The organism is Pseudomonas iridis, from assembly GCF_017980685.1.
Classification (GTDB): Bacteria; Pseudomonadota; Gammaproteobacteria; order Pseudomonadales; family Pseudomonadaceae; genus Aquipseudomonas; species Aquipseudomonas iridis.
In genome coordinates this window covers 55728-113398 of record NZ_JACXXO010000013.1, presented here as the reverse complement: position 1 = coordinate 113398, position 57671 = coordinate 55728, and the positions used below count along the sequence as shown (strand labels likewise).

The window sequence follows — 57671 nt, the reverse complement described above, 5'->3', positions numbered from 1 at the left end:
CAACGCTTGTCGGTGTTCAAACTGGCCTTCACTTTGGAGGCTGCTCAGGGCGTGATCGTTTGCCCAATGCTGTCTGCATCGCAGCTGGGGGCAATCATCGAACGGTTGGTGCACACGTCATTGTTGGCGGTGGAGCAGAAGGCTGGCACGGGCAGATACCGGATGCTCAATACCACCCGGCGTTATGCCCGCGAGCACCTTGAGCGCAGTGGTGAAGGCATTGAACTGGAGCGTCGACATGCGCGCTTTATCAGTCGTGTGCGTCATGCGTCAGGCGAGCACGGGATCGCGCAACTCGTCGAGTAACTGGCGCACTTTTCGCAGGTCCGGCGTGGCGTAGCCTTCGGTGAAACGTTGATGGATCGACGTCAGCAGATCCAGCGCTTCGCGATGACGGGATTGACGTTGCCAGAGCTGGGCGAGCGAGGTGGCGCTGCGCAACTCCCAGGCCAAGGCACCTTGGGTGCGGGCGATGGACAGGGCTTGTTTCAGGATGGCTTCTGCTTCCTGAACATTTGCGGTGACTGAGCTGGCCTCTTCGCGAGCAGGCTCGCTCCCACAGGGATTTGGGGGGGACGCAGAATTTGCGTTTAACACGAAACCATTGTGGGAGCGAGCCTGCTCGCGAAGCCGTCCGCTCGGACGCCCTGCGTCATCAACCATTAACGCATTCGCCCGAGCCCGCAGAATCTCCGCCGTACTCCAACCCGCATCACCAGCCAGCGCCCGCGTCAGCAAATCATCATCAACAAAGCGCTCATCCAGCGTCACCATGATTTCCCGCACCAGCCCGCTGCCATCCGCCGGCAAGGGCATAGTGGTTTCAGCGTCGATCACCTGTGCGTAGTGCAGCGCCCAGCGATAAAACAACAGCACCGAATGCTTCTGCGATTGCTCAAGCAACAGATGCAACAGTGCCCGGGCGTTCTGCTTGTCACCGTTGTAATGGGCGATCACGCAACTGGCCAGTGCCAGGGTGTAGCAAATCGAGGTGCCGTGATTGATCTGCAGGGCAATGTCCAGTGCCTGTCGCGCCGTGCGCCACGCTTGATCGGGAAATCCTTGCAGCCACAGCACCCGGGCGAGCACCGTCAGCGAAGCGACGCTTTGGTCATACTGCACGCCAAAACCGTGGGTAAAGCGGTTGAGATGACCGCTGTGCGCCATGCGTTCGAGCACTTGCTCGGCATGAATGCGTGCCTGTGGCTGGTCGCCAGCGTAATGCAGGGCCAGCACCCGCAAGCGGTGCGTGCTCAGCGACAGCAACGGGTCGCCGTGCAGGCCGAGGCGGTCGAACTGTTCGCTCTGCTCCAGCGCCATCCGGTAGCGCCCACAACTGAGGTTGACCGCCAGATGCCCGGATATTGCGCGCAATTGGCCGGCGATATCAGCATGTGTCTGGGCCAGTTGGCGGGCGTCGACAAAAGCGCCGATAGTCTCCGCGGTGGCGCCCCAGGTGTGATAACAGGCACTGCCCAAAGCCAGTTTCAGGGCGATTTTCAGATGCGGGCATGGGGCGCCAAGTTCGTCCAGCAGGCGCAACGCCCGCCGCACGTAATCGCCGTACTCCTTGAGTAGCGACAGCTCCTGCCACAACGGCGCCGAGGCTGCGGTCAGCTCAATGGCCAGATTATCCGGCCCGGCTCTGTTCAGGCTCCACTCCAGCGCTGCGCGCAAATCCTCCAGACCTCGGGCATAGCGCTCGATCCACAACGCAGTGGGGGTGTTTTCCCAGTGCGATTGCGCCTGATGCATCAGGGCCAGGCAGCGTTCGGCGTGGCGCTGACGAGTCTCATCGAGTTCAGCCGCGACATCGAGTTTTTCCAGGGCATAGCGGCGTGTCGTATCGAGCAGGCGATAGAACACCTCTTCATCACCCACCTCGACACTGAGCAAGGATTTGGCCACCAATTGCGTGATCGAGGCGAACACCGCAGCGGGGTCGATCTGCTGCCCGACGATCACGGCCGCCGCCGACTCCAGGGTAAACCCGCCGCGAAACACACCGAGTCGACGCAAGCAGGTTTGCTCGCAGCGATCGAGCAGGTTGAAACTCCAGTCCAGCGTGGCACGCAACGTCAGGTGGCGCTCGGCGCTACTCTGGTCGCTCGCCGCCAAGGGAGGCAAACGGCCCTGCAACTGCGCCAGCAAGCCGTCCAGCCCCAGTTCGGCGACTTGTGCCGCCGCCAGTTCCAGCGCCAGTGGAATACCGTCCAGTCGGTGGCAAATCTCGATGGCTTGCGGCAACTGGGCATCGCTCAATTCAAAGCTTTCCTGCGCCGCCATCGCCCGTTCGACAAACAGCTGCAACGCGGAAAATCCCAGCGCCTGGGCTCGGTCCAGTTCGACAGGCAAAGGTGGGTAATCGAGGGTTTCCAGACGTTGCACAAATTCGCCTTCCGCACGCAGGCTTTCGCGGCTGGTGGCAAGAATATGCACCTGCGCCGCGCCGCGCAGAATGCTTTCACTGAGCGCTGCTACGGCGTCGATCAGGTGCTCGCAGTTGTCGAGCACCAGCAGCATCTGGCGCTGGCGCAAACCATTGACCAGACACACCAGCGGATCGCCGTCCAGCAGCGACAGCTCGAGCAGGGCCGCCAGGTGCGAGCAAATCAGCTGTGGGTCGTTGAGCGGCGCCAGATCCACCAGTCGAATTCCGTCGCGGTAATGCCCGATCAACTGTTCAGCCACGCGCAAGGCCACCGTGGTCTTGCCGATGCCACCGGGGCCGACCAGGGTTATGCAGCGCCGGCGTGGCAGCTGCGTCATCAACCGGTCGACCAGCGGCTGACGGCCAATCATCCGCGTGCGCCGCAGGGGCAGATTGTGCCGACCGTCGGCATCGCCCGCCGGGCGCTGTTCGATAGTCTCGTGCAGGATCGGCGCAACAAAACTGTAACCGCGTTGCGCCACGGTGACGATATAGCGCTGGCCAGCCTGACCGTCGCCCAAAGCCTTGCGCAGCGCTGCCATGTGCACCCGCAGGTTGATGTCTTCGACAACGCTGTCCGGCCAGACGGCGGCCATCAATTGCTGCTTGCTCACCACCTCGCCGGCGTGGCCCAGCAGAGTCAGGAGAATGTCCATCGCTCGCCGACCCAGTCGCAACGGCTGATCGCCCTCAAGCACCAGCCGTTGCCCGGGATGAATCCGATAGGGGCCGAAACCGAGGGCCTGATTCGGGGGAAGACTCAACAGCTCACTCCTGGGGTGCTGCGGCGGACAGAGCGAAACAGGGCCGGGCGCAAGCGCAGGCCGTCTATTTCGGGGTGTCCGGGCATAATCCTCAGGTTTTGCGATCAGTGCAACGGGTGACGCAAGGGTAAAGGTCAAAACATGGCAGAGGGTGAGCGTTGTTTGTTGGGTGCACCCATGATCTGGCAGCGCCAGGCGAACGGGTTGATGCCTTCGCTGCGGGTGAACATATGACAGAAATGCGCCTGATCGCAGAAACCGCATTCCAGGCTGATTTGCGTCAGGCTGAGGTCGGTGTGCTGGATCAGCAGTTTGGCGCGAGCGATGCGTTGGGTGCGGATCCAGTCTTGCGGCGAGAGCCCGGTGCTGCACTTGAATGCCCGGGAGAAGTGGCTGCGTGACAGTGAACAGGCGTGGGCCAGTTCGGTGACTTCCAGGCTTTCGCCGAGGCGTTCGAGGATGAGTTGTTTGACGCGTCGTTCGCGTTGCGGGCTGAGTCCGCCGATCCCGCTTTTGCGCGGTTCGCAGGCAGGGGCGAGGGCGACGGTGGGGTGTAATTGAGCCATGGCCAATGTCCGTGTCGGTGGGGAAGGCACGGTCAGCGCTCTCCCTCAATCAAAAAAACAACGCTGCGCAGAGGCATTCATTGTTGAGTGGGGCGCCGTGACTGACGAGTTAATCGTTGTTAATTTCGCGCTGGCGCGGCGTTTACAGCGCCATTGATCGGCTAAAGTGCGTAGCACATGCGTATGGCTGGCCATAGAAGGAAACCGAGCCGATGAACCGTAATGATCTGCGTCGCGTCGACATGAATCTGCTGGTGATTTTCGAAGCGCTGATGTTCGAAAAGAACCTGACCCGCGTCGCCGAAAAACTGTTCATGGGCCAACCGGCGGTGAGTGCTGCGCTCGGGCGTCTGCGTGACCTGTTCGATGATCCGTTGCTACTGCGCAACGGTCGCGGCATGGAACCGACCGCCCGCGCCCTGGCGATCCTCAAGGAGTTGCAACCGGCGATGGACGTCATCTCTGGCGCGGTCAGCCGGGCCAAGGAGTTCGAACCGGCGAGCAGTTGCGACGTTTTCCGCATCGGTTTGTCGGACGATGCCGAGTTCGGCCTGTTTCCGCCGCTGTTGCGCCATTTGCAGCAAGAGGCGCCGGGCATCGTCGTGGTGGTGCGCCGTGCCAACTACTTGCTGATGCCGGCATTGCTGGCCTCCGGGGAAATCTCCGTCGGCGTCAGCTACACCACGGATCTGCCTGCCAACGCCAAACGCAAGAAACTGCGCGACATTCCCTGCAAAGTCCTGCGCGGCGATGATCGCCCGGGGCCGCTGACACTCGACGAATACTGCGAGCGTCCGCACGCAATGGTGTCGTTCTCCGGCGACTTGAGCGGCAACATCGACATGGACCTGGCCAAAGTCGGACGCAGTCGCCGCGTCGTCCTCGGCGTACCGCAGTTCAGCGGCCTGCGCGCCTTGCTCGCCGGCACCGAGATGATCGCCACCGTGCCGGATTACGCCGCCTGCGCGTTGGTTGAGGGCTGTGCGTTGCGCGCCGAAGACCCGCCGTTCCCGATTGATGCCGCGCAATTGTCGATGGCCTGGAGCGGTGTGCATGACAACGATCCGGCGGAGAGATGGTTGAGATCGCGGATCAGCCAGTTCATGGCGGCGCCGCTGAATATTCCCGCGGCCGAGCGCTTCGAAAGCAAGACCTGAGTTCGCTGGGCAGGGCTGCGAACGTTCACGGATTTCCACCATTTCCACTTCGCCGTTCGTCGGAAACTGCTCTGCACCTGTCAGATCTGACAGGTGACGATTGCCGACTTTCCAGCCTTTAATCACTCCGTCGTCCGATCCTCTGGCAGGAGTGTTTGTCATGCTTTTACGACTCAAAAAACAGATCGCAACGCTGGCACTTGCTGAGCCGGATATTACCGGTCGTACGCTTCCCATTCTTCCCTCGGGGGAGTGGGGGATCAATCGCGCTGCGGCGCAAGGGATCTATCCGGACGATGGGTTGCAGGTCTACCTCAGCCCATGGCCGACCAAGAATAAAGGCGACCTGGTGGTGCTCAGGAAAGACTCTGTCGAGGTGGATCGGTACACCATCCGTGATCAAGCGGAATCTGATCAGCGTGCGACCCTGTTCGTTGCTCCGCGTCATCTTACTTCGGGCTCCCATGAAATCGACTATTGGGTAAAGCGACTAGGCCTGGATCCCGCCGAGACGTACACGCCGCCATCGAAAATTTTCGTCAAGCTGGAAGTTCCCGGCGGACAGGATACGGAAGAGGGGCCGGGGCATTCCAATCTGTACATGTTCATCCCGCCAGAATTTGTCTCTGATGGAGTGGACAGCGACAACATTCCGGTGGATCCGGATGATGAGGATAATCCGGATGCGCCGAAAGCGGGTGTGCCTATCGTCATTCGAAACGCATCCGGTAGCGGCGAACCCTATCCTGAGATTGCCGTGGGCGACCAGCCTCAGATCACTTGGGGGGGCATTCTGATCTGGGGCGACGAGGTGACGGCGGAGCAAATCAGTGATCCGGTGAATAATCCCATCACTGTTTACGTCAAGCGGGCAGTTATAGAAAAGGCAGGTGATACCGATACGGTTGGCCTGGCCGTGAGCTTTCGCGTGCGCGATATCGTCCATAACTATTCGGAGGACTGGTGTAAAGAAACCCGGATCAGGGTTTCGCTCAACACCAATCGGCTGGTAGCCCCTATTGCCAAGGATGCGCTCAACAATGTTCTCGACCTTGACCTGTTGGGTGATAAAAATATCTTCGTTCAGGTCTGGGCAACCTCAAGCCAATTCAAACATGAGGACTGGATTGAAGTAAAAGTCAGCGGTACCACCGTCGATGGCGAAGCCGTGACATTCACTGCGCCGAAGCAGCAGGTCGACAATCTTCCCCACACCTATGAGGTCGAGTTCGAGAGTGCGGATATGCGCAGGCTTGCCGCAACCCAGGTGATTTTTTCTTATGAGGTCACGCGCGAGGGAATTGCCGATCCGCTGCAATCCAAAGGTCAGTTCGTGCAAGTCAAGGGTGAGGCCACGCGCCTGGATGCCCCTGTTGCTGAAGATGAAAGCCAGGGCGCCATTGATCCTGACCTGGCACGTACCCGGATTCTGATTCCCTTTAATCCGCTGTTCAACTATGGCGAAGCGTTTGAACTGGTGTGGTTCGGTAAACGTCCGGATAGCAGTGTCTATATCCCGGAATTCGAAAGATACATCCCGAGCCGGGAGGAAATCGCCGACCCGATCGGTTTTTTCCTCGCTGTCGAAGGCTTGCACTTGAAGACCATTGAGGGCGGAACACTGGTGTTGTCGTACGTCCATTTGAGTGTGGACGGGAACGGCGACATTGTCAGGCGTGTGTCGCGTCCCGCGGCATCGCTGAGGGTGGGCGAGCCAAAATTCGAGTTGGTTAAACCGATCGTGCTCGGAGAAAGCAATGGCTCACTGGAGCCTGCTGATTTACCCAATGGCGTTGGTCAGCTGATTGCTCCCAAATCCATCGCCACGCCGACGAAACGCGGCGATAAGGTGACTTACATATGGGCAGGGGAACAGTCAGGCGAGACCGGCGACTCCATCGACATTACTGCGCTCAACGAGAATAGCGACGTGTCATTCCGACTCAGCCCAACGTTCGTGGCCGAGCATATCGAGCCAAATCGCGGTGCCAGGATCAAGACCAGTTACAAAATCTGGCGTAAAGAAACCGACACGATCAGTTATTCCAACCCCCTCGTGTTCTTCGTCGGCGAATCCAAGCAATTGCTGGATCCGGCCCGCGTAGTGGAGGCGCTCAATGACATTCTCGACCCGGCCAATGCCCAGAACGGAGCAACCGTTGAGATACCGGCCAATGATCCCGACAATACCGGCGATCACCTCCATATGAGCTGGGCATCATCGGACGGAGTGGTCAATTACACCGATGACAAAGTGGTCAGTGGCAATAACAAGGGCAAGCCGATCGAGTTCACTGTAGGTCTGTCCGTTGTGCAGGCCAGCTTGAACAAGAAAATAACTGTCAATTATCGGGTCGAGTTATTTGATGGTGGCGAGGCGAACGGCAAGCCGTATGCGTTTGACGTGCAAGCGCAGGAGTTCAGATTGCCGGTCGCCACCTTCCGGGAAGCCACAGGGGCGCAGAACGATCAGTTGAACCCGGACGACGTCTACCCCAACGGCGCAACGGTGGTGATCCCGGCGACGGCTCAACTGAAAACCGACGATGAAATCACCGTGACCGTGGTCGGCAAAACCACTACCCCTTACTACCACACGGTTCTGGCAGCAGAGGCCGACAAAGAACTCAGCGTGATCAAAGTGGCCCACGCGGTGATCAGCGCCAACCTCGATGCCAGCATCGAGTTGCGTTATGAGGTCAAGCGCAAGGCCGGAGGTACCGATGGCCCGTCGGTGCCGACGGTTTACGATGTTCGCCGGGTCATCGGCAGCGGTACCCTGAAAATTATGGGCGCCCGTTATAACCGCAGTACTTATCGCGCATCCAGTGCCACTCGTGTACTGAGCGCATTCAACGCCACCACGGGGCAGCCGCTGCAAGCGCAGTGGAAGTACGTTTCGGACGCAGAGTGGATGACCGCTGCCACCTGGCGCGACACCTCACCGCAGCAGCCGCTGCAAGTGCGCACTGCCGATGATCTGGTCACGCTCAACCCGGCGAATATCATTGGCAACGGGATCGATACCACGGTTACAGGTTTCGCGGCTTTCGTCGCTCACCGAGATGTCGGGGATGTCGCCGGTTGGGGCAACGCTGCGCACGGTGCCAATATTCCTGCGACCATCATCACCATGGATGACATCGTTGAGGTCAGCTGCACGCGCAGCGCCTATGCGGCTCGCCGCGCCAATAGTGCAGTTGTCGCTTGGGGAACCGCCGCCGCGGGCGGAAGCATGAGCGGTATAGATCCGTTGGGTTTTGTCGAAGTCATCGGTAATGCGACCGCGTTCACCGGGTTGAAGACGACCGGGCAGGTGGTTGCCTGGGGCGCACCTGCCATTGGAGGTAGTGTTCCTGCAGACATCGGCGCACTGACGGATATTGTTCGAGTGGTGGCGGCGGGTCAGGCTTTTGCAGCAAAACGATCCGCCGGGAATGTTGTGGCCTGGGGCCTGGCGGCAGCCGGTGGGGTGGTTCCCGGTGATATTGCAGGCTTGACCGATATCGACAATCTGATCGGCAGTTTTGGTGCCTTTGCCGCGCATCGCGGCAATGGGCGGATTGTCGGCTGGGGCCACGCCACCTATGGCGGCGCTGTGCCGGCTGAAATTGCGTCTCTGACCGACATCATCGAATTGAGCTGCGCCAATGCGCAGGCCTTCACCGCAAGGCGCGCCACCGGGCAGGTGGTGGCGTGGGGAACGGCGGCTTACGGCGGGACGATTGACGCGCTGATCGGCGGGCTCACGGACATTGTCGAGGTCAGTTCCACCTGGCGCGCGTTCGCAGCGCGCCGAGGCAATGGTCACGTAGTGGCGTGGGGCACTCCTGCGGAGGGTGGTCTGGTGCCTGCCGAAATCGCGGCGCTCGATGACATTGTTCAGGTGTGTGGTTCCTCCATGGCTTTTGCCGCGTTGCGCAAGAACGGCACAGTGGTCGCCTGGGGGAATGCGACCGTAGGTGGTGATACCTCGACAGTCGTCACTGAGCTGACTCAGGTACTGGCGCTTTACGACAACACTCATGGGTTTACCGCGCTTACCGCTGACGGCCGCGTCGTGACCTGGGGACATCCCAATGGCGGCGGGGACAGCAGCGCCGTACAGGAGCGGCTGAGGGGCAAGGTGTCTTATCACGCCACTCCGACCTCCAGAGGCCGGGCACTTCTGGCCAGTCGCTGGGCCGAGCTGAATACCGGGCGGTGAACGCCTGCCATTGAGCCTTCCTTCAACCCCGGAATATGGCGCTCGACAGAGCGCTGTATGAGGTCTCGCCATGCACAAAACAACATACACCCCGCTCAAACCGTCAGTAGACGAAGCGCCCTGCGATGTACTTGATCCTGTAGACATTCCCGCCAAAGGCGTGACAGTCAGAATCAAACCTTATGACGACATGGCCTACCGTGATCAAGTGCATCTGGCTGTCGGTGAGGATTACACCGATGAGATCCCGATCGGTTTAGCGGCTGTTGGCAAAGACGTCATATTTACTGTGCCCGGCAGTGCACTGATCGCCGACGCGAACGACATCGTCTTGATTGAGTACAAAGTGCAGTTTTATGACGGCGATCTGGTGGATTCGCAGCCACTGGATCTCGTATTGCAGTCGGGCTTTGACGCCAAAGCGACCCTCGATCTGAGCGCACATAACCACGTGGTGTCAGTCGATAAACCGCCGGTCAAGTTACCCGCCGCCGCCCGAATGACGCGACTGGCGCAGTGGGGGAGCGGCCCCTATCAATACACCAGCAGCAATCCGGCCATTGCCAGTGTCGATGCGCAGACGGGCGAAGTCACTGCCCTTCGCAATGGCGAATGCTCCATCAGCGCCACCGACAGCCAGAGCCAGACCCGAACCTACCCGTTGACTGTGAAGGGCATTGTGGAAGTGCACTTCCTTACCCACAGCGCGGATTGGCAAGGGATGCTCACGCTGTGCGAAACAGCAAAATTGCAGCCGGTCACGCTGACCCAGATTAAACGCATGTGGACACTGTACTTCCCCGACACCGGCCCCGTGGCCGATTACCTTGAGTGGCTGAATTATTCCGTATGGACTGGCGATGATCTGGGTGCCAGTACCGCTTGGACTTATGACCTTAACGGCAACTCGGTCAATGACAATGCCAGTGCTCAGGACATCGATACGTTTTTTCAAGTCCTGGGGGTTAACGCGGCTCAAGCGAAGCGTCAGAAGGGCAGGGAGTAGAGGCCATGCAAGGCGCACGGCTCCCACAGGGTTATTCGGTGCCAACAGAATAGGCGAGCAACCCGGATCAGTGTTGCTGCCGGCTCAGACACTCCAGCAAACAACCCGGATCCAGCACCTCATCATTCACATAAATCCCACGCTCGGCATCGTACGTGCGGACAAACACCCGCACTGTCGCATCCGCCACGGTCGGCAGTTGTGAATCACGAAACACGTGGCGATCCGGGATGACCACGAAATCCTGCGGCGCGGTGTCATCAAACGGCCGTGGCGGCTGCGCGGACAATGACGGCGGAGCGGGGTGGGCGAAGGGCTGGTTCGGCCCGTAGTAGATGAAATTGCTGTCCAGCGCGTGTGCCTGTGTGGCGGCGAGCAGACAACCGGTCAACAGCAGCCGTTCGAACATTTGCATGGCGGCACCTGCGAGTGCGGTTTTCCCCAAGGCTATTAACTATAGCTGCCCTGCGGCAGGTCCTACAGCGTTGGCTTACAAGTTTGCAACAACCGCAACTGGCGGGCTGATTTAGACTCGGATCCGCTCAATCACGAGCATCGTCCGGAGTGCGCCATGGAAGTGCCAAACAATAAAACCGCCATCGAAAGCAATCGTCAGGCGTGGAACGATTCCGCCCGTCACCATCAGGATTCGCCTGACTGGCAGGCGTTGCTCAGCGAAGTCGCTCAGGCGGACTTCTCCTGTCTTGATGAGACTTTGAGCGGATTGCTGGCGGTCGACGGTAAAGACGTGATTCAACTGGGCTGCAACAACGGCCGCGAAAGCCTGTCGCTGTTCGCCCTTGGTGCGCGCAGTGTGGTCGGTGTCGATCAATCGGCGGCGTTCCTCGAACAGGCGCGTGAGCTGAACAAGCGTTCACCGCACAGTGCTGAATTCATCGAAAGCGATATCCATCATCTGCCGGCGACGTTGCACAACCGCTTCGACGTCGCGCTGATCACTATCGGCGTACTGAACTGGATGCCCGACATTGGCGAATTTTTCCGCCACGTCGCGCAGGTTCTGAAACCGGGCGGACAACTGGTGATCTACGAAACCCATCCGTTTCTGGAAATGGTCGACCCTGACGGCGAAGACCCGTATCGCCTCGCGACTTCGTACTTCCGCGCAGAGCCGTTCGTGCAGGAAGAGCCGATCGTCTATGTCGGCAAGGTCGAACAGCAGGCGGCGAAATCCTACTGGTTCGTGCACACCCTCGGCGCGATCTTCAGCGGCGCCATCGGGGCAGGGCTGAATATTGCGCACTTCAAGGAATATGCGCATTCGAATCGGGAAGAGTTGTACGACCAATACCTGAACCAGCAAGCGCAGTTGCCGATGTGTTTCACCCTGGTTGCCACCAAGGCCTGAAGTTTTCCATTGTGACAAATGGCCTCTTCGCGAGCAGGCTCGCTCCCACACTGGATGTGCGTCATGCACACATTCAATGTGGGAGCGAGCCCGCTCGCGAAGGCGGCCTCATGATCGCCACAAGATTTCAGAGCTGAATCAAGCCCCCGCCGCCGCGCTCACGGTCGGCCGCCCCGGTTTGCGCAATGGGTCAAGCCGTGAGCCCTCATACCGGGTTTCGCGGAAGAATTTCCAGCGGCCGAACAGACAGTAGACGTGAGTGACGCGTCCCTGCTCGTGGTAGCCCATGCGGATGTGCAGCTTCAGCGCCGGGATGTTGTGGGTTTCGCAAACGTCGACCACTTTGTTGCAGCCCTGCGCGGCCATGGCTTCCCAGAGGGCGACTTGCACGTCCACCGACAGGCTGCTGCCGAAATAGGCGCGGATCATTTCACCACCGAATTCGAAGAACTCGCCGGGTAAGACCTTGAACACGCAGCCGTAATAGTGGCGGTCGTGATAATCGCGAATGCTCCCCCAGATGAAGCTCACCGCATGGCCGTCCGCATCGAGGTACATGTGCCCGGTGTGACCTTCGGCGGCCAGTTCGGCCATGGTTTTCACGCGATCACCAAAGTGCTTGGCGAACGCCCCGGCGTTCTGCGGCGTGATGTCCACCTTGCGCAGGCCCTCATAGGGCCGCAGCTTGTGCGGCGGCACCGGGCTGACCAGGTCGCGCTCCATCCACAACAATTCCCAGTGAAAGAACACGTAACGTTTCCACAACGTGCTGAAGGTGCGCCCGAGGCCTTTTTGCCGGATGCGTTCTTGTAGTTTTTCGATCACGCTCATGATGCCCTCCGAGGCCGGAGCCAGGGTGTTGTGGATGATGCTTGGGTGGGTATAGATCACGCTTTTCAATTCATTTCAAAGTGCCATCTTCGAAAGTATTGCAAGTTATGTAACTCAATCGAGTGCTGCCGTACCGCGTGCAGAGTCCTTGTTCAGATCGGCATAGGAAACCCGCGCAACGCCGGTCAGCCGCTGCTCTAGCACAAGGCTCAGAGACTCCTGGGGGGCGAGATAGGCATCGCCGAAATCAACCCCGAGTTGTGTGGGATGCGCGACGATTTCCAGCACGCCATCGGTCGGCACGCTGTTGCTGCGCAGATCCACCGGCGTGCAGACGTAATCGGCGGTGATCCCGGCCAGACTGTGCAAGCGCCAATTGAGCAAACCTTTGAACACGCGTTTGGCCAGGTTGAGGTTTTGCCCCAGATTGCGCGCCAGGCGAATCGGTACGCCTTGATGCGCGGCGAAGCGGGCGACGATCTCGCCGATTGGCCAGATGTTGTGCACATGCTGGTGCGAATCGATATGGCTCGGCCGCATGCCGTGGTCGACACAACGTTGCCATTGCGCCTGCAACTCATCGTGCACCGCGTCGCGATCCTCACGACTGAGCCGCAGGCTGTGACGCGCGAGGCTGAGGTCGAACACGCCGTGGCTGTCGCAAAACGTTTGGCGCGCGACGATCCTCTGGCTCAGGGGGCGCCCGTAAGTCAGGTTGAAGTGCAAGCCGATCCGGCCCGCCAGCGCGGGATGCCGGGCCATGGTGCAGGCCGCTTCGAACGCCGGCATGCTGGCCATGGCGGTGGCGGAGCTGATGATCCCGGCCTGGAACGCCGCGAAGATCACCGCGTTCTCGTTCGCGCTGAGGCCGAAATCGTCAGCGTTGACTATGACTTGGCGAGGCATGTTCGCCCTCCGGGGTGATCGCGGCAGGTTTGACGGTGGGTGCAACGGGTTTGGCCGCGCGTCGGGCTCGCCACTGTTGCACGGTCGGTTTGAGTCGATGCCACAGGCGCAACGCCAGGCCCAGCGCCAGGCCACTGGGTCGCCAGGAATAGAAACTCCAGCGCCAGTGCTCCAGTTGCCCGGTCATGCGTTCATGCAGTTGATGGCTGGAGTTTTCCAGGCTCACGCGCGAGGCATCGATCCAGCGCCAATGCTCGTCCAGACCCCAGCGAATCCATTCCTCCAGCAACACCCGGCCACTGCCCAGATCAGCGTATTGCGGCAGGAAGGCGAGGTTGTAATCGTAGAGCCGGCCCTGTTCGAGCAGGCCGAGGCGATAGCTGATGCAACGCCCGTTCAGCTCCAGCGTGACCAGCCGCACCAGGCCCTGGCCGGCGAGGGCGATGAAGGCACGCTCGATCAGTTGCCGACTTCGATCACTGGCAAAAATGCCGACACCTTCGTCACCTTTCCAGCTCACCGCTTCAACTTCGCTGATGGCTTGCAGCAACGGGCCTATCGACATCGCGTCCGGAACGATGCGCCGTACCTCGGCGCCACACGCCGCAATCCGCTTGCGCGCCCGCCGCAGTTTATAGCGTGGATCGCCGGAGACTTCCTGATGATCGGCCTCACTGATCAAGTGCACCGGCACTCGACAACTCAGGCGTCGTTCACCCGTGGAGCTGCGGGCCATCCATTCGGTGAGGGCGCTTTCTTCACCGGCAGGTTCGGACAGTTCGTTGAGTTGCAGCAACGCATGGGGCACTCGCTGATGGATCAACGCCAAGGCGTTGCACATGTCCTCACTGCCCAGCAATGACAGCAGCGCCAGTCGATCGGCCAACGGATAGCCCAAATGATGCAGCACCCGGAACGGCACGCCAAAGTAGCGCTCGCGACTCGCCACCAATGGCAGGCACAGCCGCAACTCGTCCGCGTCCCAACCCAGCAGAATGTGCAAGCGCTCACGCTCGCCAAGTGTCTGCTCGGCCGCGCACAACCAACCGAGGTGGTTGAACGGTGTGTGGTCCGTCACCCGCAGGCGGAATGCTTCATACGCCGCTGCCGGAAAATCGGCGGCGCACAATGAAGTGCGCCATTCGAATCGCATCACCATAAGCTCAGTTCACCGTGGCCGTTACGGGTGGGCGGGAAGGTTTGCGCAGCGCTGCCAAGCGCGAGCCGCTGTAGCGGGTCTCGCGGTAGAAGCGCCAGCGGCCGAACAGCATGTACACATTCATGATCCGCTGCTGTTCGGTATAGCCCATGCGCAGGTGCAGCTTGAGCGCCGGGATGTTATGGAATTCGCAGACGTCGACGACTTTGTCGCAGCCTTGCGCGGCCATGGCTTTCCACAGCGCCAGCTGCAGATCCACTGACAGTTCGGTGCCCCAGTAGGCACGGGTCAGTTCGCCGCCGAACTCGAAGAACTCGCCGGCATTCACCGGGAACAGGCAGCCGTAGTAATGCCGGTCGAAATAGTCCCGCACGGTGCCCCAGATGAACGCCACGGCATCGCCCTGATCGTCCAGGTGCATGTGCCCGGTATGCCCTTCGTTGGCCAGTTCGGCCATGGTGCCGACGCGGTCGCCGAAATAACGGGCGAAGGCGCTGGCGTTGTCTGCCGTGATCTTCACCACCCGCAATGGCGGATAAGGTTTAAGGCTGTGCGGCGGTACCGGGCTGGCCAGATCGCGCTCCATCCACAGCAGTTCCTGGTGGGAAAAGACGTAATGGTTCCAGGCTTTTCTTACGGTGGCAGTGAGTCCTTTCTGCCGTAGATGTTCAGTGAGGTTACGCAGCAGTTTCATGGTGTTCACTCCTGATGACGACGCATCGCGCGGCTCAAGGCTCGCGCGGCAGAACATCAAAAGGGCGGTCATGAGGCGCTCCAGCGCAGGGCGAACAGGGTTTGTCCTGGCAACGCGAAACGCACGCGACCGTCCTCGCAGTGAAACGGTGCGTCGCGGCTGCGGTTGTCGGCGCCGAAATAACGCAACGCACCTTTGTTCAACGGGCACCTGGCACCGCTCAGTTCCACACGCTGCAATCGCGTGCCTTTGTTCACCCCGAGCAAGCCACGCTGCTCGCCGTCGGCCATCGCCAGTACATCGACTTCAAAACCATCGGTGTCCAGCTGCAGCACTTGCTGCAGCCAATGCTGCGCGATGAACTGCTGGGCCAGCCCCACCGGTTTCAGTTCGAAATGATCGTCGCCGAGCACTCGCAACATGCCCTTGGGGTACTGCGGCTCATCGGCGGCCTGGAACCAGTTGAGCATCGTCAGCAAACCATCCTGCGAGGCGTTGATCACCACTGATGCCCACCACAGCGAGGCGTAATGGGTGTCCTGATCGTAGGGGCTGAGGCTGGAGCCGCTGGACATATTGGTCTGATCGAGCAGCAAGGCTTTGCGCGGCTGGCCATTGCCATCGAGGCCGACCAGTTCGGCAGCGCGGCGCACGCTGTCGCGGTAGACGCGGGTGGCGAGCAGGTCGCGGATCATCCATTCGTGCCACGCGAGCGCATCGACCTGATCGGCGGACTCACTCAGCAAACGCCGCGCCCAATCGATGCCGCGCTTGTCCGCCGCGTTGTCGGCGAACGGCCCGTTGACCAGCCGTGAACTGGCCGGCATGGCGATGCGCACGCCGGCCTTGGCATTCGCCGGATCACTGCGCACTTGCCGGGCCATGCTGGTGAAAATCGCCTGGTACTGCGCATAGCTCGAATAATTGAGGTTCGGCTCATCGGCGAAACCAATGTAATGAGTGCCTTTGCCACCCAGTGCCCGAGTGCCGGCAAGCCACGCATCGAGGCCGCTGTTGCTTTGTACATCGGCGCGCAGATCGGCCTGACGCTGACTGCCGGCGAGCAGGGTGATGTCCTGTCGGATGCCGAAACGCTCCTGATAGACCTGACGGAATGCGTCTTCGAAATGCGGGTTCTTCGCCGTGACGTCGACGAAGCTGTAGTAACTCGCCGCCGTCGGTTTCAGCGCATCGAGCGCAGCATGACTGGCCGGCGGCGGCATCACATAAGGCAGGGCAATGCCCAGATCGGGCGTGCGGCCGAGGACTTCGTCGTGCAGAACCAGGTGAATCTGGCCGACGTCTTCGCGCAGTGGTTTGAGCTGCTGCGCAGTTTGCGCAAACAGGTTGGCGGTGCCGTCGAGCCAGAACGCTGCTTTGCCGCTCCCTTGCAAACGCAAGCGCCAGACTTGTTCTTGTTGGCTGACCGGCAGTGCGACCTGATCGAACTGCCAATAGGCGCGATAGGGTTTGAGTGCCAGCGTCAGCGTTTGCTTATCGCCGACCCGCTGTGCCTGCAAACCGCTGACGCCGCCATGAAACTTGCCGGCCAGCACCGCGCGCTCGCCGGCGGCTACTTTGAAATACAACTCGTCGCCGTTACGCGTTTCGGCGCTGAAATGCACTTTGGCCGGGGCGAACAGCGCCACGGTTTTTTTGTCATGTTCAATCCGATAACCCCGAAAGCTATAGCCGGGGATTTCCAGTCGACTGCTTGCAGCTCCGGGCAGCAAAGTCCAGGTCTGTGAACCGCGAGTTTCGCTGGCTTTGATCAGCCGTTCGCCCTGCAATTTGCCCTGACCGTCGAGCAGATACAGATGTTCTTCATTGGCCTCGGCCTGCCATGCCGGCACCCATCGTACTGTCACCTTGTCCGGGCGATCCGCTTGCAGGTACAGACTGCCGTCGCGAATCTCGCCCCAGCGCATCGACGCGGCGAAGGCGTCGAGCGACAGGCTGACGCCGAACAGCAGGGCCAGGCCTTTCATGCGGCCTTCCGTTGCAGGATCTGCAGCATCGGCAGCACGTCACGGGGCAGGATGATCAGGGTGTGCCAGAACGCTACGCCGCTCAAACGGCAATAGAGCACCAGCATCGCCACGGTCACCGCCAGATAGGCAATCGACGATGCCGCTGCGGCGCCGACGATGCCGTAAGCCGGAATCAACACCAGGTTCAGCGCCAGATTGAGCAGGGCGCCGAGGCCCATCAGCAACGACACCGTGCCGGGACGATCCTTGCCAATCAGATCCAGGCGCAGAATGCTCGCGTAGCACAGACCCAGCAGGCCCGGCAGCAAGGCCAGCAGCGCCGGATAGGCCGGTTGATACGCCACGCCGAACAGCGTGATGATCAACCATTCGCCGATCACGGCCATGGTCAGGCAGGCGCCGAGCATCACCGTGGCGGTCAGGCGCAGGGCCAGCGGGGTGACTTTGTCCATGCCTGCATCCTGTTGCAGCAGGCGCTTCATCAGCGGCGTGGTCACCGCCTCGGGAACGATCAGCAGCAGTTCGGCGGCGGCGCTGGCCATGGCGTAATGGCCGAGCGCGGTGCTGCCCAGCAGGGCGCCGATGAACAGGTAATCCGAGCGCAGAATCACTTGCTGGAACAACAGGTCCGGATGGCTGCGGGCGCTGAAGCGCAGCAGCTCGTTCTGGCTGGCACGGTCCCATTGCAGCTGCATCGGGTGCGCACGTTTGAGCCAGACCCAACCGGCCAGTACCACCAGACTGATCCCGGCCAGCCAACTGATCAGCGCCGCTTCCAGCGCAGCACTTTTCCACATCCAGAACAGCGCAAGAAACAGCAGCAGCGGCGCCAGCGATTCGGTCAGGCGCAAGACGTTGAACGCGACCACGCCGCCGGAAGCGTTGTGCAATGTCAGCAGGCCGCTTTTGAGTACGGTCAGCGGCACCGCCAGCAGCAACAACCAGGCGAGCAGGCCGAGTTGCATCGTGATGTCGAGTTCAGTACCGAACTCACGCACCAGCGCCACCACCAGCAAGGTCAGCAGCCCCGCCAGCAGACAGCCGAACACCAGCACCTGAGCGAGCAACAACCCCATCGGTCGTTGCTTGGCCGCTTGATAACCGACCGCCGAGTTCAGCCCGCCACTGGTGGCGGCGCTGATCAGGTCGGGCAAGGTACTCAGTAGCGCAAACAAGCCACGCTCACTGGGCCCGAGGATCCGCGCCAGCAGCACGTTGCGCAGCAGGCGCAGGGCGATCATCGCCAGTTTGGTGCCCATGCTCAGCGCCAAATGTTTGAGATAGTGGTTGCGGCTCATGGCCGTGCCCCGCGATAAATCCGCCACGACAGCAGTTCCGGATTGCGCGCGGTGCGTTGACTGACGCCGAAACGCGGCAGGTTCAGCGGGTCGCCTTCACCGCGATAAATGCCGGTGCCGGTGCCCAGCGCAAACGGGTAATCGTGATCGGCAATCTGTTGGCGCACGCGTTCATCGTTATCGCCATTGGGGTAGCAATACACCGGTAAGGGCCGGTTGCAGCCGTTGTACAGGGCATCGCGGCTGCGCTTGATTTCTTCGCCCAGGCGCACATCATCCAGACCCGTGAGGATCGCGTGACTGGCGCCGTGCGGGCCGAACCGCACCAGCCCCGAAGCTTCGAGTGCGCGCACCTGATGCCAGTCCAGCGCTTGCGGTTGCGAGTCCTGCGGGCATTCGTCGGTCAGGCGATCCAGCTCGTGCGGTGCAAGGCTCTTGAGGCTTTGCAGGTAATGCAGCAGCGCCAGGCTTCGGCGGTCGACATCGATGTCATCGACCAGCACCGGCAAGGGATGGCCGCAGACGCGCAGGCATTCGATCAAATGCATCCGCGCCTTGTCGCCATGGCTGCCCCACAGCGTTTCACCCAGGCTTTCCCACCAGAAGCGCTGGTGGCTGCCGATGAAGTCGGTGGAGAGGAAAATGCTTGCCGGCACCTGATGTTTTTGCAGCAGGGGGAAGGCGTTGACCGCGTTGTCACGCCAGCCGTCGTCGAAGGTCAGCGCCACCCGTGGTCGTTCGGTGCGCAGCGAATTGGGCTGCAGAACCTCCATCAACGGCACGCAATCGAAATGCCTGCGCAGCCACACCAGCAAGTGCTCGAACGCTTTTGGGCCGACGCACAACTCGTTGCGGTGCGGCAGGTCAGCGGCGCGGTCGTTGGCCAGCACCCGATGCAGCATCAGGATCACCCCGGCGCCGTGCAGCTGATTGCGGCCCACGGACGAATTGAGATAGAGCCAGCCACTGGTGCGTTTTAGAAGTTGTTTTATCGCCATGGCCTGAGTCCTTTTTTATCGGTTCTGTTCCGGATTCCACTGGGCATACCGCTGGCCGCGCAGGAACTGCCACAGGCCGAGGCTCATGCCCGCCAGGGTGACCAGCAAAAACGCCGCCAGACGGAATGGTTTGGGCAAACGGTGTTGCGAATCGAGCAGGCCGGCGATGGCGATCGTGTAGCCGATCAGCTGCGCGATCAGGCTCAAGCGATAAAAGCCGTGTTCTTGCCACAGCCAGAAGTTGCTCAGCAGCAACGGCAGCAACAGCACGGGCGCCAGTCGGCGGATCAATTTGTGGCTGATCAACGCGATCGAATACAGGCCATGCTTGAACGGATTGAGCAGCTCGCTGCGTTGCGCCAGGCTCTGCAAGCCGCCGACTGTAACGCGCTGACGCCGACGAAACTGCTTGCCCGCCTCATCGACGCCATGGTCGATCACTTGCGCTTCGGGCACGTAGACGATGCGTTTGCGTGCCACCGGCGCGCAGGTGCTGATAAAGAAATCGTCGTTGACCTCCGCTGGTACGTTCTGGAACAGCTCGCCGCGCAGAGCGAGCAGGGCGCCATCGGCGGAGACCATGCAACCGGTGCGATTCTCCACGCGGCGCAGCCAGCCTTCGTAGTGCCGGTACAGGCTGTCACCGACGCTCAGGCCCCCGCCGGTGACCGGAATCACCATGTGCCCGGCACAGGCGCCAACTTGCGGATCGCTCAACGGCGCGAGCAAGTGGCCGAGGGTGTCGCGTGACCATTGATTGTCGGCATCGGTGAACACCAGAATATCGCCGGTACTCAGCGCGGCGCCGGCATTCAGGGTCGCGGCCTTGCCCTGGCGGGGCAGGTCGAGCACGGTGATGCGCGGGTCGACCACTTTGCCCGCGCAAGCCACGGTGTCATCCGTCGAGCCATCGCTGGCGAGGATGATCTGCAACGTTGCCGGCTGATAATCCTGAGCCAGCAGCGTGCGCAATTTGTGCTCGATGTGCCGCGCCTCGTTGTGCGCGGCGATCACGATGCTGATGTTCAGCGGCGGCGCCGGAGTATGGCGCCAGGCCGGGAACAGCGGCGCCAGAAGCGTCAGCAGCAGCGGATAGCCGAGATAGGCGTAGACCGGCAGTAACAGGCACATCCAGAAAATGAATTCAGCCACGGGCAGGCCTCCTGGCGTTCCAATGACACAGACTCAGAATGAACGCGGCACCGGCCAGGTGCAGGCGCATCCAGTGCAAGCCCCACAATTGCAGGGTCAGGCCGATGTTTCGGTGTTTGATGCTCTGGCGAATGCTCAATACCAGGCCGGGCAGCAGGGTCAAGGAGACCATCAGTGACGCGTGATGCGGGAAGCCGTCGAGCAGTGCCGAAATCGCCAGAAAATCCAGAACCCAAACCGCGATCGACAGCAGGGGGAAGCGCAGCAGGCGCAGGCTCAAGCCATGGGTACGCAGCAGTTGCAGATGACTGCCCTGACGCCACATCTCCTTGCCCATCCACTCGCGCCAGTTCATTTCGTAGCCCCAGTGCAACGCGACCTGCTCATTGACCGACAGCAGGCGTGCACCGTGCTCGCGCAGGCGCAAGGTGAATTCCTTGTCTTCGCCGGTACGCAGGCTTTCGTTGAAACCGCCGACCTTGTCGAACCAGTGCCGGCGCATCAACAGGTTGGAACTGGGCAGCCAATCGACGACATGGCTGGCGTGGTCGGTTGGACGCAACGTGCGGCGCTGCCATGCGGTGGCGTACCACGGCGCGGCGGCGGGCGTGTGCAGATCGAGGCCAAAAACATCGGCCTGGCCGCTGGCTTCGATGTCGAACAGTGGGGTAAGCCAGTCTTCCGGCATCTCGACGTCTGCGTCGATGAACGCCAGCCATTCACCGCTGGCGATCGCCGTGCCGCGATTGCGCAACGCGCCGATCAACAGGCCCGGCATCACCAGCACCTGAGCGCCGAACTGCCGGGCAATCTGCGGGCCCTGATCGCTCGAACCGTTGTCGACCACGATCAATTCGCACTCGACATTGGCGGCGTGCGCGGCTTTTTGCGCAGCGAGCAGCGTGCGCCCAATGTGCCGGGCCTCGTTGTACATCGGAATGACGATACTGATCCGGCTCATGCGCGGGCCTCCTTCGTCAATGGCGCTTGTTCGGCTTTGAGGCGCAGAACGCTCGTCATGGCGAGCATGATCCACACGTATTTCTGGTTCGGTGCGCTGAGAAACATCAGAAACAGTGTCAGCGACAGAAAACTCACGCCTAGATGCGTCATCAGATCCGCCTGCTGCCAGTCGCGGCGCAGCATCCAGGCGGCCCGCGCACGGATCAGGTTGTACAACCCAAGACCCAGCATCCCGACAAACAGCAGTCCGGCAGGGACCCCGAGTTCGCTGAAGATTTCCAGGTAGGTGTTGTGCGCACGGCGGTACAGGTCGCCGATCTTGCGGTTGGCGGAAAACGCCTTGGCGTATCCGGTGGTCGCGTAGTGCAGCGGGAACGTCCCGGGGCCGGAGCCGAGCAGCGGGTTCTCGCGGATCATCTGGCTGCCGACCACGATGTACGAGGCGCGGCGACCCAGGGATTCGTCGTTGTGGCCCTTGGCGCCCGCGCTCAGCACGCTCAGCGATTGAATGCGCGCGAGGTAACCGGCAGGCATCGCATAGATCGCCAATGGAATCACGATGGCCGCGCCAAGCATGGCAAAACCCAAATGCCGTGGGCGAATCCGCGTCAGTTGCGCGCGGTAGTGCCAGCAGCCGATCAACAGACTCAGCGCCAGCACCACCAGCCCGGAACGCGACTCGGTTTTGGTCATGCCGCCCAGCAGCAGCAGGCAGCAACCGCCCCAGAACAACCGATGCCACAGGTTCGGGCTGCGGATCACCAGCAGCAGGCCCAGTGGAATGGCGAAGGCGATCAGCAGGGCGAACGCGTTGGGATCTTCAAGCAGCCCGGCGGCGCGGCCCTGGTCCTGGAATTTGCTTGAGAACATCGCCATGGCGCTGGTGGTGCTGACCGCCAGGGTCACCAATCGGGCGAACAGGTCGAGGTTAAGCTCGCGGCCGATCAGCAGGGTGATGACAAACAGGATCAGACCGACGCCGAGTTCGCGCAGATGCCCCAGCGACATGCCCATGTCATCGGTGTTGAACAGGCTCAGAAAGTACAGAACCATGAACCAGATCAGGTAGCGCCAGATATTACTGCGCAGGCGCTCCGAGGGAATCTGGTGCAGCGCCAGTTGCAGCATCAGGATCACCGCCAGTGATGCGCCGATCAGCTTGCTCCCGGACAGCATGTTGTCTTTGAAAAAACCTTCGAACGGCACCAGGGCGGCGATGCCGAGCAAGCCCCAGGACGGCTTGCGATACAACACGGCAAACCCCACCAGGCCCAGGACTGCCCCCGGCGCCAGATACGGATAAGGGCTGGCCAGCAAAGCAATGCAGACCAGACTGAGCAGACTGACGATCGAGAGCGGGAAAATCATGCGCGTGCCTCCCGTGCCGTGCGGATGTACAGCTGCGACCAGCGCTCGGCGAGAGCCTTGAGGTCGTAGCGATCCAGTTGCGTGCGTTTTGCGTTATCACGCAGTTGCCGCGCCAGTTTCGGCTCGGTCAACAGCGTGTCGAGCTGACGGGCGAGGGCCGCGCTGTCGACGGGTTCGACGAGCAAACCGTTGTGTCGGTGTTCCAGCACATCGGGAATCCCGCCAACGCCAAACGCCACCACCGGCACACCGGCCTGCATCGCCTCCAGCAAAATCATCGGCGTACCCTCGGTGCGCGAGCTGATCACCAGCGCATCGAGTTGCTGCCACCACGGTTGCATGGCGATCTGGTAACCCGGCAGACGAATCCGTTGCTGCAAGCCAGCGGCATCGATTCGCGCCTGCAATACCTCGCGTTCCGGGCCGTCGCCGAGCATCACCGCATCCAGTTGCGCATGTTGATGACACAGCGGGATCAGTGCATCGAGAAACAGATCCGGGCCTTTCTCGCTGCTCAGACGCCCGACATAACCCGCGAGCCAGCGCTGCCGATCGGCGTCATGCACCAGCGCCGCCGCGGCTGGCAAGCCATTGGGAATTACCTGCAGCTTCTCCGCCCGTACACTGGCCTGACGGTGCAGCAGCGCGATGCTTTCCGCGACGCAGACCACCCGATCTACCGAGGCGGTGCGGCACAGTTGCAGGCTCAGCCAGGTGTAGAACTTTTGCTTGCGGCTGCGCGGGGTGAAGCCGTGTTGGGTGATCACCAGCGGCAGGCGCAACAACGTCGCGCCGACCCAGCCAAACAACAGACCTTTGAAATTGTGGGTGTTGATCAGCGGCTGCTCGCTTTGCCGCTGCCGCAAGTGCCGCAGCAACTCCCCCAGCCCGGCACAGCCCCGGCAGTCCACCCCGGCCTCACGAAACCGCGCGATCAGCTCTGCTGGTGCGTCGAGGAACAGCACCTGATGCTGCCCCGGCGTCGCCAGGCAATGATCCAGCAACATCCGTTCGGCCCCATAGAAACCGCCGCTGCTGAGCAAATGAATGATCGGCAGGGCGGCGTTCGGGGCGGGCGCGGTGTTCAATTGCGCACCCAGTGCAGGAAGCTTGGCACCGTCCAGCTCTTGTGCGGATTGCTTGGCAGTACATTCTGGTCGTTGATCACCAACAGCACCGGCAAGCCCAGTTCGTGGCTGATTTGCGCCGGGTGTTTGAAGCGGTGATCGAAGAACTCACGCACGTAGACCAGTGCGATCGCCAGCAACAGACCGGTGAGCAGGCCGAACGGAATAATCAGCCCCGGTTTCGGGAAGGCCGCCTCGGTCGGTTCGAACGGCGGGCTGAGTACGCGGGCGTTGGACAGGTCGTCGTTGAGCGAGCGCGTGGTGCTGCTTTCGGCAAACCGCTGGGCGTAGGTCGAAAAAGCGGCGTGCATCGCATCAATCTCGGTGTCCATCTGCCGCAGCTTGCTCTGGGTTTGCTGCAACTCGTGGATGCGGTTCTTGAACTCGGTGATGCGCGCGGTTTTCTGGTCGATCACCTGCTTGACCACGGCCAGATCGGCGGTGCGTTCCTGGATGCGGTTGCTCACCACTTTGAGGAACTGCTGACGGGTGCGGGCGATTTGCTCGCGGGTCAGCAGCATCGGTTCACTGCCAGGCTGGAAGACCGCCAGGTCGTTCATGTAACGGCTGACCTGCGTGGTCAGTTGTTCGCCCATCTGTTTGATTTCCCGGTCCTCGAACGCCACGTTGTCGACGGTAGTGGTGAAGGTGAAGGGGAAGGTGTAATCGTTGAGCTTGCTGCTACTGGCGGCGGCCATAGCGGTTTTCAGGTATTCGAGCCAGCGCTGGCTCTGCAACAGGCGATCCTGATACAGGTTCAGCGCCTGCTCTTCGGTGTTGATCGCGTTCAGGCGGAAGGTGATCTCTTCCTTCGGATCCGAGGCGCCGACACTTTCCAGCAAGGCCTGACGGTTGCCTTCCAGACCATCGAGACGCACTTGATAGAGATGCTTCTTCGATTCGTAGAAGGACTGCGGCAGGTCGATCGATTGCAGCGCCTGACGGCTCACCAGATAGTTCTGCAGCAGGGCACTGACAAACGTCGTGCCTTGATGCGGGTCCGGGAAGCCATAGATGATCGAGATCACGTTGGAGCCGGGCAGGGTCTCGATCTTCAGGCTATCGATGGCCTGTTGGGTCAGCGCATCGAGCGTCGTGTCTCGCACCGGATCGGTCTCCAGCCCGAGCATGTTGCGCGTCGGGTTGATCACGTATTCGCGCAGCGGCGAACTGACGTAGCGTTTGAACGGCTCGCTCACCAGTTTGCTGAAGATGCCCGGCGAAGGCGTGTACTCGCCCTTGTCGCGCAACTCGCTGATGGTCTGGCGGATCAGCGCTGGCGACCGGAGGATGTTGCTCTCGGTTTCCATGTCCGCCAGCGACGGCGGAATGAACGTGGCGTTGTCCACCGTCAGCGACGTGGTGGCGTCACCCTGGGAGAGTTTTTTCGACTGCACGATCACCTGCGCGGTGATATCGAAGCTCTGTTTGAGCACCAATGGCAGCAGGAGGGCGATGACTGCAAAGATCAGGAAGACCCGTTTCACCAGTTGCTTGTTGGCGAAGAAGATCCTGAAGAACTCGTGCAGGTAGTTTTCCTTTGGGTTCATGTCGGTCACCTGAGAGTTAGTTATCACTGTCTTTGTTGTCGACGCGGTAGCCGAAGCTGAAGCCCACGCCCTGGAACAACACCACGTCCGCCAGTTGCCGAGCCAGTTCACCGGCGCTGGCCAGTTTGGTTTTCGGCACGAAAAGCATGTCGTCGGGTTGCAGATAAGCGATTTGCGAAGCATCGCCGGACAAGGCTTTTTCGACGTCGTAGTGCACTGCCTGCACCTGATTGCCGTTGCGGCGCATGATCACCACCGAGTCCAGCCGCGCCTTGACGTTGGTGCCGCGCGCCAGAGTCAGCGCCTCAAGCACCGACACGGGTCGACGGATCGGGTAGGAACCCGGTTGGCCGACTTCGCCGAGTACGTAGATTTCATTGCCGGCGGTGGACTTGAGCAGCACGTCCACCGTCATTCGGCCCGGCAGTTGCGCGTACTTCTGATTAAGGAAGGTTTCCAGCTGATTGATGGTCATGCCTTGTAGCGGCACGGCGCCGATTTCCGGAAAACTGGCGTAGCCGTCAGTGCCGACGGTGATCTCGCGGCTCATGCCGGTGGCCGGGTGGTTCAGTGCATTTTTCAGGTTCTGTTCGTTGGTCAACGGGCTGATGATCTGCACCGTCAGCTGATTGCGGTTGGGCTGGAACAGTTGTTTGCGCTGATAGACCCGCTGGATTTCCTGCCGCGCCTCATCGCTGGTCAGCCCGGCGATTTTCACCGAGGTGTTGGCGCCCGGCAGTTCGATGGTGCCGTCGGGCAGCACCAGTTGATTGCCGTTGAGCTGGCTGGCAGCGGTGAAATTCAGGCCGATCTGATCACCCGACTGCACGCGGTAGGCATCCGAACCGCTGGTGCTGATGTGGAAGATCACGTCCAGCACATCCTGCGGGCGCAGGGTCTGCTCGATCTTCGGCATATCGGTTGCCTGGGCGTTGGCCGGGGTGGCGGTGAGGATATTCACCGGCATGTTGCGGGTATCGGAATTGCTGGAGCAGCCCGCAAGCGGCAGCAAGAGCAAGACAAGCATTTTGGCGTTCATGGCGTCATCCTTTGCGGTTGCTCACAGATTTTTGTAAAGCCACTTGGGCATGTAGTACTTGCGCCGGTTGAACACGCTGCCGACCACTTTTGCCCCGGCCTGGGTAAGGCGTTGCACGGCGGCCTGGGCGACTTCCCAACGGGTGTCTTCGGCGCGAACCACGAACACCACGCCATCGACCTGGGTGCTGATGACCAGCGTGTCGGCGGCGGAATACACCGCGTCGCCATCGATCACCACGAAGCGGTACCGGCTGCCCAACTGATCGAGCAACGGGCTCAGGCGCTCGGCGGTCAGGTGTTCCATGGTGCGGATCGGCCGGCCGTTGGGCAGCACGTCGAATGGCAGGCTCGAAATCTGCACCACGCAGTCCTGCAACAGCGGCGGGTTGTCCGGGTTGAACAGCAGGTCGCGCAGGCCGCGCTCCTTGCTCAGGTTCATCTGCTGGGTCAGGTTGCTCGCCGATTGGCTGGCGTCGACCAGCAGCACCTGGCCGCTGCTCATCTGCGCCAGTTGACTGGCCAGTGCCAGCGCGCTGGTGGTGGTGCCGGCGCCGGGGTTGGCGGCGGTCAGGAACAGAATCCGCAGATCCAGATCCAGCACGGTCGAGGTCAGGTTCGATTCGCTGGGGTTGGCGATGCTCAGGCTTTTATTGGTTGAACCGTCCATTAGCTTGCTCCGTGGCCGCTGAATACTTTGAAGGGGGTTTTCAACAGGATCTTCAGATCAAGCAGAAGGCTCTGCTCGGCGATATAGCTGAGGTCCAACTCAACGCGCTGGTCGAAGTCGATGTTGCTGCGTCCGGAGATCTGCCACAGGCCGGTCATTCCGGGATAGATGCTCAAGCGAGCGAGGTGATTGTCCTTGTAGCGGTAAGCATTGAAGGAGGTCGGACGGGGGCCGACCAGACGCATGTCGCCGCTGATCACGTTGATCAGGTTGGGCAGTTCGTCGAGGCTGGTGCGGCGCAGAAAGCCGCCGATGCCGGTGATTCTCGGGTCCTTGTCGATCTTGAAATCAATCGCGTCGGCCCCGTGCTTGTTCAGGTGGCGCAACGATTCCTTGAGGTCTTCGGCGTTGGCAACCATGGTGCGGAATTTGTACATGCCGAATTTGCGCCCGCGATAACCGGTGCGTTTCTGCACGAACATCACCGGCCCCGGGCTGGTGAACTTGACGGCCAGCGCCAGGCCGATCAACAGCGGCGAAAACACCAACAGAATCGCCAGGGCGCCGAGACAAGCCACAATTCGATTGGTCCGCGACACCTGCCATGGCCGGCCACCGTCACGGCCAGTCACCCAACCGCGACCCTGGCGATGAATCGCGGCATCGAGGCGCATGCGGTGCTCGGGGTCTATGCGCTTGTCACGACGCAGTTCCTGCATCGGCATCGCTTTCTCATGTCCAGTCATAACGTTCTCCACTGATGGTCAGCCGCGTGCGGCGCGTGGGCGATAGGCAGTTGGGTAGTAGTCACGGAACCAGGCGATGAAGCGCCCGAGTCCGTCATCCAGCGCTATTCGGGGCTGAAAACCGGTGGCCTGGGCCAGATCGCTGGCTTCGGCACAAGTGTTGAGGACGTCGCCCGGCTGCAAGGGCAGCAGCTCGACCACGGCTTTTTGACCGAGGTGTTTTTCGATCAGCGCCAGGTAGGTTTTCAATTCCACCGGGTGCTGGCCGCCGATGTTGAACAGCCGCCACGGCGCCATGCTGCTGGCGGGGTCGGGCTGTTCGCGGTTCCATTCAGGGTTGGCTTGTGGCGGTTGCGGGATGAGGCGGGCGATGCTTTCGATGATGTCGTCGATGTAGGTGAAATCGCGCTGATGCTCGCCGTAGTTGAACAGCTTCAGCGGTTGCCCCTCGCTGATCGCCTTGGCGAACTGGATCGGCGACATGTCCGGCCGGCCCCACGGCCCGTACACGGTAAAAAAGCGCAGCCCGGTGCAGGGAATGCCAAACAAGTGGCTGTAGCTGTGAGCCATCAGTTCGTTGGCTTTCTTGGTCGCTGCGTACAGCGACAGCGGATGATTGACGCCGTCCTTCACCGAATACGGCGTGGTCTGGTTGGCGCCATACACCGAACTCGACGAGGCGTAGATCAGGTGCTCCACCGGATGCTGCCGGCAGCTCTCCAGAATGTTGAGGAAACCCTGCAGATTGCTGTCCAGGTACGCCCGTGGATTCTCCAGCGAATAACGCACCCCGGCTTGCGCGGCGAGATGGATGACCACTTGCGGACATTCCCGGACGAACAGCGCTTCGATGGCCGACGCATCGGCCAGGTCAACCGTAGCGAGCTGGAAATCGCCGACCTGCTCACGCACCCATTGCACGCGGTCGTGCTTGAGCTGCGGATCGTAGTAGGCGTTGAAATTATCCAGACCGACCACTGTGTGTCCGTCGCGCATCAGCCGCAAAACGCAATGGGCACCAATGAAGCCGGCCGCGCCGGTGACCAGGATTTTCATGGGCGCAGCCCTTCGGGGGCGATGTGGCGCAGGCCGATGCCGCTGTAATGCAGGCCTGCAGCGGCCAGATGTTCCGGGTTGTAAAGGTTGCGTCCGTCAATCACCACCCGCGCTCGCAGCTTGCTGGCCAGCCACTCGAAATCCACCACGCGGAAGTTTTTCCACTCGGTGCAGATCACCAGCGCATCGGCATCTTCCAGCGTGTCGTCACGGGTGGCGCACAGGTGCAAATCGTTACGGTAGCCATAGAGACGCCGGCACTCGGACATGGCTTCCGGGTCGTAGGCCTGCACGCTGGCACCTTCGGCCCACAACGCATCCATCAAGTAACGGCTGGGGGCTTCACGCATGTCGTCGGTATTGGGCTTGAACGCCAGGCCCCAGATCGCGATGGACTTGCCGGCCAGGCCTTGGGGGAACTGCGCTTTCAGCTTGCTGAAGAGGATGTGCCGCTGACTGTCGTTGACGTCGGTGACGCTGCGCAGCAGTTTCAACGGCATGCCGTTGTGTTCGGCGGTGTGCAGCAGGGCGCGCAGATCCTTGGGGAAACACGAGCCACCGAAGCCGCAGCCCGGATAGATAAAGTGATAACCGATGCGCGGGTCGGAACCGATGCCCTTGCGTACTGATTCGATGTCGGCGCCCAGCAACTCGGTGAGGTTGGCCAGCTCGTTCATGAAGCTGATGCGCGTGGCGAGCATCGCGTTGGCCGCGTATTTGGTCAGCTCGGCGCTGCGGTTATCCATGAACATGAGTTTTTCGTGGTTGCGGCAGAACGGCGCGTACAGCTCGCTCATTTGCTCGCGGGCCTCTTCATCGCGGGTGCCGACGATGATCCGGTCGGGGCGCATGCAATCGGCGAGTGCGCTGCCTTCTTTGAGGAATTCGGGGTTGGAGACCACGCGCACGTTCAAATCGGTCCTGCCGCGGCGCAGCAATTCGCTGTTGGCGGTGGCGAGAACTTGATCGGCGGTGCCGACCGGCACCGTGGATTTGATGATCAGGGTACGATCGGCCTCCATTAAACCGGCGATCTGCCGGGCAACGTTGAGCACATGGCTGAGGTCAGCTGAGCCGTCTTCATCGGCCGGGGTGCCGACCGCGATGAAAATCAGCTCGGCGTGTTCGACCGCGTCGCTGGCCTGAGTGCTGAACAGAAGGCGCGCAGCCTTGATGTTTTCTTCAAGTGCGCTGGACAGCCCTGGTTCGCTAATGGGCGGCACCGCTTGTTGCAGTTGTTTAATCTTCTTCGGGTCTATGTCAACGCATAAAACCCGATGTCCGACATCTGCAAGTGCGGCAGCTTGTATAAGTCCAACATAGCCCGTGCCAAATACGCTCACGTCCATCTGCGCACCCTCGATAGAGCGAAAAGAAGAAGTTTTTAGAAGACCGTAGAAGGGGTATAGCGCAGTGTTTGAAAAGCGTGTCAGCAAAATGACATGTTGCACCTGTATAACACTTGAGGGTTTTTTGGCGATTGGCCATCAAGTCATTGCTGCGATTGGATTTGTTGATTTTTTGCAGATTTGTTCAGATTCAGAATAAGCGATAAACGGTTGTAAGCCTTACATTTAAAGGCTTCTGGAGCTGAAGGTGTGTCAGATTTGAGTCAACGTTTTTTTGACGCTTTACCGGAGAATCAGTCAATTCTTGCGCTTTGATGGCTGGGTGCTAGTGTCAGGTTCTACCCGACAAACCTTTGACTCCCCGCCTTTTTGCACGACCGGTATCGCCATGTCCAGATATGCGAAAGAACTGCTTTTAATTATCTATTTGTTGTTTTACTCCGCTTATTACATTGAGCGGGTAAATGCTATCGGCCTGGGTTTTTCTATACTTCTTTTTGGCGCGATGTTTTTGGCGCTTACTTTTGCGTTATATCTAACGGCGTATATACGGCAGACACTCATTCGACATCTATTCGCATTGGTGATGTTTGGTTCGGCGGTGTTTTTCGACATCTATACCCGGGTCACCGCGGATTACCTGAGCTACAGCAATTTTGTCTCGCTGGTGTATTCCGGCGGCTTCATTCAGGAAGCGGCTTACCAGTACCGGGACGCAATCATCCACAGCGCGCTCAATGGCCTGCTGCTGTTGTTTGCCATCGGTCTCAAGCCGCGCCATTCGCTCATCGTGCCGAACGCGTTGCGCGTGGCGGCGCCGTTGTGTGGCGTGCTGCTGCTCAGCGCGGTGCTGTTTTTGCGCGCGGGCGAGGGTGCTCGCGGTTTGCCGATCATGTACACGCCGTTAGCCTATCTGAACCTGTTTGCCTATGAGGCGCTGCACAACACCGTCGGCCCGCGTGAGCCGGTCACGCTGGCGCGCAGTTCGCAAGCGGTGGGGCACGACATCGTGCTGATCATCGACGAAAGCATCTCCGGCAATTATCTGGATATCAACGCGCCATTTGGCGTGCACAGCAACCTCAAACAGCCCCACGCAGGCGTCGACATCTTCAATTACGGTTATGCCGCGTCCATCGCCAATTGCAGCGCCGACACCAACATCACCCTGCGCTACGGTGGCACCCGCGCCGACTACATGCGCATCAACAGCACCCTGCCGTCGATCTGGCAGTACGCAAAAAAGGCCGGCCTGCGCACGGTGTACATCGACGCCCAACGTACCGGTGGCAACCTGCAGAACCTGATGAACGACGCCGAGATAAAGGACATCGACGAGTTTGTCCAATTCGACCGCACCAGCGTGCGCGACCGAGATATGGCCGCCGCCGCGAAGCTGATCGAGCTGCTCAACGACGACAAGCCCGAGCTGATCCTGATCAACAAGGTCGGCGCGCATTTTCCGGTGCACGACAAATACCCGGATGCCTTCATGGCTTACCGCCCGACCCTGCCGCGCGGGCAGTTCACGGAAGTCGCCGATACCGGTGAACGCGACGGTTTCAATGGTCAGGTGGATGACTGGGTGCTTTACCGCAACGCCTACAAAAACACGGTTTTATGGAACGTCGGCGAGTTTTTTGCGCGGGTATTGGCCAAGGGCAATCTGAACAATGCACTGCTGATCTATACCTCCGATCACGGGCAGGATCTGCACGAACGCGGTAACCCGGGGCTCAATACCCATTGCGGCGGGGACCCGGTGGAGGAGGAGGGCCTGGTGCCGCTGGTGGTGATTCAGGGCCGCGATCTGAAAACCTTCGACTGGTCGGCGCAGTTGGCGGCGAACAAGGATCGCTCCAGTCACTACAACATCTTCCCTACGCTGTTGCAGTTGATGGGGTATGACCTGGCGGGCATCGAATCGGTGTACGGCAAGCCGCTGACGGTGCCGACGGTGGATGAGTTCACCTTCAACTATCGCTTCAATGCGCGGTTGGGGGCCAAGCCGGAGTGGAAACATATTGATCTGGGCAGCATAGTGACGCCGACGCAGGCGCCGGCGAGTGTGGCGGCGGGGCAGTAGGTTTTATATGGGCAGAACTGGCCTCATCGCTGGCAAGCCAGCTCCCACAATGATTGAGGGTGTTCACACTATGGCGTTCACCCTCGCACCCTGTGGGAGCTGGCTTGCCTGCGATGAGGCCGTGTGATTCAACGCAGGATTCAGGTCTGTCACCGTCATCCGCTATTCTTGCCCCACACTGACTCATCAGGTGGCGGCATGCTCCAGATCCAAAACGTTTGCAAAAGTTACCTTACCCCCCAAGGCCCGTTACCCGTGCTGCAAGGCGTCGACCTGACGCTGGAACCCGGGAGCAGTCTGGCGTTGATGGGCGAATCCGGCAGTGGCAAAAGCACCTTGCTGCACTTGATCGCCGGTCTCGACAAGGTCGACAGCGGCAGCATTCGCAGCGGCGAGCATCGGCTCGAGAGCATGAACGAAGCGCAGTTGGCCAACTGGCGGCGCACGGAAATCGGCTTGGTGTTCCAGCAGTTCAACCTGATCGGAAGCTTGCGCGTCGAAGACAATCTGGCGTTTCAGGCGCGCCTGGCCGGGCGTCACGATCCGCGTTGGCAGGCGCATCTGGTGCAGCGTCTGGGCCTGGGCGATTTGCTCAAGCGCTATCCCGAGCAGCTCTCGGGTGGTCAGCAGCAGCGTGTCGCGTTGGGTCGGGCGCTGGCCTCGCAGCCGAAACTGCTGTTGGCCGACGAACCGACCGGCAGCCTCGATGAAGCGACCAGTGACGAAGTGCTGCGATTGTTGCTGGAACTGCTCGACGACACGCCGACGACCTTGCTGATGGTCACTCACAGCCCTCGGGTGGCGGCGCGGTTGGCGCAGCGAGTGGTGCTGTCCAGCGGACGTTTGACGTGATTGTCTTCCGGCAAACCCTGCGTGCGCTGCTCAGCCATTGGCGACGGCACCCGGTGCAGTTTTTCAGTGTGCTGACCGGGTTGTGGCTGGCCACCAGCCTGTTGACTGGCGTTGAGGCGCTGAACAGTCAGGCTCGCGACAGCTACGCTCGCGCCAGCCAACTGATCGGCGGCGAACCGCAAGCCAGCCTCAGTACACCGAGCGGTGCGACGTTCCCCCAACAATGGTTCATCGACCTGCGGCGCCAGGGCTGGCCGGTGTCGCCACTGTTGAATGGACGCTTGAACCTCAAGAATCACGACAATCAACGGCTGCAACTGATGGGCATCGAACCGGTGTCGCTGCCAGCCGATTCCGCTGTGGCCGGGCAGGCGATGCCGATCGAGCGTGTCGTCGAATTCTTCACGCCGCCGGGCAGTACGTGGATTTCCCCGGAAACCCTGCAGGCCCTGAACCTGCGCGAAGGCGCTACGCCGCAAACGGTCAGTGGCCAGACGTTGCCGCCGTTGCTGGCGCAAAAGGACATGGCGCCGGGCGTGTTATTGGTCGACATCGGCGTCGCGCAAACCCTGCTCGAACAACCCGGACAACTCTCGCGTTTGCTGTTGCCCAAGGATTTTCAAGGCGAGTTGCCGGCCACGCTCAAAGGCCAGTTGCAGCTCAAGAGCAGTGGCGAGGAAAACAATCTGGCGCGCCTGACCGAGAGCTTTCACCTCAATCTTGATGCCTTGGGTTTTCTGTCGTTTGTTGTCGGCTTATTCATTGTGCATGCGGCCATCGGTCTGGCGCTGGAGCAACGGCGTGGCCTGCTGCGCACATTGCGTGCCTGCGGGGTCAGCGCGCGGATGTTGATGGGGTGCCTGATTTTCGAATTGGGTGTGCTGGCGCTGATCGGCGGAGTGTTCGGAGTGATCAGCGGTTACTGGCTGGCCAGTGTGTTGCTGCCGGATGTCGCCGCCAGCCTGCGCGGGTTGTACGGCGCAGAAGTGGCGGGGCAGTTGCGTCTGAGCCCTTGGTGGTGGTTCAGCGGGATCGGTTTGAGCCTGCTCGGCGCCTTGCTGGCCGGTGCCAACAGCCTGCTTCGTGCAGCGCGTTTGCCGCTGCTGGCGGTGGCAGATCCGCAAGCCTGGCATGAGCAATACATGCGCTGGTTGCGGCGTCAGGGCTGGCTGGCCCTGGTGTTGGGCGTGATTGCGCTGGTGGCGTTGCTTTGGGGCGACAGCCTGGCCAGCGGTTTTGTGCTGATGGCGGGGTTGCTGCTCGGCGCCGCGCTGGCCTTGCCGGTGCTGCTGAGTGGCGTGTTGAATCAACTGCTCGGGCGCAGTCGTTCGGTGCTCGGCCAATGGTTTATCGCCGACTGCCGCCAACAATTGCCAGCACTGAGCCTGGCGCTGATGGCATTGCTTCTGGCGCTGGCGGCCAACATCGGCGCTGGCAGCATGACCTCCGGTTTTCGCCAGACTTTCAACGACTGGCTCGAACAACGCCTGAGCGCCGAGCTTTACATCAATCCGAGCAACCCGGCCCAGGCCCGCGAGATGTCCACTTGGCTGAAACAGCAGCCACTGGTGACGGCGGTGCTGCCCAACTTGCAAGTCGCGGTCACCTTGCAAGGCTGGCCGGCAGATGTCTACGGGGTGATTGATCATCCTTATTATCGCCAGCACTGGCCATTGCTCGATGCCAGTGGCGGTGATCCATGGGCGCATCTGGCGACGGATGATGCAGTGATGCTCAGCGAGCAACTCGCCCGCCGCCTGCAGGTGCGCGCCGGTGATCGCCTGACGATACCTGCTCCGAATGGCGCGTGGTCGCCGCGAATCGTTGGCATTTATGCCGATTACGGCAATCCCAAGGGCCATTTGCTGGTCAATAGCAACCATCTGCTGCGCGGATGGCCGCAGTTGACGCCGAACCGTTTCAATCTGCGTATCGACCCAGAGAACATTCCGCCATTTCTGAGGGCATTACAGGCGCGTTTTCAACTCGATGACAGCCGCATCGTCGATCAGGCGCGGCTCAAGGGCTGGTCGGTTGAAGTGTTCGAACGCACCTTCGCCGCCACGGCGGCTTTGAACACCTTGACCCTGGCGGTCGCGGGCGTGGCACTGTTTATCAGCCTGTTGACCCAGAGCCAAAGCCGCCTCGGGCAACTCGCGCCGTTGTGGGCACTGGGCGTGACACGGCGCCAATTGATGCTGCTCAACCTCGGTCAGACCTGGTTGCTGGCGGTGCTGACGCTGGTGTTGGCGCTGCCACTGGGAATTGCGCTGGCGTGGTGTCTGGACGCGGTGATCAACGTGCAGGCGTTTGGCTGGCGTCTGCCGTTGCGCGTGTTCCCGTGGCAGCTTTTGCAACTGATGGGGTTGGCGTTGCTGGCCACCTTGCTGGCGTCGGCGTGGCCGTTGTATTCGCTGTACCGCACGCAACCGGCGGATCTGCTGAGGACGTTTGCCCATGAGGACTGACTTCGTTGTGCTGATGGTTCTGCTGTTGCTCGGCGGCTGCGATCAGTCAGTGCCCGAGCAAAAGGGCTTTGCCGGAATGGGCAATCAGGCACAGGCATTTACGCCGGTGGTGCCGGGGCGGGTGTTCAGCTTTCCGGCGGATCATGGCGTCCATGAGGGGTTTCGCATTGAGTGGTGGTACGTCACCGCCAATCTCAAGGATCAGCAGGGCAATGATTTCGGTGTGCAATGGACGCTGTTTCGCAGCGCCCTTAAACCGGTGCCGGAGCAGGCAGGTTGGGGCAGTCAAACGATCTGGCTGGGCCATGCGGCAGTGACTTCGGCAACGGCGCATTATGCCGCCGAGCGTTATGCCCGTGGCGGCGTTGGTCAGGCCGGCGTGCGTTTGGCGCCGTTCGAGGCGTGGATCGATGATTGGCAGTTCAGCAGTCAGGCGGTCGATCCTTTGACTGACTTGCAACTCAGTGCGCGTGATAGATCATTTGCCTATCAACTGCATCTCACCTCCAGCCGTCCGTTGGTGCTGCAGGGCGACAAGGGGTTCAGCCAGAAATCCGAACAAGGGCAGGCATCGTATTACTACAGCCAACCGTTTTTTCAGGCCAGTGGCACGCTGCAGATCGATGGCAAGACTTACACCGTCAGCGGTCCTGCCTGGCTCGACCGCGAGTGGAGCAGCCAGCCGCTGACCGCCAGCCAGACTGGCTGGGACTGGTTCTCCCTGCACCTGGACAGCGGCGAACACCTGATGCTTTATCGCATGCGCCAGAAGGAGGGCGCGCCGTACCTGACCGGCACCTGGATCGGCGCTGACGGCCAGACGCAAACGCTGCATAGCGAGCAGATCAAACTTATCCCGCAAGACACCGCCAAGGTCGCTGGCCGCGCGATGCCGGTGCGCTGGACGATCAGCATTCCAGACAAGCACCTCGACATCAGCCTTTCGGCGCTCAACTCCAACGCATGGATGGACCTGCGCATTCCCTATTGGGAAGGCCCGGTGCGTGTCAGCGGCAGCCACGGCGGCAAGGGGTATCTGGAAATGACCGGGTACTGATGCGACTCCTGCGTGGATCCGGTTGAACTCCATTTGGTCGTCGAACCTCTACAAAAGGTACTTCCTGTTGAGGACCAGAGATGAGCGACGACCTGCAACCCCAAGACCTCACCACTTGGCAACGTCTGTTCGACGATGACACTTTGTGGCAGCAATCCCCCGACGCTCACTTCCTCGACCTGCAACGCATCGCCGACGACCTGCTCGGGCAGGGCGCCATCGACCTTGAGCAATGGCAGATCCTGCGCGCCAAAGCCGATGACCTGCACAAGGATTCCCCCGCCGTAAACGTCGCCCGCGAACTTGACGACCCTGACGCCTGAGGACAACACCGATGAAACCTGAATCTGAAAACCAGCATCCTGACGAACCCCGGCCAGCGGGGGAAACCGAGCGCGACAACGACGCTCTGCGTCCTACCGATCCGAAGCAGCGTGAAGAGAGCGCTAAAGGCACGGCCAGTGGCGAATCGACCGCACAGGAAACAGCCGCGCCACAAACCAAAGCCAAGCCCTGACCAGCGTCTATGCTCAGTGACACACCCCGCGTCTGAAATGATTCCGGCGTCGGGTGCTGCCACTCAACGACAGGGAAAGTACGCTTATGAAGCCTCATGCACTCGCCAGGTCCATCGCCCTCGCAACGCTGCTGTCTGCCTCCAGTCTCTCCGCGTTTGCCGCCGACATACCGCTGTCGGCAACGGTTGAAGCCGACAAAGTCACCACCAAAGTGTTAGCGGTTGATGCACAGAATCATCAGGTTGTGCTGGAAGGCGCAGAAGGCACGCAAGTTCACGTACAGCTCACGGAGAAGGCGAAAAACCTCGCCAATCTCAAGGTTGGCGACCAGGTTACCGTGGAGGTCATGCGCTCCGTTGCGGCCTATCTCGATACCGATGTGGATAAAGGTCTGCCTGGCACCACCGAGCGAACCGGCGAGATACGCAATGCTCCGGGCAGCAGCAATCCCGGCGGCGAAGCTTACCGTCAGGTTCAGGTGCAATTGAAAATCACCAAAATTGATTTGAAGACAAATCAGGTGACGCTACAGAACCCTGCTGGCGTATCGAAAACCCTCAACGTCGAACGGCCTGAAATTCAGGACAAACTGAAAAATCTCAAAGTCGGGCAGAGCGTTGTAGTCACTTATACCGATGTATTAAAAGTGACCAGTCAACACGAAAGTTGAGTTATAGCTCTACAGAATGACTGCTCTTGTACAGTCTTTGTATTAGAGTAGTCATACTATTAGTTGGCTCAGGGTTTCTGAAAGTTTCGTGAAAGGTTCGTGTGGAATTTCATGGATAAATATCTATTAACTTTCTTGTACATAATATTTACATTGAAGTATGGCGACATATCCGCCAACTTCTATTAAAATCCTTCGCGTTCGCCCAGTGTCAGGGCTCTTTACCGGTGCATGGATTGCCAGGCCATTACACTGGGCGAACACCTCCATCGGAGCAAATGTATACAATTTCAGTTAAAAAAAGGGTGACTTTTAAAGTCACCCTTTTTGTTGCTGTGAGTTAAATCGATGTTTGTATCCCGCGTTTGCCTCGCTGTCCCTGGAAGCGCTCGATAGTCGCCTGGTACATTTTCGTCCGACGGTGATTTTTCCCGTAGGTGCCCGCAGCGGCGACCGTTCCTGCCTGGATGTGATCGAGATAACGGAAGATCTTGCGCGGCGACAGCAGCTTGATGCCGTATCCAAGGCTCACCATTCGATCCTGCAGCGTGTAACCGGGTACGCGATCATCCATGCAGAAGTGCAGGCCTTGAGACTTCATCAGTCGCACGTTCCACAACGTACAGAAACTTTTCAGGTGAGTTTCCTTATAAGGTCTTGGCGGTTTGGATTTCATCCCCAGACGAACTTTTGCCTGACGAACATAATGCTTGCAAAAGCGTGAAGTTAAACGCCAGGTATCCCGCAATATCCCCCGATTGATTTGCTCGACACAACCAACTGCGGCGATGTCCGCACTTTTTGTGCACTCGCGCAGCATCATTTCAAACACTTCTTTGTCATAGACGAAGGTGTCGGTGTGGAGCAAAAACAAATAATCGGTTTCAACCTTTTCCAGCGCCAGATCAAGTGCCTTGCCATGGGCAATATGGCCCGCTTCTTTGCCCGGAGAAGGCCGCTCGATCAAGTTGATCCAGTCGAGCGAACGCAAGTAATCCAGACTCTCATCCGCTGAATCGTTGTCCACCACCCACACTGGAATGCGCTGTTTCTGGACGTGCTGGTGCAATAGTTCCAGGCACATCCGGGTAATGTCCACGGTCTTGTAATTGACCAGGACAAGGCTGAAGTTCGGCTGTGGTTGGGTTGGCAGATTAAACGCATTCATAACAGAAAAACTCATCCACGGTTCAATGACGACAGGGGGCTAATGGACCGGGATGGTAGTGACGCAACCTTAGCCGAACCTTAATATGCAGGTCTGGCAGCGCTTCAGAATGTGTCGAAGTGAGTCGAGAGAAAGCTGCTGTATTTGCTTGGCGCGCTCGGGTTACAGGCTAGAATGCCCGCCCAATCCACGATTCAAGGAAGAAGCGGCGATCGCCGTTGCGTCACGGATGAAACCACTTTCCCTCTACCACCCGGCCTTGTACTGGCTGCGCGTGTGGCAAAAAAGACTGTTCCGGCACATCGCCTGGCACTGCTCCAGCAAGCGTTACGCGCGACCCCTTGTGTCGACCGAACGCCTGCCATTTCGCTACCTCAAACACACCTCGAAACTCATCCGTAAACTCGGCGACTCCGACCTCGCCCTGCAACACAACAAAGTCATCAACCTCAAACTCGCCGTCGCCGCCATCGACGGCGTCATCATCGCGCCTGGCGAACATTTCTCCTTCTGCCGCCTCGTCGGCCGCCCAACGCGTAAACGTGGCTACGTTGAAGGGATGGAATTGTCCTTCGGTGAGGCCCGCACCGGCGTCGGTGGCGGGATATGCCAATTGAGCAATCTGATTCATTGGATGGCCATACATTCACCGTTGGTGGTGGTCGAGCGCTCCAATCACAGCTTCGATCCGTTTCCGGATGAGGGACGAGTACTGCCGTTTGGCTCCGGTGCGGCGATTTTCTATAACTACATTGACCTGGTGCTGCATAACCCGACAGACCGGTGTTTTCAGTTGAAGTTGAATGTCGGGCAGACGCAACTGGAAGGGGAGTTGTTATGTGATCAGGTGCGGGCGTATCGGTATCACGTTTTCCAGGAAGGGCATCGGTTTGTGCGCGAAGGAGAGCGGGTATATCGGGAAAATGAGATCTGGCGGGAAGTTCGGGAAAAGGGGCAGGTGGGGGCATTGGTGATGCGCGAAAGGCTTTATCGCAATCGTGTGGTGGTCAAGTATGCGGTGGCGGACGAGTTGATCGGATAGGGCTGGCGCAAATATGCTTTGCTGACGATGGCGCGCCGGATCTGATCAGTTTCTGAAATAAAGCTCGTCGAACTGGCGTCTGCGTATCGACAGATATTCATCCCATACCTTGGGGAAATCCTCTTCTCTGGTCAGCGGAAAGGTCAGATAAATGTATCTTCCGACAACACTGATGTACTGCCGCGCACGTTTGAAGGCCGGCTGCTCGCAAAGCGCAACGCTCTCATCGTAGGCGTCATGGTAATGACGAATGCTCACTCGATGCGGCGCGATCATGCCCCGCGCAAAATCGATTACCCAGCAATTATCAACGGCTGTGCTCAAGTACCCGTAAACACCATCACTCGATAAACGAATGCACGAATTGGCCTGACTACCGTCTTCATCGTTGACCAGAACAATCTGGTCGGCGAAATACTGGATCGTCCTGTTATCGGGCCCTTGCAGTAGCAAGCTCCAACCTTCTGCACCCATGTGGAACTCACCGTTGTTTTCGAAGATGGCGGTCCAGCCGTTGGCGAGTTTGATTTGGCGGATGTTCATCGGTTTTCCTTGGGGCATATTCGGAGAGTAAGCGTTCGAGGATTGATGCAGCTTGAGGCTCTAATACCCGTAATCAGGATCGAGCAGGAAAGGGGAGCGTGCGTTTTTTCCATTCGAAAGCAAACGCTTTTCCTTTAATTCACTCGGTGGTGTCGCTGGTCACCGACTCTTCCAGCACTTGCGGCTGTTTGCCTTCGTGAAGGATTTCGGTGAGCAGCCACAAGTCGTTCCACTTGGCTTGCGGGTATTGAGTCAGCGCTAGAAAGTGGCCGCCGACCAGCAACGGTTGATCGCTTTTGCCTTCGGCGAGCTGGAAGTCGCTGCGGTGGCGTTCGAGGGCGCGTTTGGCCAGGTGCTTGCCGCGTTCGCGGTCGATGAAGCGGCCCGGGTAATCGTAGTCTTCGAGGTCGGGCAGGGCGTCGCCGCGCTTTTCGCTTTCGAGGCTGATGCACGGTTTTTCGAAGTCGTAGTCGTGGCGCGTGGTGCCGCTGGTGCGGGTTTCCAGGCGCAGGTCGAAGCGCTTGATCACCGGGTCGCTTCCAGCGCAGCGAAGAGTTTTTCTGGCAGGAACAGGCCATGCTCATCGAACCATGTGCCTTTCTCATCGAACTGAACGTAGCTTAGGTATCCGAGTAGGTGTGTGTGCTGCCTAACCCCTTGTTGGCATTCCGTTAATGCAAACCAGCTGCTTTGCACGCTTCGACGAACGTCAGGCCTTTCTTGTCCATGGCGGTCTTGACCATTTGATTGGCTTTCACCAATGCAGCGGTGGGCTTGGCCCATTGGTCTTGTGGCAGCGGCTGAGACCATGTTTGTACCTGTTCTGGAAGCGTAGGCCGACCTTTGCGATGCGCCCATTCGGCGAGTATGTAAGGCATTTTCCAGAAACTCAGCACGCGCCACATGTACCAACGACGCAGTGGCCAATAGGATTTTTTCGAGTAGCCGTAGTGTTCGCGTTGCTCGGGCGTCAGTTCGTCGCCGCCCTCGTCCAGCGAACCCATCGCGCGTGCGTCTTCGCGTTCGATATCAAAGGTGTGCAGCCCTTCGTACGGTTTGAGTCGATCCCCGGTGGGAATCAATCCCAGTGCCTTGAGCATCGGGTTTGGCACATCGACTAATTGACCGTCTTCCATGTAATTGCGGATGGACGTCCACATTCCCAAAGCGTGTGCATCGCTGGGCTGTGGCAACAGGATGAACTGGACTTTGTCCTGCTCGTCATCCTCAAGACCCATGCCGAACGTGTACTGGCGGGTGGCGCCGTAACTGGTGACGCCTTGGGTGTTGGAAACCCAGGCCACGACGTTTTCCCAAGGTACGATCAGGGCACGATGGGTTTTGCTGTCGACGTAGCAGACTTCGCGGCGTTGACGGTTGAAGCGGACGGGGTAGGTTTTTGCTGCTTTGAATACGCCGGAGAACATTCCGTAAGCGTAAGCACCCAGTGGAATCAGCAGGAGGAGTGATCCTGTGGCAAACACTTGCAGAAAGCCTGTAACCGTGTCGAGAAAATCTCGATCAATACCGGGCGGCTGAAAGGTACAGAGCCAGATGGATATAAGTACAGGTGCTATGAACGCCGTACTTATCATCATCCATATTCCAGCCGCCAAGATTTTTCCTTGCTCGACCATTCCCCAATTGTTACCCCCTAGCTCTAGAAAGATATCGTTCATTTCAGAGAAATTACGGCGAGATGATTGGGGCTGGCCTGTATAAACCGGCAAGGGCGACAGAAACAAAGTCTCGCTCAATGCTTTTACGCGTATTTCCCCAGCGTGAGGTCGCTGGTTTCGAATATCCAGCTGGGATTCGGCAGTCAGAGGTTTGTCTTTACGTTTGAAGAGATTCTTAAACATCGATAGTCGCCAAGTCTTCTTTTCTGAATAGTATGAATTGAGACTTGCTCGTTTTTACTGGGAAATTGTCAATGGACTCAACTTTAAACACACCTTTTGTGGGCATAGGCGCATAGGGGGCACCAGTGATGTGCCAATCCTTTACTTCAAAACAGGTCTGGTGCATGACGTCTCGTTCGGCCTCCAATTGATATGCAATGTTGAAAGCCATGGCAAAATTCTTGGTCTGCAATAAGTCGCTGATTGGTAAGTGGAGTGTTAATGCTTCCTTTCCCTTGCTAGCGATTACGAGCCGTGTAACCCAAGTTTCAGTACAGTTTTTCCAGCGTAGAGGAAAAGGTCCCGCACCGATTTTTTGGTGTGTGGTATCGAGATATCTCTCGTACAACTGTAGTTGCAATTTTCGACTGTCCATTTCCTCTGTGCTGACTCCCGGCATTACCAGCTTCAGATAGGTTTGCTTTTTTTCATTGCGGATCATTTCGCATGTTGGTTTTTGTACCACTTTCGCCAGTTCATTCCACTCATCTTGAAAGCTACGGTTCTCGGTCTCAGATCCCCATACACTGCTTTTCATCCATTTCTGCAGATCGTCTAAATTGAAGTAGTTGTAAAGACCTTCTCCAACCAGTTGCAGGGCTGTAGCGATCAAGCCTATCAGGTTGGCGCGAGCTCCGATGGCTAAAAGGCGAGGGCTGGCCTCTGCCCATGCAAGAGCTCGCAACTCGGTCGGTGCCTTCATAATGTTTGTGGCGATGGTCCCCGTATGCTTGGCCGCCCAGGTATTTGTACCAACCAATATTCCATCACCTGCGATTTGCATCGTTGTGGCGCCCAAACTCTTATAGTCTCCTTGTGCCAGAGCTTTACCCCACTGAAGAGAATGTTTGCCGAGATCAATTGCTGCAGCCGCCATTCCAAATCCGAACGCCCCCAATCCCGCGATGCCGCTCCAGCGGCCTAAGCGACTCATCGTGTTCAATTTTCCTGCGGCACTCTCCATTTGCTCGATATGCGCTTGGAAAATGGTGACGGATAATCCTTGGACTGACGCAAAACCTGCAGACGACATCCCTATGAATGATTCAAAGGCCGTAAATTTCTCAGATGCGGTAGTGGTTGTCTTTGTTGCAAGAGAACTCATCGCCTCTATGAATTTCTGCCCCTGAATCACAAACAACGCAAACGCAATCCCATCCCCCTTCGACTTCATGGCCCCCGCGAGCGGCTTGTTAAAAGTCCCTGTAGCGCGGAAGTCTCGTACCGTCCTGCCCATCTCGGCGCGCAACTGCGGGTCCAGTCCGTCGATCACCGTACCGATTTTCGCCGGACCGTCGGCGCCTACCGTCAAGGCGTCGCTGAGCCTCTCTTCCAATGGCAGAAGCGAGCTTTTGATTTGGGTAATTTGTTGGTTGTAGTGCACTAGTCTGTCCGGATTGCCCGAACCGCTGGATTGCAGAGACAATTCGCGATTGCGCAGCTTGTATTTTTCCTTCAACTGACTGCGCAGTTCCAGCGCCTGATCGCGGGCTACGTTAAACGCTTTGATTTCAGCGGCGGATGCCCCCCGCAACGTCAGTCCCTGGCGGGAGAATTCGCGCAGCAACTGCAATCGCGCCGGCGCGCCGATCTTGCGGATGTAGTTGTTGGGGTCGATGGTCTGCGCGCGCGCGAAGAGGTCGTGAGCCTTGTCCAGTTCGTCGGCAATTCTCATCTGCCGAGCCGGGTTATAGGCTTCGTCCAGCATGCTTTGCATGCCCATGAACTGGGTGTTCAATTTGGCGTAGTTGGGCAGGCGCTCGGTCATCAGGCTGTGGAACTGGTTGGTCAGCACGTTGACGTTGGCCAGGTTCTCCTTGGCGGAGATCACGTTTATCGAGAAACTGCTCAAGTCCGCGAGTTTTTTGGCTACGTCGACTTGTGCGGCCAGGGTCAGGGTGTCTAGCCCAGGTACGACGGTCAGGAGATTGGCTTCCATGTAGGCCGCAAGTTTTGCGACTGCGGCGGGATCTGCACACATGGCGGCGACACAGACGAATTCGGTTTCCAGACGATGCTTGATTTGCGCATCGAGTTTGAAATCGTAATACCAGGCGGCGCTGTGGAAGTAGCCACTGGTAAACATCGCGAGGCGGTCGTCACGGATATTCTGCAGGCGGGTGTGCCAGTGACTGAGCAGCATTTGCTGCTTTATGACAAAGGCTTCCATGTCAGGCCTGTTGATCAGGTCGTCAATGCCACGCTGACCAAGTTCTTTGCCGTGCAGTGTCTGCCAACTCTGCAAGCTGAGTTTGTTGATCGTGTCGTAATGCTTGCGATGAAGCTCTTGCCCAAGAGAGTCCGTCATATCCACGTAGGCGCGGGCGTAGACGTTGACTTTCGCGGCTCTTCGCCAATGTTCTTCTGTACCGAACGGGCCCGGATACTTGTGATCGCGACGTACTTTCAGAAACTCGTAGATCTTCGATTGTTGTTCTTCGTTGGTCTCATCCTTCAAGGCCTTGATCGCTGGGTCGGTTTGACTCAAGGCTTCAAGGCGCGAACTGTTGACGTCATACAAGGACTGGATATAGGAACCGGTGAGGTACTGCGCCTGGCACTGGTCATCTACGCTCCATTGCTCGATCCAGTCAGCCACTTTCAACTGGGCACTGGCGAGATCACGCATTACGCCAATGTCGTCACGCAGCACCAGAAACAGGTAATCATCCTTGTAAGGGCCTTGCACGTTACTGGTCAGACTTTCGATGGCGGTTTGCTTGAAGAGTGGTTGATCCTCCCAGTGATAGGCCACGCTTTCCTGTGGGTTCGAGCCCTCTGGCTTGGCGTCGGATCGAGATTGATCTTCCTTCACCTCCGCCAGCCAACTCTCCGCCTGCTGCTTGCTCAACAAATGCTCCCCACCCTTTTCCGGACAGGCGCTTGCCAATTCGAGCTGTTGCATCAAACGCTTGCGCTCATCCTTGGAATTGAGCACTTGCGAGCATTTGAAGGCCGTCCACTGAATCTCGGAGTAGCTGGCGTACAAGGTGTGTTGGCGCGTGAACACCAGATGCGGCTCACCGACCGAACTGGTTCGGGTGTCGCCCGACACTTCCTGACTGTTCCACAGCAGCTTGGTGATCTGGCCTTTCTCGATGCGGTATTCGTGCAGGTAACCGGTGGTGCCATTGACGATGTACAGATAGCCGTCGCGCAGCAAACGAATGCCCAGTGGCTGGCTTTTGGTTTTGTACGGCATCGACAGCTCGGAAGCCGGATCAAGGTGCTGAACCAGACCGTAACGTAGCGGCAGCAGTTGCACTTTCTTGTTCATCAGCGGGCAGACGCCCATCGGCACACGAGTGTCCTTGGAGGGCTTGGCCATCGCGGCAGTATTGGCACTGGGTTTTGGTGTTTGATGAGCGGTCACGATAGGCTTCCTTGTCGATCGGCGGCACGGCGTTCGGCCAGTTTCGCAGCGCGTTCCACGCGTTTCAATGGTGCTTCAAGTGACGATTGCGTCAGTAGCTGAACGATGTCGGGATGATCAGTGAGTGGCTCACCGGCCAGGTAACCGTAAACGTTCGCGTAGAGGGTGATTTTCTGTTCGGAGGCGAAACCCTTTTGATAGGCATCATCCGCGAGTGCTTGCGCATACGGGCGTCGATCTTCAGGTGCAAAAGTTGCCATGAAGTCCGCAAAGTAGGTGTGCAAGTGTTCAGCGAGACCTGAGACGAAATTACGAAACTCGACTTCGCCTAGCGCGGTGAGTTCTTGATCCGTTAAACGGTAGGTCTCGGGTTCAGCAATGGCGGGTTGCGGGCGCGTGTGTTGCTGCCAGTTGATTGCTACTCCGTCAGGCAGGCAGACATGGCTGACCGGGCCGAACCAGCGCGCGCTGCTGTTTTTTTCAGCCAGCCCAAATAGCTGATGCATGACCGCCGAATCCGCAATGCGTGGCATGACTTCCACGCCGCTCGGATGTTCCACGCTTAGCAAGTGGCGCCAATGCTCCCATAACGCATGCGCATCGACGTCGCTGAAAAGCAGATAACCCCACTCCTCGGATGCATGCTCTGTGAAGTACGCCAATAGCGGATCGTTGGCGCCTTTGAGAGCAATCAAATAGGGCGAGATATCTGCCAGCTCCTGCCAGCGAGTGGACTGGTACAGGCTGTAGGCTTGGTTGTCCCACTGAAACAATTGCTGCGCGAGGTTGGGAACACTGACGCCATCCAGCAGTAGATAGGCTGGGGTTTTCCATGGCAGATCACTCGGGAGCGGCGGTAGTTCGATCATTTATTGTGCCTCCTTTTGCGCGGCCAATTTGGCGGCTTCACACACCGCACAAATCGGCTTCTTCTGCATCAACGCTTGCCGCTGTGCGGGCACTAACAATTGCCCGGCCTTATCCGCATCCGCCTGCTTCAACGGCCCCGGCAACAACGGCGCAGCGCCCGTGCCACTGCCCGGTCCACCGCCGGAGTTCATATTGATCACCGGCCCACTCATGGTCACGCCGCCAGCATCGATCTTGATAAAGCTGCCGCCACCGATCAGGGTCAGTTCCGCGCCGGCTTCCATCACCACTTTCATGCCGCTGCTCAGGTGGATTTCCTGCCCTGCATCAATGAACTGCCCAGTCCCAATCTTGATGTGCTGATTGACGCCCACGGTCAGGTGATCATTCGCCCGGGCCTCAACTTTGCGATCGGCATAAACCGTGTGGTGTTCTTCGGCTTTGAATTCCGTGTAGCTGTTCTTTTCGACGGTGTCGTGGCGTTCGTTGCCGACGCGGATTTTCTGGTCGTGTTCGACGTTCTCATCCCAGTCGCGCTGGGCGTGGAGATAAATCTGTTCCTGACCTTTTTTGTCTTCGATGCGCAGTTCGTTGTAGCCGCCGCCACCCATGGAGCTGAGGGTTTTGAAGGTGCTGCGGGTTTTGTTCGCCGGCAGCGCGTACGGAACGGTGTTTTCCTTGTGGTACAGGCAGCCGCTGATCAGTGGCTGGTCTGGGTCGCCTTCGAGGAAGGTGACCAGTACTTCCATACCGATGCGCGGGATGGCGATACCGCCGTACTGGGCGCCGGCCCAGGCGCTGGAGACGCGCAGCCAGCAGCTGGTTTTGTCGTCGGCCTGGCCTTCGCGGTCCCAGTGGAATTGGACTTTGACGCGGCCGTACTGGTCGCAGTGGATTTCTTCGCCTTTGGGGCCGGTGACGACGGCGCTTTGGCTGCCGAGGATGCGCGGTTTTGGATGGCGCAGGGGCGGGCGGTTTGGTACGTCCCACGGGGTGGCCTGGAAACGGTTGCGGTAGCCCTGATGGAAATCGTCTTTGAGTGCGGTGGTGTCGCTGGTCACCGACTCTTCGAGCACTTGCGGCTGTTTGCCTTCGTGGAGGACTTCGGTCAGCAGCCAGAGGTCGTTCCACTTGGCTTTCGGGTGTTGCGTCAGCGCGAGGAAATGGCCGCTGACCAGCAACGGCTGATCGCTCTTGCCTTCGGCGAGCTGGAAGTCGCTGCGGTGGCGTTCGAGGGCGCGTTTGGCCAGGTGTTTGCCGCGTTCGCGGTCGATGAAGCGGCCCGGGTAGTCGTAGTCTTCGAGGTCGGGCAGGGCGTCGCCACGGTTTTCGCTTTCCAGCGTCAGGCGCGGTTTTTCGAAGTCGTAGTCGCGACGGGTGGTGCGGCTGGTGCGGGTTTCCAGGCGCAGGTCGAAGCGCTTGATCACCGGGTCGCTGGCGACCATGCCGGAGTCTTGCTGATAGGCCACGGGCTTGAGTTTCGGGAACACCGTCTGGTCATCGCCGAACACCAGTTTGTGCGCCGTTGCGCTGTGCAGGAAGTGGTAGTGAATACCTTCTTCTTCGCACGGGCGCTGGATGAAGTGCAGGTCCGACTCGTCGTATTGCACGCAGTAGATGCGCTCGGGGTAGATCGAACCGGTTTTGAATTCGTAGGCGTTGCTTTGGATGCCGTGCTCTTCCAGCACTTGGCCGATGATTTTCGGCACCGTGAGGTTCTGGAAGATGCGCTGGTTGACGCGGTGCGCCAGGTACGACAGTTGCGGGCGCAGGGTCACCGAATAACGGGTCAGGCGTTTGCCGGAATCACCTTGCGCGGCGCGGTAGATCTGGCCGTGGATGCCGCTGCCGTCGGGCGACAGTTGCAGGAAGGCCGGTTTGTGCAGCAGGGTTTCGAGGTCCAGCGACGGCTGCTCACTGACCAGTTCCACCTCGAACACAAAAGGCTGGCTGATGGCTTCCCGACCTTGCAGGGTAAACACCTGGAAATCAGCGGAAAGACCTTCGATGGTCAGGGCAAAGTGGGTTTCATTGGCCGGCGCGAACATCCCTTGTTCCTCGTGCTGTGCAGCGGCGCTCGTCGACGCCCGCAAAAGCGGGTCAACGTACGCGAAATTCTGGAGGGGCGTAAACAACATCGACCAGCAGAGCTGGCCGATGCTTGTAACGATCAGCCGTAATTAAACGACTGGAGCACGCCAGTCATCGGAACCCGAAGTACCGGATACTTCGTGGGTCCAGGTGATTTTACGGTAGGTGAACTGCACTTCTTCCAGGTGGGTGAAGTGCGAGTTGCCTGGATCCTGGCAGTTGTGCATTTTGTTGTTGATGGCGACGATGATCGCGTCTTCCAGTTTGGTGGTGTAGTAGTGCTCTTGAGTACCTTGAGCCGAAGTACGGAACCACTGGATAACGATTTCGCTCATGCGCTCGCCGGAAGTCAGAGCGGCTTGCAGCAGAGGCGAAGCCTTGTCGTAGACCTTGGTGATCACAACTGGCTTGTGAACGCGCTGACCGGTTGGCTGACCGGATTGTGGGTCACGCGGGATGATCACGTCGTGGCTGAAAGCCTGAACCATGACCTGGTCTTCGTGGCCTTCCTGGTAGGTGTTGCCAACGGAGTCAGCGGTGAATGCGCCTGCAGTGATCAGGCCTTGTTTTTCGCCGGTAACCGACATGTACGCTGGTGTTGCCATGGGGGTGCTCTCCTTGCGGATAAATTTAAGGTGCCCGGGAGGCGAAATCGCCCGGTGGGTGCCTGACTGTTATCAAGGAGCGTGCCAGGTTTTGCCAAGTCCCCGGAGGGCGGGGGGCAGAGTGCTCTGGCCTGCGATTGTGAGGGTTTTTCACTGGGGAGCTAGGGCAAAAGTGCGCAAGAAGTTGCGCAGTACTGCGCAACTTCTTGCGCACTTGGCTGCAGGCCACGTGGCGTATGGGCTGTAGCGCTTCAGAGGGGTGTTTTATTACGGGGTGCTGCGCAACTTCTTGCGCAGCACGGCCGAAAGCCATCACTGGCAGTGCGCTGGCTAAAAAATCAAAAGATCGCAGCCTTCGGAAGCTCCTACAGGAAAAATGCATTCCAAATGTAGGAGCTGCCGAAGGCTGCGATCTTTTGATCCACCGACGACCTGCCGTTAGATTGTTTTCAGCCCCAGCACTTTCGCGCACTCTTCAATCGAACGCCTCTGCGTCTCTGCATACAACCCCAACTCATCAATGGTCGAGCGCCCCAGAGCCTGTTCGAACGCCTGTCTATTGGAGTGCTCGCCGTAGTGCGCCTGCGCCGCATCCCCAAGGTTCGACTGAAAAATTCCTGCTGCACTGACCGGCAGGAAATCTTCGTACACCAGCGGCTCAGCTTTCACATAACCATTGCGCAACAAATCCTCTAGCGAGGCGTCACCGAGGCTACCCGACGCCACGCCTTTTTCCGTAGCGAAGTAGCGAAAGTACGCCAACTCATGTTCGCGCATGCCGTCGACGCTGTCGGGAAATTCGCCAAAGTGTTGAGTCATCAGCGTGTTGTAGCGTGAGGCATTGCCTTCGTTGGGGAAATCACCGAGCTCATCGCGGGCAGCATTCAGTAAACGGTCATACAGCGCCCGACCCTTGGGTGTCAGCGCGGCGCCGCGTTGTTCGATTTCGCCGAAACGCGCGCTGTGGCTGCCTCGGGTTTCACTCTGATCGGTGAATGCGATTGGCTCATCCAGCGCTTTGAAACTGGTCTGGCGCAGCAGGATCGGGCATTGCCGGCGAGGTGGGCCTTCGATCACCGCTTTGGGCGTGATGCCATGGGCCGGCATCTGTTCCTGGACGATGTCGATGTCCAGCGTGCGCGGGGTCAGGTGGTTGATGTGCGGGCCTTTGAACGCCACGACATCGGCGATCAACCGGTGTTGGGCGCTCAACGTCTGATACTGCGCAGCGGTAACGGTTGCGCTGTGATGCCAACGAAAGGTTTCCAATGCCTGCAGGACGAATTCCTGCGATTCGGTTTCGTTGAGTCCGCCAGCCGTTTCAGCCTGGGCGATCAAACGCAGCGCCGCGTCGGTAAAGATCGAGCGTTTGGCCAGGATTGACTCGGCGAAAGCGCGCAGCTCAGGGTCTTCAATCAACTCCAGCCGCAACAACGACGTGAACACTCGGAACGGACTGATTTGCAGCGCATCCTCATGCACCGCGCGAAACGCCGTCGAATGCACCGGCACGCCCGCCGGCGTCAGGTCGTAATACCCCACCGGTTGCATGCCCATGACCGCGAACAAGCGGGCGAGGGTGGCCAGTTCCGTTGCGGTGCCGACGCGGATGGCGCCATGGCGTTCCATGTGCAAGCGTTCGATTTCGCCGGTGTTGTCTAGCTGCCTGGCGATGCCGGGCTCACGGGAAAGCACGTCACGGTTGGTCTGTTCCACCAGTTCCATCAGTGCGCCGTACAGCGGCACTTCTTCGCGGTACATATCGGACATCGCTTTGGAGAAGCGCTGGCGGATCAGGTCGGGGCTGACGAAAGGCTGCACGGTCATGAAATAAATTCCTGCCACGGTCACGTAATGGATAGGAGAAAAGATCGCAGCCTTCTCCTGCGCGGGCAAACGAAGAATCCTACGAACTTCATTCTGCCAACGACTGATCCACCCGTTCGATCCAGTGCACAACCGGCGTGCGTCCGGCGCTGGCCAAGTGGCTCTGGCAACCGATGTTGGAGGTGACGATCAACTGCGGGCGGCCGCTTTCCAAGGCATTGAGGCGGTTGTCGCGCAGTTGCCGCGCCAGTGTCGGTTGGGTCAGGGAATAGGTGCCCGCCGAGCCGCAGCACAAGTGGCCGTCCGGCACCGCCGTCAGGTTGAAGCCGAGGCGGGTCAGCACTGCTTCCACCGCACCGCCGAGTTTCAGCGCGTGCTGCAAGGTGCACGGGCAATGCACCGCGATCCGCTGTTCGCTGGCGGCGCAGATCTGCTCCAGCGGTTCTTGCGCGAGAACCTGCACCAGATCGAGGGTCATTTCGCTGATCCGCCGTGCCTTGTCGGCATAGACCGGATCGGCCTCGAGCAGATGCCCGTAATCCTTGATGAACGCGCCGCAGCCGCTGGCGGTCTGCACGATGGCTTCGGCACCGTTTTGCAGGTGTGGCCACCAGGCGTCGATGTTCTGCCGGGCGCGGTCGAGACCTTTGGCCTGGGCGTCGAGGTGATAATCCAGCGCCCCACAGCAACCGGCCTCGGCTACCGGGATGACGCTGATGCCGAGTCGGTCGAGCACCCGCGCCGTGGCGTCATTGGTGTTCGGCGACAAACCAGGCTGCACGCAGCCTTCCAGCAGCATGACGCGGCGCGCATGCCGAGGGACGGGACGCAACCCCGACGTCCGCATGGGCTGCGGCAGTTTGCTTTCAAACATTCGCGGCAACAGCGGCCGAAACGTAGCGCCCACCCGCAGCAAACCTTTGAACAATCGCGGATTCGGCGCCAGTGCGCGCAGGCCTTCACGCAACAGGCGTTGCGCCGCCGGACGCGGCACTGCCTGATCAACCACCGCCCGACCGATGTCGAGCAAGTTGTGGTAGTCGACGCCGGACGGGCAGGTGGTTTCGCAATTGCGGCACGACAGGCAGCGGTCCAGATGCAGTTGCGTTTGTGCGGTCGCCGGTGCGCCTTCGAGCACTTGCTTGATCAGATAGATGCGCCCGCGCGGACCATCGAGTTCATCGCCGAGCAACTGATACGTCGGACACGTCGCGTTGCAAAAACCGCAATGCACGCAGCTACGGAGAATTTTTTCCGCCTCGGCGGCGCGGGGCAATTGTCGGGATTGCTCGCTGAGGGTTGTTTGCATGGCTAAAACTCCGCGTACATCCGGCCGGGGTTGAACAGCCCTTGCGGGTCGAGTTGCGCCTTGAGTTGCCGGTGATAGCGCAGCAGTGTCGTCGGCAATGGCTGGAACGGTGACGAGGTGGCGCCATGGGTGAAGCAGGTGGCGTGGCCGCCGAGTTCCTGGGCAAGGCTATGAATGTGTTGGCTGTCGGATTTCAGCCAGCGTTGCGCGCCGGCCCAGTCGATCAGTTGCGCGCCGGGCAGATCCAAAACGCTGAGATTGTTCGGCAGCGACAGGCGCCATAACGGCAGGCCTTCGTCAAAGAATGGCGAACGTTGCTCGTTCAAATCACGCCAGAACAGCGAGTCCAGCGGCTCACCCCCCAGGCGTTGATGCGCCGCCGTCACCGAGCCCTCGCCACCTTCAAGGCGCAGATACAAACTGTCGCCATCGTGGCACGCGGCGCTGATTGGCAGCGGTTGCTGGCCCCATTCGGTGAGATTGGCCAGTGCCCGGGCGCAGTCGATATCCAGGCGAATACTCAGGCATTGCCGGGGTTTGGGCAGGACTTTCAGCGAGACTTCGGTGAGCACGCCGAGGCAACCGTAACTGCCGGCCATCAGCCGCGAGAGGTCATAACCGGCAACGTTTTTCATCACTTCGCCGCCGAAACGCAGGTGTTGGCCGAGACCGGTAATCACTCGTGTACCCAGAACGAAATCGCGCACCGAGCCAGACCATGGCCGCCGAGGCCCGGACAACCCCGTCGCAATCATGCCGCCGACCGTGGCGCTTTCACCGAATGCTGGCGGCTCGCACGGTAACATTTGCCCGGCGGCATCCAGTGCCGCGAGCAACTCGGACAGTGGCGTTCCGGCGCGCACGCTGACCACCAGTTCGGTCGGCTCATAGCGCACGATACCGCGATGCACGCGAGTGTCGAGCACCTCACCGGCCACTTCGCGGCCGAGAAACGCCTTGCTGTTGCCACCCTGAATTTTCAGCGGCGTGGCATTGGCCCGCGCTTCATTGACCTGATCGAGCAGGGCGCTGGCGCCATCGACGTCAGTCATCAGAAGCGCTCCAGCTCGGGAAATGGCAATTGCCCGGCATGAATGTGCATCGCGCCAAACTCGGCACAGCGGTGCAGCGTCGGGATGTTCTTGCCGGGGTTGAGCAGGCCTGACGGGTCGAACGCAGTTTTGACGGCGTGAAACAGGGTCAATTCTTCGCTGTTGAATTGCGCGCACATCTGATTGATTTTTTCGCGGCCGACCCCGTGTTCGCCGGTGATGCTGCCGCCGACCTGCACGCACAATTCGAGAATTTTGCCGCCCAGGGCTTCGGCGCGATGCAGTTCGCCGGGCTGGTTGGCGTCGAACAGAATCAGTGGATGCATGTTGCCGTCGCCGGCATGGAACACATTCGCCACGCGCAAACCGTATTCCTCGCCGAGGCGGGCGATGCCTTGCAGGACGCCGGGTAATTCGCGCCGCGGAATGGTGCCGTCCATGCAGTAATAGTCCGGCGACAAGCGGCCGATGGCCGGAAAGGCGTTTTTGCGCCCGGCCCAGAAACGCACGCGTTCGGCTTCGTCACGCACCTGACGCACCTCAGTGGCGCCGGCCTCGGTCATCACGTCGCGAACCCGCTGGCAGTCGTCGTGGACATCCGCTTCGACGCCATCGAGTTCGCACAACAGAATGGCTTCGGCGTCGACCGGGTAACCGGCGTGGATAAAGTCTTCGGCGGCGCGAATGGCGAGGTTGTCCATCATCTCCAAACCGCCGGGAATGATCCCCGCGGCGATGATTTCGGCCACGGCGCGTCCGGCCTTTTCCACGGAATCGAAACTGGCCAGCAGCACTTTGGCGACCTGCGGTTTGGGCAGCAGTTTGACCGTGACTTCGGTGATGATCCCCAGCAAGCCTTCAGAACCGGTGAACAGCGCAAGCAAGTCGAAACCGGGCGAATCGAGGGCTTCGGAGCCCAGGGTCAGGCGTTCGCCTTCAATCGTCAGCACTTCGATTTTCAGCAGGTTGTGCACGGTCAGGCCGTACTTGAGGCAATGCACGCCACCGGCGTTTTCGGCGACGTTGCCGCCAATCGAACAGGCGATCTGCGACGATGGATCCGGCGCGTAATACAACCCGAATGGCGCGGCGGCCTGGGAAATCGCCAGATTGCGCACGCCGGGCTGAACCCGCGCAGTGCGGGCGGCCGGGTCGATGTGGAGGATGGTGTTGAAGCGCGCCATCACCAGTAACAGGCCTTTTTCCAGCGGCAACGCGCCGCCGGACAGACCGGTACCGGCGCCGCGGGCGACCACCGGAACGTTTTGTTTATGGCAGAGTTCAAGCAGGGTTTGCACCTGCTCGAGACGCCGGGGCAGGGCGACCAGCATAGGGGTGGTGCGGTAGGCGGAGAGTCCATCGCATTCGTAGGGTTTGAGTTCCTCCTCGCGCCAGAGGATGTCGAGGTCGGGAATGGCGCGTTGCAGGGCCTTGAGCAGATCGGCCTTGTTGACGTCAGGTAGCGGACCGTCGAGGCGCTCGTCGTAAAGGATGTTCATTTTTGCTTGCCCAAAAACTCCCGATACAACCGCGCGGTGTCTCCTGGCTGTTCGACCATCGGCATATGCCCGACGTGGTCCCAGACATCCACCTGTAAATTGGCAATGCCTTTGCTCCAGATCGGCACGCTGCTGACATCGATCAAGCGGTCCTTGCGGCCCCACAGCAGCAGCGCCGGGCATTTGATGTCGGGCAGCTTCGGCTCCATCGGCGGGCTGGCGCGGAAATCGCGGAAGATCTCTTCCAGTTCATCGCGCTGGTTTTCATAACGCTGGGCGATCGCATCCAGCACCGGCTTCGGCACCCACGGCGGCGAGGCCATGGTCATCGCATAAAACTGCTGGAATTCTTCCCGGGAGTTGATCAGAAACGGGTTGTGTCCACGGGCCAGGTGGCGCTCCATGTCGCTGACCTCGGGGGCGGTGACGCCGGCCGGGTCGATCAACGCCAGCGAAGCGATCCGCTCCGGATACGTTGCCGCCAGCCAGGCCGCGATGTAACCGCCCATGGAGTTGCCGATCACGTGGACTTTCTCCACGCCGCAGACGTCGAGCAACTGGATCATGCGCTTGGCCTGAACCGCAATGTCATAGCCGCCACCCGCCTTGAAGCCGGTTTCACCATGCCCGGCCAGATCCGGAATGATCACCCGATACTCGCGGACGAAATGCCGGGAGAAGCGCAGCCACAGATTTTTGTCGCCGCTATAGCCGTGCAGCATCAGGATCGCACTGGCTGCTTCATACGGCCCACCCTGCCACGTCGAGACGGTCATCTCGGCGATCGGCACTTCGATCTTGTGCAGCTTGTACAACTTGGCCTCGATGGCCATGTTCAGGTCATACAGCCAATGGCCGACCGCCGGATAACTCAACCAGCTCCAGGCCACGAACACCGCGAGGGCGACAAACAGCAAAAGCATCGACGTCTTCCTTATACGTAGTCAGGACAAAATGTGATCGGCCGGTTTCAGCGCCCGGGTCAAACGGTGATAGCTGAAACTGAAGCCGGGAAACATCGCGATCACATGACCGCTCTTGCTTTGATACCAACTGTGGCAGCCGCCGGACTTCCAGACCGTACGCTCCATCTCCCGGTGAATCATTGCAGTGTAGGTACGTTCTGCCTCGGGGCGCACTTCGATGCTGCGCAGCCCTTTGGTTTGTACGGTGCGGATGCAGTCGATGATGTAGTTCATCTGCGATTCGATGATGAACAGCGCCGAAGTGTGGCCAATGCCGGTATTGGGTCCGGTGACGATAAACAGGTTGGGAAAGTCCGGCAGGCTGGTGCCGAGGTAGGCGCGAGGATATTCGGCCCAGACATCTCTGAGCTGTACGGCGTTCTTTCCGCTGACGGGGTAGGAAATAACGCCGTCGGTAGCGTCATAGCCGGTCGACCAAACGATCAGATCAACATCAATGTGCTCGCCGTCTTGGGTGTTGATTCCGCTTTCATCGATTGAAGCGATGCCCTGCTCGCGGCTGTGCAGGGTGACATTGGGCCGGGTCAGAGCCGGGTAATAGGTGCTGGAAACCAGCACTCGTTTACAGCCGATGGTGAAATCCGGCGTGAGTTTTTGCTGGAGCAGCGGGTCGTGCACCTGGCGCTTGAGAAAACGCAGCGCTTGCTTTTGCACCAGGTGAATCGCCGGTTTCGAGTATTTGAAGGCGATCACGCGGGTCTCGAACTGCCAGTAAATCAGCCAGCGCAGCAGTTTGTAGGCCGGTTTCAAACCGAGTAGCCAGCGCTGAAAAGGCCCGAATACGCGATCGGCGCGCGGCAACACCCAATGCGGCGTGCGCTGGAATACATGCAGTTGCTCGACCTGCGGTGCAATCGCCGGGATTATCTGCGCGGCGCTGGCACCGCTGCCGACAATGGCCACGCGTTTACCGCGATAGTCGTAGCTGTGATCCCAATTGTTTGTATGAAATGTCTTGCCCTGAAAGCGATCCTGCTCAGGAAAGTGCGGGATGACCGGTTGGCTCAATGGCCCGCTCGCATTGATCAGGAACTGCGCATGGTACGTGCCCTTGGTTGTGTGGACGGCCCAGCGTTTTTCCGTGTCGTCCCATTCGACGTGTTCGACGTTGGCTTGCAGCTCCACGCGTTCACGCAGGCCGAACGTATCGATCACGTGCTCGGTATAGCGATGCAATTCCGCTTGTTCGGCAAACATCTGTGACCAGCGGTAAGGCGCGAATGACAGCGAATAAAGCGGTGAGGGCACATCCACCGCCGCGCCGGGGTAGGTGTTCTGACACCAGGTGCCACCAAAGAAATCGCGCCGTTCCAGCAGTCGAAAATCGTCGATCCCGGCCTTGAGCAGGTTGATCGCCG

The 57671-nt window shown here is 59.5% G+C and carries 47 protein-coding genes and 1 pseudogene (2 of these 48 cut by a window edge); 14 read left to right on the top strand and 34 right to left on the bottom strand.

Annotated elements, in window-relative coordinates; all coding sequences use genetic code 11:
- A protein-coding gene (locus IEQ42_RS20145; RefSeq protein WP_210704879.1) for an ATP-binding protein crosses the window boundary here: on the top strand, positions 1-306 show its 3' portion. The gene continues 1164 nt to the left of window position 1, outside the view; only the last 306 of its 1470 coding nucleotides appear in the window; its start codon lies off the left edge, out of view; the stop codon is at positions 304-306.
- Here the strand turns inward: IEQ42_RS20145 and IEQ42_RS20140 are convergent.
- Both IEQ42_RS20140 and IEQ42_RS20135 read right to left on the bottom strand, forming a co-directional pair.
- Positions 271-3195 (bottom strand): ATP-binding protein, encoded by a 2925-nt coding sequence (locus IEQ42_RS20140; protein ID WP_210704878.1) that lies wholly within the window; start codon positions 3193-3195, stop codon positions 271-273. The two genes, IEQ42_RS20145 and IEQ42_RS20140, sit on opposite strands and share 36 nt — an antisense overlap.
- A gap of 134 nt (positions 3196-3329) precedes the next feature.
- Positions 3330-3761, bottom strand: coding sequence for a helix-turn-helix domain-containing protein (locus IEQ42_RS20135; RefSeq protein WP_210704877.1), 432 nt, complete (start codon positions 3759-3761; stop codon positions 3330-3332).
- On the opposite strand from IEQ42_RS20135, the gene IEQ42_RS20130 reads away from it, so the two are divergent.
- The 4 genes from IEQ42_RS20130 to IEQ42_RS20115 all read left to right on the top strand — a co-directional run bounded on the left by IEQ42_RS20130 (position 3760) and on the right by IEQ42_RS20115 (position 10131).
- On the top strand, positions 3760-3918 hold the full coding sequence (locus IEQ42_RS20130) for a hypothetical protein (protein WP_191626412.1): 159 nt from the start codon (positions 3760-3762) through the stop codon (positions 3916-3918). The genes IEQ42_RS20135 and IEQ42_RS20130 overlap by 2 nt on opposite strands.
- A gap of 55 nt (positions 3919-3973) precedes the next feature.
- Positions 3974-4918, top strand: a complete 945-nt coding sequence (locus tag IEQ42_RS20125) for a LysR family transcriptional regulator (protein WP_210704876.1) — start codon at positions 3974-3976, stop codon at positions 4916-4918.
- 160 nt (positions 4919-5078) lie between these two features.
- The gene (locus IEQ42_RS20120) at positions 5079-9125 is read left to right on the top strand and encodes an RCC1 domain-containing protein (protein WP_210704875.1); all 4047 of its coding nucleotides are present in this window, start codon (positions 5079-5081) and stop codon (positions 9123-9125) included.
- Between the two features lie 70 nt (positions 9126-9195).
- Positions 9196-10131, top strand: coding sequence for an Ig-like domain-containing protein (locus tag IEQ42_RS20115; RefSeq protein WP_210704874.1), 936 nt, complete (start codon positions 9196-9198; stop codon positions 10129-10131).
- Positions 10132-10198: 67 nt separating this feature from the next.
- On the opposite strand, the gene IEQ42_RS20110 is transcribed toward IEQ42_RS20115, so the two are convergent.
- Positions 10199-10546, bottom strand: coding sequence for a hypothetical protein (locus tag IEQ42_RS20110; RefSeq protein WP_200617035.1), 348 nt, complete (start codon positions 10544-10546; stop codon positions 10199-10201).
- Between the two features lie 156 nt (positions 10547-10702).
- On the opposite strand from IEQ42_RS20110, the gene IEQ42_RS20105 reads away from it, so the two are divergent.
- A complete protein-coding gene (locus IEQ42_RS20105) occupies positions 10703-11500 on the top strand; it encodes a class I SAM-dependent methyltransferase (RefSeq protein WP_210704873.1) in 798 nt (265 codons plus the stop codon).
- A 138-nt stretch (positions 11501-11638) separates the two neighbouring features.
- On the opposite strand, the gene IEQ42_RS20100 is transcribed toward IEQ42_RS20105, so the two are convergent.
- The 17 genes from IEQ42_RS20100 to IEQ42_RS20020 form a co-directional block, all read right to left on the bottom strand.
- The gene (locus IEQ42_RS20100) at positions 11639-12331 is read right to left on the bottom strand and encodes a GNAT family N-acetyltransferase (protein ID WP_210704908.1); all 693 of its coding nucleotides are present in this window, start codon (positions 12329-12331) and stop codon (positions 11639-11641) included.
- 114 nt (positions 12332-12445) lie between these two features.
- Entirely contained in the window at positions 12446-13237 is a 792-nt protein-coding gene (locus tag IEQ42_RS20095; protein WP_210704872.1) for a ChbG/HpnK family deacetylase, read from the bottom strand.
- A complete protein-coding gene (locus tag IEQ42_RS20090; protein WP_210704870.1) occupies positions 13209-14396 on the bottom strand; it encodes a GNAT family N-acetyltransferase in 1188 nt (395 codons plus the stop codon). The genes IEQ42_RS20095 and IEQ42_RS20090 overlap by 29 nt, the downstream gene beginning before the upstream one ends.
- 4 nt (positions 14397-14400) lie before the next feature.
- Positions 14401-15090 carry a GNAT family N-acetyltransferase gene (locus tag IEQ42_RS20085; RefSeq protein WP_210704907.1) on the bottom strand — a complete coding sequence of 230 codons (690 nt, stop codon included), beginning with the start codon at positions 15088-15090 and terminating at the stop codon, positions 14401-14403.
- Positions 15091-15158: 68 nt separating this feature from the next.
- A complete protein-coding gene (locus tag IEQ42_RS20080; RefSeq protein ID WP_210704868.1) occupies positions 15159-17078 on the bottom strand; it encodes a hypothetical protein in 1920 nt (639 codons plus the stop codon).
- On the bottom strand, positions 17075-18379 hold the full coding sequence (locus IEQ42_RS20075) for a lipopolysaccharide biosynthesis protein (RefSeq protein WP_210704866.1): 1305 nt from the start codon (positions 18377-18379) through the stop codon (positions 17075-17077). The genes IEQ42_RS20080 and IEQ42_RS20075 overlap by 4 nt, the downstream gene beginning before the upstream one ends.
- Positions 18376-19377: a polysaccharide deacetylase family protein gene (locus tag IEQ42_RS20070; protein WP_210704864.1), complete on the bottom strand. Its 1002-nt coding sequence runs from the start codon at positions 19375-19377 to the stop codon at positions 18376-18378. The genes IEQ42_RS20075 and IEQ42_RS20070 overlap by 4 nt, the downstream gene beginning before the upstream one ends.
- 15 nt (positions 19378-19392) lie before the next feature.
- Positions 19393-20529, bottom strand: a complete 1137-nt coding sequence (locus IEQ42_RS20065; RefSeq protein ID WP_210704863.1) for a glycosyltransferase — start codon at positions 20527-20529, stop codon at positions 19393-19395.
- Complete coding sequence (locus tag IEQ42_RS20060) at positions 20522-21490, bottom strand: glycosyltransferase (protein ID WP_210704862.1); 969 nt, start codon at positions 21488-21490, stop codon at positions 20522-20524. The genes IEQ42_RS20065 and IEQ42_RS20060 overlap by 8 nt, the downstream gene beginning before the upstream one ends.
- A complete protein-coding gene (locus tag IEQ42_RS20055) occupies positions 21487-22860 on the bottom strand; it encodes an O-antigen ligase family protein (protein ID WP_210704861.1) in 1374 nt (457 codons plus the stop codon). Before IEQ42_RS20055 ends, IEQ42_RS20060 begins: the two co-directional genes overlap by 4 nt.
- Positions 22857-23948 carry a glycosyltransferase family 4 protein gene (locus IEQ42_RS20050; RefSeq protein ID WP_210704860.1) on the bottom strand — a complete coding sequence of 364 codons (1092 nt, stop codon included), beginning with the start codon at positions 23946-23948 and terminating at the stop codon, positions 22857-22859. Before IEQ42_RS20050 ends, IEQ42_RS20055 begins: the two co-directional genes overlap by 4 nt.
- Entirely contained in the window at positions 23945-25537 is a 1593-nt protein-coding gene (locus tag IEQ42_RS20045; RefSeq protein ID WP_210704859.1) for a GumC family protein, read from the bottom strand. Before IEQ42_RS20045 ends, IEQ42_RS20050 begins: the two co-directional genes overlap by 4 nt.
- 16 nt (positions 25538-25553) lie before the next feature.
- On the bottom strand, positions 25554-26576 hold the full coding sequence (locus tag IEQ42_RS20040) for a polysaccharide biosynthesis/export family protein (protein ID WP_210704858.1): 1023 nt from the start codon (positions 26574-26576) through the stop codon (positions 25554-25556).
- A 21-nt stretch (positions 26577-26597) separates the two neighbouring features.
- On the bottom strand, positions 26598-27245 hold the full coding sequence (locus IEQ42_RS20035; protein ID WP_042559768.1) for a CpsD/CapB family tyrosine-protein kinase: 648 nt from the start codon (positions 27243-27245) through the stop codon (positions 26598-26600).
- Positions 27245-27991: a sugar transferase gene (locus IEQ42_RS20030; protein ID WP_042559767.1), complete on the bottom strand. Its 747-nt coding sequence runs from the start codon at positions 27989-27991 to the stop codon at positions 27245-27247. The genes IEQ42_RS20035 and IEQ42_RS20030 overlap by 1 nt, the downstream gene beginning before the upstream one ends.
- An 18-nt stretch (positions 27992-28009) precedes the next feature.
- Positions 28010-29047, bottom strand: coding sequence for an NAD-dependent epimerase (locus IEQ42_RS20025; protein ID WP_210704857.1), 1038 nt, complete (start codon positions 29045-29047; stop codon positions 28010-28012).
- Positions 29044-30396: a UDP-glucose dehydrogenase family protein gene (locus tag IEQ42_RS20020; RefSeq protein ID WP_042559765.1), complete on the bottom strand. Its 1353-nt coding sequence runs from the start codon at positions 30394-30396 to the stop codon at positions 29044-29046. The genes IEQ42_RS20025 and IEQ42_RS20020 overlap by 4 nt, the downstream gene beginning before the upstream one ends.
- Before the next feature lie 388 nt (positions 30397-30784).
- On the opposite strand from IEQ42_RS20020, the gene IEQ42_RS20015 reads away from it, so the two are divergent.
- The 7 genes from IEQ42_RS20015 to IEQ42_RS19985 all read left to right on the top strand — a co-directional run bounded on the left by IEQ42_RS20015 (position 30785) and on the right by IEQ42_RS19985 (position 38047).
- Positions 30785-32482 carry a sulfatase-like hydrolase/transferase gene (locus tag IEQ42_RS20015; protein WP_210704855.1) on the top strand — a complete coding sequence of 566 codons (1698 nt, stop codon included), beginning with the start codon at positions 30785-30787 and terminating at the stop codon, positions 32480-32482.
- Between the two features lie 198 nt (positions 32483-32680).
- On the top strand, positions 32681-33334 hold the full coding sequence (locus tag IEQ42_RS20010) for an ABC transporter ATP-binding protein (protein WP_210704854.1): 654 nt from the start codon (positions 32681-32683) through the stop codon (positions 33332-33334).
- Positions 33331-35802, top strand: a complete 2472-nt coding sequence (locus IEQ42_RS20005; protein WP_210704853.1) for an FtsX-like permease family protein — start codon at positions 33331-33333, stop codon at positions 35800-35802. The genes IEQ42_RS20010 and IEQ42_RS20005 overlap by 4 nt, the downstream gene beginning before the upstream one ends.
- Complete coding sequence (locus IEQ42_RS20000) at positions 35792-36859, top strand: lipocalin-like domain-containing protein (RefSeq protein ID WP_210704852.1); 1068 nt, start codon at positions 35792-35794, stop codon at positions 36857-36859. The genes IEQ42_RS20005 and IEQ42_RS20000 overlap by 11 nt, the downstream gene beginning before the upstream one ends.
- Before the next feature lie 80 nt (positions 36860-36939).
- Entirely contained in the window at positions 36940-37182 is a 243-nt protein-coding gene (locus IEQ42_RS19995) for a hypothetical protein (protein ID WP_210704851.1), read from the top strand.
- A gap of 11 nt (positions 37183-37193) precedes the next feature.
- Entirely contained in the window at positions 37194-37376 is a 183-nt protein-coding gene (locus IEQ42_RS19990) for a hypothetical protein (protein WP_042559760.1), read from the top strand.
- An 86-nt stretch (positions 37377-37462) separates the two neighbouring features.
- Entirely contained in the window at positions 37463-38047 is a 585-nt protein-coding gene (locus IEQ42_RS19985) for a hypothetical protein (RefSeq protein ID WP_210704906.1), read from the top strand.
- A gap of 340 nt (positions 38048-38387) precedes the next feature.
- Here the strand turns inward: IEQ42_RS19985 and IEQ42_RS19980 are convergent, their stop codons facing one another.
- Positions 38388-39215 (bottom strand): glycosyltransferase family 2 protein, encoded by an 828-nt coding sequence (locus tag IEQ42_RS19980; RefSeq protein WP_210704850.1) that lies wholly within the window; start codon positions 39213-39215, stop codon positions 38388-38390.
- A 229-nt stretch (positions 39216-39444) separates the two neighbouring features.
- Here IEQ42_RS19980 and IEQ42_RS19975 point away from each other — a divergent pair, with 229 nt between their 5' ends.
- Positions 39445-40257 (top strand): VanW family protein, encoded by an 813-nt coding sequence (locus IEQ42_RS19975; RefSeq protein WP_210704905.1) that lies wholly within the window; start codon positions 39445-39447, stop codon positions 40255-40257.
- 45 nt (positions 40258-40302) lie between these two features.
- On the opposite strand, the gene IEQ42_RS19970 is transcribed toward IEQ42_RS19975, so the two are convergent.
- The 13 genes and pseudogenes from IEQ42_RS19970 to IEQ42_RS19910 all read right to left on the bottom strand — a co-directional run.
- Positions 40303-40800: a hypothetical protein gene (locus IEQ42_RS19970; protein WP_210704849.1), complete on the bottom strand. Its 498-nt coding sequence runs from the start codon at positions 40798-40800 to the stop codon at positions 40303-40305.
- Positions 40801-40945: 145 nt separating this feature from the next.
- A pseudogene (locus IEQ42_RS19965) lies at positions 40946-41335 on the bottom strand (contractile injection system protein, VgrG/Pvc8 family); the annotation flags it as partial.
- Between the two features lie 136 nt (positions 41336-41471).
- Positions 41472-42662, bottom strand: coding sequence for a DUF6708 domain-containing protein (locus IEQ42_RS19960; RefSeq protein ID WP_228732009.1), 1191 nt, complete (start codon positions 42660-42662; stop codon positions 41472-41474).
- Complete coding sequence (locus IEQ42_RS19955; protein WP_210704847.1) at positions 42655-46074, bottom strand: toxin VasX; 3420 nt, start codon at positions 46072-46074, stop codon at positions 42655-42657. Before IEQ42_RS19955 ends, IEQ42_RS19960 begins: the two co-directional genes overlap by 8 nt.
- Positions 46071-46943: a DUF4123 domain-containing protein gene (locus IEQ42_RS19950; RefSeq protein WP_210704846.1), complete on the bottom strand. Its 873-nt coding sequence runs from the start codon at positions 46941-46943 to the stop codon at positions 46071-46073. Before IEQ42_RS19950 ends, IEQ42_RS19955 begins: the two co-directional genes overlap by 4 nt.
- A complete protein-coding gene (locus IEQ42_RS19945) occupies positions 46944-48992 on the bottom strand; it encodes a type VI secretion system Vgr family protein (RefSeq protein WP_210704845.1) in 2049 nt (682 codons plus the stop codon).
- A 132-nt stretch (positions 48993-49124) separates the two neighbouring features.
- Positions 49125-49640 carry an Hcp family type VI secretion system effector gene (locus tag IEQ42_RS19940; protein WP_007919523.1) on the bottom strand — a complete coding sequence of 172 codons (516 nt, stop codon included), beginning with the start codon at positions 49638-49640 and terminating at the stop codon, positions 49125-49127.
- A 438-nt stretch (positions 49641-50078) separates the two neighbouring features.
- On the bottom strand, positions 50079-51467 hold the full coding sequence (gene hglS / locus IEQ42_RS19935) for a 2-oxoadipate dioxygenase/decarboxylase HglS (protein WP_210704844.1): 1389 nt from the start codon (positions 51465-51467) through the stop codon (positions 50079-50081).
- An 88-nt stretch (positions 51468-51555) separates the two neighbouring features.
- Complete coding sequence (gene glcF, locus IEQ42_RS19930; protein WP_210704843.1) at positions 51556-52776, bottom strand: glycolate oxidase subunit GlcF; 1221 nt, start codon at positions 52774-52776, stop codon at positions 51556-51558.
- A gap of 2 nt (positions 52777-52778) precedes the next feature.
- Positions 52779-53828 carry a glycolate oxidase subunit GlcE gene (gene glcE / locus IEQ42_RS19925; RefSeq protein ID WP_210704842.1) on the bottom strand — a complete coding sequence of 350 codons (1050 nt, stop codon included), beginning with the start codon at positions 53826-53828 and terminating at the stop codon, positions 52779-52781.
- Entirely contained in the window at positions 53828-55327 is a 1500-nt protein-coding gene (glcD, locus tag IEQ42_RS19920) for a glycolate oxidase subunit GlcD (RefSeq protein WP_210704841.1), read from the bottom strand. Before glcD ends, glcE begins: the two co-directional genes overlap by 1 nt.
- Positions 55324-56250, bottom strand: coding sequence for an alpha/beta fold hydrolase (locus tag IEQ42_RS19915; protein ID WP_042559751.1), 927 nt, complete (start codon positions 56248-56250; stop codon positions 55324-55326). The genes glcD and IEQ42_RS19915 overlap by 4 nt, the downstream gene beginning before the upstream one ends.
- Positions 56251-56271: 21 nt before the next feature.
- On the bottom strand, positions 56272-57671 hold the 3' portion of the coding sequence (locus IEQ42_RS19910) for a flavin-containing monooxygenase (RefSeq protein WP_210704840.1). It continues 52 nt past the right edge of the window; the window shows 1400 of its 1452 coding nt (coding positions 53-1452); its start codon lies off the right edge, out of view; it ends in the stop codon at positions 56272-56274.

Bases quoted from the DNA above. Each gene is read 5' to 3' on its own strand.
- IEQ42_RS20060 (WP_210704862.1), bottom strand. From the start codon at position 21,490: ATGAGCCGGATCAGTATCGTCATTCCGATGTACAACGAGGCCCGGCAC.
- IEQ42_RS20035 (WP_042559768.1), bottom strand. From the start codon at position 27,245: ATGGACGGTTCAACCAATAAAAGCCTGAGCATCGCCAACCCCAGCGAA.
- IEQ42_RS19950 (WP_210704846.1), bottom strand. From the start codon at position 46,943: ATGATCGAACTACCGCCGCTCCCGAGTGATCTGCCATGGAAAACCCCA.
- IEQ42_RS19970 (WP_210704849.1), bottom strand. From the start codon at position 40,800: ATGAACATCCGCCAAATCAAACTCGCCAACGGCTGGACCGCCATCTTC.
- IEQ42_RS20085 (WP_210704907.1), bottom strand. From the start codon at position 15,090: ATGAAACTGCTGCGTAACCTCACTGAACATCTACGGCAGAAAGGACTC.
- IEQ42_RS19990 (WP_042559760.1), top strand. From the start codon at position 37,194: ATGAAACCTGAATCTGAAAACCAGCATCCTGACGAACCCCGGCCAGCG.
- glcE (WP_210704842.1), bottom strand. From the start codon at position 53,828: ATGACTGACGTCGATGGCGCCAGCGCCCTGCTCGATCAGGTCAATGAA.
- IEQ42_RS20055 (WP_210704861.1), bottom strand. From the start codon at position 22,860: ATGATTTTCCCGCTCTCGATCGTCAGTCTGCTCAGTCTGGTCTGCATT.
- IEQ42_RS20135 (WP_210704877.1), bottom strand. From the start codon at position 3,761: ATGGCTCAATTACACCCCACCGTCGCCCTCGCCCCTGCCTGCGAACCG.
- IEQ42_RS20000 (WP_210704852.1), top strand. From the start codon at position 35,792: ATGAGGACTGACTTCGTTGTGCTGATGGTTCTGCTGTTGCTCGGCGGC.
- IEQ42_RS19915 (WP_042559751.1), bottom strand. From the start codon at position 56,250: ATGCTTTTGCTGTTTGTCGCCCTCGCGGTGTTCGTGGCCTGGAGCTGG.
- glcD (WP_210704841.1), bottom strand. From the start codon at position 55,327: ATGAACATCCTTTACGACGAGCGCCTCGACGGTCCGCTACCTGACGTC.
- IEQ42_RS20125 (WP_210704876.1), top strand. From the start codon at position 3,974: ATGAACCGTAATGATCTGCGTCGCGTCGACATGAATCTGCTGGTGATT.
- IEQ42_RS20010 (WP_210704854.1), top strand. From the start codon at position 32,681: ATGCTCCAGATCCAAAACGTTTGCAAAAGTTACCTTACCCCCCAAGGC.
- IEQ42_RS19940 (WP_007919523.1), bottom strand. From the start codon at position 49,640: ATGGCAACACCAGCGTACATGTCGGTTACCGGCGAAAAACAAGGCCTG.
- IEQ42_RS20090 (WP_210704870.1), bottom strand. From the start codon at position 14,396: ATGGTGATGCGATTCGAATGGCGCACTTCATTGTGCGCCGCCGATTTT.
- hglS (WP_210704844.1), bottom strand. From the start codon at position 51,467: ATGACCGTGCAGCCTTTCGTCAGCCCCGACCTGATCCGCCAGCGCTTC.
- IEQ42_RS19975 (WP_210704905.1), top strand. From the start codon at position 39,445: ATGAAACCACTTTCCCTCTACCACCCGGCCTTGTACTGGCTGCGCGTG.
- IEQ42_RS19945 (WP_210704845.1), bottom strand. From the start codon at position 48,992: ATGTTCGCGCCGGCCAATGAAACCCACTTTGCCCTGACCATCGAAGGT.
- IEQ42_RS20100 (WP_210704908.1), bottom strand. From the start codon at position 12,331: ATGAGCGTGATCGAAAAACTACAAGAACGCATCCGGCAAAAAGGCCTC.
- IEQ42_RS19980 (WP_210704850.1), bottom strand. From the start codon at position 39,215: ATGAATGCGTTTAATCTGCCAACCCAACCACAGCCGAACTTCAGCCTT.
- IEQ42_RS20020 (WP_042559765.1), bottom strand. From the start codon at position 30,396: ATGGACGTGAGCGTATTTGGCACGGGCTATGTTGGACTTATACAAGCT.
- IEQ42_RS20040 (WP_210704858.1), bottom strand. From the start codon at position 26,576: ATGAACGCCAAAATGCTTGTCTTGCTCTTGCTGCCGCTTGCGGGCTGC.
- IEQ42_RS20115 (WP_210704874.1), top strand. From the start codon at position 9,196: ATGCACAAAACAACATACACCCCGCTCAAACCGTCAGTAGACGAAGCG.
- IEQ42_RS20075 (WP_210704866.1), bottom strand. From the start codon at position 18,379: ATGAGCCGCAACCACTATCTCAAACATTTGGCGCTGAGCATGGGCACC.
- IEQ42_RS20105 (WP_210704873.1), top strand. From the start codon at position 10,703: ATGGAAGTGCCAAACAATAAAACCGCCATCGAAAGCAATCGTCAGGCG.
- IEQ42_RS20030 (WP_042559767.1), bottom strand. From the start codon at position 27,991: ATGACTGGACATGAGAAAGCGATGCCGATGCAGGAACTGCGTCGTGAC.
- IEQ42_RS20110 (WP_200617035.1), bottom strand. From the start codon at position 10,546: ATGCAAATGTTCGAACGGCTGCTGTTGACCGGTTGTCTGCTCGCCGCC.
- IEQ42_RS19995 (WP_210704851.1), top strand. From the start codon at position 36,940: ATGAGCGACGACCTGCAACCCCAAGACCTCACCACTTGGCAACGTCTG.
- IEQ42_RS20015 (WP_210704855.1), top strand. From the start codon at position 30,785: ATGTCCAGATATGCGAAAGAACTGCTTTTAATTATCTATTTGTTGTTT.
- IEQ42_RS20080 (WP_210704868.1), bottom strand. From the start codon at position 17,078: ATGAAAGGCCTGGCCCTGCTGTTCGGCGTCAGCCTGTCGCTCGACGCC.
- IEQ42_RS19960 (WP_228732009.1), bottom strand. From the start codon at position 42,662: ATGTTTAAGAATCTCTTCAAACGTAAAGACAAACCTCTGACTGCCGAA.
- IEQ42_RS20095 (WP_210704872.1), bottom strand. From the start codon at position 13,237: ATGCCTCGCCAAGTCATAGTCAACGCTGACGATTTCGGCCTCAGCGCG.
- IEQ42_RS20070 (WP_210704864.1), bottom strand. From the start codon at position 19,377: ATGGCGATAAAACAACTTCTAAAACGCACCAGTGGCTGGCTCTATCTC.
- IEQ42_RS20045 (WP_210704859.1), bottom strand. From the start codon at position 25,537: ATGAACCCAAAGGAAAACTACCTGCACGAGTTCTTCAGGATCTTCTTC.
- IEQ42_RS20130 (WP_191626412.1), top strand. From the start codon at position 3,760: ATGGCCAATGTCCGTGTCGGTGGGGAAGGCACGGTCAGCGCTCTCCCT.
- IEQ42_RS20025 (WP_210704857.1), bottom strand. From the start codon at position 29,047: ATGAAAATCCTGGTCACCGGCGCGGCCGGCTTCATTGGTGCCCATTGC.
- IEQ42_RS20120 (WP_210704875.1), top strand. From the start codon at position 5,079: ATGCTTTTACGACTCAAAAAACAGATCGCAACGCTGGCACTTGCTGAG.
- IEQ42_RS19985 (WP_210704906.1), top strand. From the start codon at position 37,463: ATGAAGCCTCATGCACTCGCCAGGTCCATCGCCCTCGCAACGCTGCTG.
- glcF (WP_210704843.1), bottom strand. From the start codon at position 52,776: ATGCAAACAACCCTCAGCGAGCAATCCCGACAATTGCCCCGCGCCGCC.